We start from the raw sequence: 57,671 nt of genomic DNA, 5'->3' as shown, positions 1-57,671 counted from the left end.
AAGATGGACGTATCAAGCTCAAAATCTCTAAAACTAAAGCCATTGACTTCCGTGTGAACTCGTTACCAACTTTGTTCGGTGAAAAAATTGTTTTGCGTATCTTAGATCCTTCATCAGCCATGCTTGGTATTGATGCGCTAGGGTATGAACCCGATCAACAGGAGATGTTTTTAGAAGCACTGCACAAACCACAAGGTATGCTGCTGATTACTGGTCCCACTGGTTCTGGTAAGACAGTCTCTCTTTATACGGGTATCAATATTTTAAACACTGGTGCCACCAATATCTCAACCGCCGAAGACCCTGTGGAGATTAACCTTGAGGGTATCAATCAGGTCAATGTCAACGCTAAAGTTGGTCTGACCTTTGCTAATGCGCTCAAGTCTTTTTTGCGTCAAGATCCTGATATTGTCATGGTTGGTGAGATTCGTGACTTGGAGACTGCCGAGATCGCTATTAAAGCGGCACAAACAGGACACATGGTACTCTCCACCTTACATACCAACTCAGCACCCGAGACGTTGACGCGTTTGCGTAATATGGGTGTGGCTTCTTTTAACATTGCAACGTCAGTCAACTTAGTCATTGCCCAACGTTTGGCGCGGCGGTTATGCAAAAACTGTAAGAAACCGATCAATATTCCACGGCAAAGCCTACTAGAGATCGGCTTTACTGATACAGACTTGGACAATTCAGACAATGTAATTTATGAGCCAGTAGGCTGCAATGAATGCCGTGAAGGTTATAAAGGTCGTGTGGGTATTTATGAGGTGATGAAGGTCAGCCCCGACATCTCACGTATCATTATGGAAGATGGCAATGCCATAGATATCAAAGATGCGGCGCTCAAAAACGGTTTTCGAGATCTGCGCCGTTCTGGGGTTTTAAAAGTTCTACAAGGTGTCACCAGTATTCAAGAAATGATGCGTGTTACTTCTGAATAAACCGTATAAATATTAAGTCGTATATAAAACTGTTAATCTTCTAGTATTTTGCTTTCTGAAGACTTCAAAATTAGAAATATTATCTAATAGATATATCTAAAAAATAAAACAGATAGGCACTGGTTTTTTGCGCTAAAATAAAGTATATCAGCCAACGATTTTGTCTGGTATCCTGCTTTACATTTGCAATATCTATATTAGGCAATTTCGAGGGTAGTAATATGGCAAAAGCTAAGACTGACATGCTGTTAGACTTTGTCTATGATGGCGTGAACCGACGCGGGCAAAAGGTGAAAGGTGAAACCACTAGTCGTAGCTTAGAGTTAGCCAAAGCAACTTTACGCAAGCAAGGGATCACGGTTAAAGGTATCAAAAAGAAACCAAAACCGCTCTATACCTTCAAAAAATCAATTAAAGCCATTGATATTGCGATTTTTGCTCGGCAGTTGGCCACCATGATGAAAGCAGGTGTCCCGCTGACTCAGTCCTTTGAAATTGTGGCTGATTCCCTTGATAATCCGAGTATGAAAGACTTGGTGCTACAAATCAAAGCCGATATCGAAGCAGGTGGCACCTTTGCTTCCGCCCTACGTAAACATCCTCGTTACTTTGATGATCTATTCTGCTCACTTGTCGAATCTGGCGAACAATCAGGTGCGCTAGAGACCATGCTTGAGCGTGTAGCGACTTACAAAGAAAAAAGCGAACTACTAAAAGCAAAGATTAAGAAAGCAATGAAATATCCCATTGCTGTTATTGTGGTGGCTATTATCGTTACTATGATTCTATTAATAAAAGTAGTGCCTGTATTCTCGGACTTATTTAGTTCATTTGGTGCAGAGCTGCCTGCCTTTACCCAAATGGTGGTGGGTATGTCTGAATGGATGCAATCATGGTGGTTTATTTTAATTATCGTAATTGGTGGGGCTATTATCGGATTTTCAGAAGCCAAGAAACGTTCCAAAAAATTCCGTGACTTCTTAGACCGCGCTGTACTAAAAGCACCGATTTTTGGCAATATTGCTTATCAAGCTGTCATTGCGCGGTTCGCTCGTACCCTATCTACAACTTTTGCCGCTGGTGTACCCCTCATTGATGCACTAGATTCTACTGCTGGTGCGACCAACAATGTCGTTTTTTACAATGCCACTCAGCAAATTAAAAACGACGTCTCTACTGGTCAGCAACTACAGTTCTCCATCCGTTCAACTAACCTGTTCCCAAGTCTAGTCATTCAAATGGTGGGTATCGGAGAAGAGTCTGGTAGCTTGGAAGAAATGTTAGATAAAGTCGCTGTCTATTATGAGAATGAGGTTGACAACGCCGTTGATGGTTTAACCAGCTTAATGGAACCACTCATTATGGCTGTACTGGGTGTATTGGTCGGTGGCTTAGTTATTGCAATGTACTTACCAATCTTCCAAATGGGCTCAGTCGTAGGATAATGATTTAATGCAATTTATAACGTTACTACAAGAAAATATAACTTTAGCTTTGGTCATATTTGGTTTATTAGGTCTTTGTATTGGCAGTTTTTTAAATGTCGTGATTCATCGTATACCGCTGATGATGATTTATGGTTGGCGACAAGAATGTAGCCAATTTATGATCGAACAGGCAGATATACCACGCGAGCATACGCTACCCATAGCGAATATCGTAGCTGCTGACCAACCCATTACTTTGAGTCGACCTGCCTCACGCTGCCCCCATTGCGCTCATAAGATTAAATGGTATGAAAACATACCCTTAATCAGCTGGCTAACACTAAGAGGGCGCTGTTCAAACTGCAAAGCTGCTATTGGTCTGCGTTATCCTGTAGTTGAGCTAGTAACCGCTTTACTATCGGTGCTCGTGATCTACAAATTCGGCGTCAATGCAGCTGGATTGTCAGCGCTCGTTTTAGTGTGGACACTAGTGGCTCTAACAGGTATTGATTTTGATACGCAGCTATTACCCGATCGCCTGACTTTTCCACTAGCAGGTCTAGGATTGGCGGTCAACTCACAAGGCTGGTTTGTCTCGCCAACGCAGTCGATATGGGGATTGCTCTTTGGATTTTTATCCCTGTGGATCGTCGTCAAAGTATTCTACTTAATCACTAAGAAACATGGGATGGGACAAGGTGATTTTAAATTATTAGCAGTATTAGGTGCTTGGCTCGGACCCATGATGTTGCCACTCATTATTTTATTATCATCTTTGCTTGGGTCAATCGTCGGGATAATCTTGATGAAAAAACAAGGTGAGAGCAGGCCTTTTGCCTTTGGTCCTTACATTGCTGTCGCAGGTATTGTTGCTTTATTATACGGCTCAGATATCGTCAGCTGGTATCTTGGTATGTATACTTACTAAGTCTTGATAGTAAGTTTTTTACCCTAATCTATAAGCACAATTATTGATAAGCAATTTCTTCACTAGTCACTGCTTTTACTATCTCTGTCAAATAAGCCATCATTATGTCAAATAAAGTCGCACAATCTTATTCGCGTCAACCACAAAGTCTACAGACAAAAAACAAGACGCTCGTCGTTGGTTTAACAGGCGGGATCGGTAGTGGCAAATCCGCTGCTAGTGCTTGGTTTGCTGAGCAAGGGATCGATATTATCGATGCCGATGTGATCGCTCATGAGATCGTTACTAAAGGCAGCGACACGCTGCGCAAAATCCAAAAAAGATTCGGTGATTGGGTATTGAATGGTGATGGGTCAATGGATAGAGCCGCTGTACGCTCGCATGTATTTGCAAACCCTGAAGCGCTTATTGAGCTTGAGGCGATCACGCATCCAGCGATACGTGAGACAGCGAAAGCACAGTTAGAGTCTAGTACCTCACCTTATGTGGTATTGTCCGCACCTCTACTCATCGAGGGAGCTGAAGCGGGTCTTGCCAATTTATGTCAACGTATCCTTGTGATGGATGCTACCGAAAACACGCAACTTGCGCGTGCCAGTCAGCGTGATGATCAAAGTATTCAAAAAATCGAAGCCATTATGACCAACCAGCTCAGTCGTGAAGAGCGCAATCGTCATGCAGACGATGTCATACTCAACGAGAGCGACCTTGCCTCTCTATACTTACAGCTAGAACCCTTACACCAAGAGTACCTTACGCTTGCCCAGCAGCTAAAGTTCGCTGGCGATTAACCTCATATAGAGCCATACCAGTAGCGACGCTTACGTTTAGACTTTGTAAGTTACCATGCTCGTTTCCTGACATTGGAATATAGACCAGCTCATCGCAGCTCTCCATTGTCAGGCGGCGCATCCCCTCTCCTTCTGACCCCATGATGATGGCAGTTTTGCCAGTCAGATCAGCGGCATGGATAGGCTTCGCATCCGCATTGAGTGCCGTACCAAACACAAATACTCCTGCGTTTTTGATGTGCGAAAGTGTACGTGCCAAATTGGTGACACTAATAATCGGCATCATCTCTGCGGCACCAACGGATACTTTAGCGACTGTGGGCGTCAGACTTGCTGCATGGTGCTTCGGACAAACCACGGCATCCACACCCATTGCTACGGCTGTACGTAAGCAAGCGCCAAAGTTATGTGCGTCTGTGATTTGATCTAGCACTAATAATAGGCACTGTTCGCGACCAATAATGGTATCAAGCAGACCTTCATCAGCAAAACCTAGCGGACGAGCATTGAGTACCACGCCTTGATGCTGCGGGCTACCACATAGCTGTGTCAGCTTATCTTTTTGGGTCGGCTGGATACTGATACCATTAGCTTCCGCCTCAGCCATAATGGCTTGTACATGACTGTCGCTCTCACGTCCCTGTTGCACAAACAAGCTAAGACCATCCAAAGGGCGGTGTTTAAGTAACGCATCAATGGCATGAATGCCGTAAAAATAAATGGGTTTTGCCATAACAGGCCTATTAAGTATTAGGTGGATATCGCGCTAAGCGATGGAATAAGAATAATATTATCGACGTTGAGCACTGCAACTCGTTGCCAATAAGGGATCGATTAAGTCAGCACTAAAAACAGAAATAAACAATACCAATCTGATATTGTTTATTGTTTGGTCATTAATATTTGATGGCGTTAGCTATTCACTGATGCTACTAGCTTAACCGCGCCCAATTTTAACTTAATCGCATTGTTGATAATATCAACCTTCTAAATGGCAGACATACTGGACGATTTCTTCGGTACGTAGATTGAAACCGCTATTGCCTTCGACGACAAATGATTGACCAGCACGGTAGTAGCTGAACTCGTCATCACCATTAATTTTCACTTCACACTCGCCGCCAGTGATTTCGATACGCTCGGATGTATTGGTACTAAAGTGATAATGCTCAACCAAGTTATCACAAGGTAAGATCACGCCCAAGGTTTTGTGACGACCGTCTTCAAACATAATGGTATGGCTGGAACAGCGACCATCATAAGATACTGTCGCTTGGGCATTAACTGTTACGTTAGTAAATTGCGCCGCTGTCATAGTGGCTTCCTTATCAAATAATTATGGTAAAACTAAAAAATAAGTAACTGGTTACCGTATCGCTAGAGCTGCGTCATCAACACACCTCTCTGCACTGAGTACGGTATCCTTCTCTACTAGATATCTGCGCACTAAGAGTAGCCACAGGTTCTATGAAAACGCTTTGGAATAATGACTGATTGGCATACTCTTCTCACTATACGCCTGTAATTTTACAAAATCATGACTCGTTGTCATGCACCGTATTTCATCAATATAACAAGAGGAGTTTATCATTATGTGAGATTATGCTACCACATTATCTCTATAAAGTTTGTTAAAGCGACTAGGAAAATACTGTTTAATGCTGAGCTCAAATGGACTTATTTATCTGCTTTTGTACCATTAACGCATCGTGATACTGAATCTATTTTTATGAGTTTTGTCCGAAATCGCGCTTAGTATATAGATATCATTTTGCTATAATCAACCCTCTTAATGATTGATATTACAGCGATTACTCATTGCCAGTTTTTGATGATTTTGTGGTAATCTTCCAATCACAAATTTGATTATACACTCCCTTAACGTTTGTATTTAAGCACATTTAACACCATACTGTTTGCCTACAATATTTATCTAGTTATTGTCGTTAAATAGATAAATTCATTTCTTTATTTACCTTATTTTATAGATGGCTTCTTAATATTTATACGAAGTTCATTGTCTGTCATGAGAGGCGTTGATGCTAGTATCATTAACTTTACATCAGTTTGCGTTGATCGCTCAGCATGAGCTGAGTGTCGCTGAAGGCTTCAATGTCATCACTGGTGAAACAGGGGCTGGCAAGTCGTTATTGCTGGATGCCCTATCCTTGTGTGTCGGCGCACGCGCAGACAGCGCGATGGTCAGACATGGCGCAGAAAATGCAGACATTTATGCTCAGTTTGATGTAGAGAATAACAGCGTCATTGCCGAATGGTTTGCCAAAAATGATCGGGCGCTAGACGAGCCTGAAGTACTTATTCGGCGGCAGCTGAGCAACACTGGTCGCTCAAAAGCATGGTTGAATGGTTCGCCTGCCAGTTTGGCTGAGCTAAAAAGCTTGGGCGCATTACTGGTCAATATTCATAGCCAACATGCTCAGCAAGCCTTACTCAAGCCGCAGTTTGTGGTGAATTGGCTCGATGAGATGGCACAAATAACGCCGCTCGCGCGTCAGACAGCCAGTAGCTATCAGCAGTATCAGCAGCTAAAGCGTCGCGCTGATGATATTGCAAGTCGCGAGGCTCAGCGTCAAGACCGTATTCAACTTTTACAAAGCCAACTGGCAGACATCACGCCTCTTTTGGCTGTCGACTATGCAGACGTTGAATCTGAGCACGAGGAGCTCTCTAATATTGAAGCCTTAATGCAAGAGGCCAGCCATGGCTTGCATCTGCTCGACAATGATACCGATGAGCCGGATGTGATGACCTTGCTCGGGCAAGCAATCAAGCTTTGTGATCATCAAGTTGGTGTCAGCCAAACCTTTGAGCAAGCCTCTGAGCAGCTGCATTTGGCGCAGCAACAAATCACCGAGGTGACGGCACTACTATCAGATTATGCCGAGCAGCAACTACCTGACCCTGAGCGCTTACAAGCATTAGACAATCTCATCAGTTTGGGTCATCGCTTATCACGTAAGCACAACTTGCCAGCGAGCGATTTGATTGATGAAGCAAAAGCGTGGCAAGAGCAATTAGAGCAGTTAGAAAACGAGCCGAGCAGTGATGCGATGGCCGCACAAATTGAGCAAGCTTGGCAAGACTATCTAGCACTGGCCACACAGCTAAATAAAGAGCGTACAAAAGCGGCACCAACCATTAGCAAACAGCTTATTGAGCAACTACAACCGCTTGCCTTACCTAATGCGCGCTGCGAGTTTGTTTCTACCAAAAAGACAGAGCCTAGCCAATACAATGCACACGGTTGCTACGATATTGATTTATTGTTCAGTGCCAATGTCGGTATGCCCATGCAGCCACTACATAAAATCGCCTCAGGTGGTGAGCTGTCGCGAATGGCGCTGGTCATGCAAGTCTTGCAAGCAACTAACGCTGATAACAATGCCGCCAAACCTATGCTGGTATTCGATGAAGTCGATGTCGGTATCAGTGGCGGTACGGCGCAGGTGGTCGGCGAGTTGCTACGGGCGCTTGGGCAAACGCAGCAATTGCTCGCGATCACTCACCAAGCACAAGTCGCGGCGCAAGCGCACCAGCATATCTTGGTACAAAAGCACCATCAAGAACAGACCGAAAGTGAGCTGATCATCCTGACCAACAGCGCGCAGGTAGACGAGCTAGCCCGTATGTCTGGCGGTGTGACGATCACTGATGTGACTCGCGATCATGCTCGTAGCTTGCTGTCTGATGTCAAATGACATATTAATTGTCGTTAAATCATCCAGCACTATTAATCAAAAAAAGTACTTGTTAAATCTTTGTAGCTATCAATAGCAGTTGGCGTGAATCTTGCTTTTCTATTGGTTATCACCATATAGTGGTCTTTCACCCTTATTATTCGGTTGCGTTTGTTTCTATGTCTAAAACCAATTTGACCCATCATTTCTTAATTGCGGCACCAGAGCTGTCAGACCCAAGGTTTGAACAGGCACTCATTTATATTTGTCGCCATGATAATCACGGTGCACTAGGTCTAATGGTCAATCGTCCGTTAGAGCAGGCGCGAGTGGGTAAACTGCTAGAAGATTTGGATATTGAGGTGACCGATCCGCAAGTGATGGAAGATGTGGCTTTAGAAGGTGGCCCTATGTATCCTGAGGTGGGCTTTGTACTGCATACAGGTCAGCCTGAATGGGCGTCTTCTTTTGCGATTTCAGAGAATGTCTGCATCACCACCAGCCAAGATATTCTAAAGCGTATCGCGGCAGGTCAAGGCGTCGGTCACTATCAACTGTGCTTGGGTCATGCCAGCTGGGGCAAAAAACAGTTAGACCAAGAACTGGGTAATGGTGATTGGCTCGTCTGCCCTGCCGATCTGACTTTATTGTTTGATACGCCGTTCGAGGAGCGCTGGCAAATCGCCGCTGACAAAATCGGCGTCAATTTTGACTATCTTAGCAGTGACATCGGTCATGCTTAATAGCATATGCTCTATGAATTGCGCTCTATGAATACAGATAAAGAAATAAAGGATAGCCGTCACTATGGTGGATAGTACTTTTACAGTAGATAGCACAGAAGCTGCAGATCATGATCTTGATAAAAATGACATTGGCAGTAATGAGTCTAACATCAATGGTCTTAGCGACTCTGAGCCAGAAATAAAGCCGCATCTTATTTTGGCGCTAGATTATGGCGTCAAAAAAATGGGCATGGCGCTCGGTAATAGTCTTACCCAAACTGCACGCGCTTTTGATATCTTGGCGATGAATAATGGTCAGCCCGACTGGGACAACCTCATCGGTATTATAAAGGTTTGGGGCGTGGCACAAGTCGTGGTCGGCCTGCCACTTAATATGGATGGCAGCAGCTCCATGCTATCAAAACGCGCACATAAATTCGCGCGGCGTCTGGCTCATAGAATTATGGAGCAGCACTTGCCAGTGACCGTATCATTATGTGACGAGCGTTTAACCTCTATCGAAGCAAGAGAAATCGCATGGGACAACGGCTGGATCAAGCATGAACGTGACCCGATTGATGATATCTCTGCTTGTATCCTGATGTCGACCTACTTTGCGGATCCAAATAGTAGTATCGCTATTGATGCGGTCAAAGCAGACTAATTAGGCAAAATAGGTAGAAGACACTGTTGTCTCTATCGCACCATTTTTCTACATCGTACCTATTCACAGATAAACGACTGATTACTATGACCACTGCCCTAGACCAAGATTTGCACACTAAGTCGCAACATGGTTTTGCTCCGCTTGCTATTGCTCGTATTAGAGGCGCGCAGCGTGCAAATCAGATAGCGATCTATCTCATTTATGCTGCCATTCTCGCCTTTATAGTATTTGGTACTGTTGCCAGTATCAAGATGTTCCATGACAATCAGCTACTGTATCAACTGTTTTATAACCTGCCCTATGCCTTGGTTGCGCTGACCATTCCCATTACGCTTTATGATGCGTTTGTGGTTTATCGTTATCGCTTAAACCAACCCTCGATGATTGCCATGAGTATTGGTGTATCGACCATCATATTGATTGGTGGCTTATTATTTGCCGATACGGCATGGTTAGGGCTGTCCTGTTGGTTTGGTGTGGCATTTTTATTCAAAGTCAGTTTCAAGCGCTTTTTTAACTTCTTAGACGTGGCAAACACTGACGAAGAGACAGCAGCCGTAGACGATCTAGACAGTACACCCCAGTAAGCGATTAAACAAACGATCCATTCTTTAACCTATTTACTTAGCTTTTCGATAACAACTATGACTACTTCTATACCAGATACGACCATCGACCATCACTTAGATACGCAAGGGCTGATCTGCCCTGAACCTGTCATGATGCTGCACCGAGTCATCCGCAAAGCAGATAGCGGTGAGGTGATTGAGATACTAGCTACTGATCCTGCTACCACGCGCGACATTCCAAATTTCTGTCGTCATCTGGGTCATGAGCTGCTCGGTCAAGAGACACTGGCGGAAAATGTCAGCTTAGATGCTGACCCCGATGAAATCACTGTTGATAGTGATGACACTACGCCAGCAAGCGCGACGCTGTATCGTTATGTGGTGAAGAAAAAAAGTGCTTAACCTATATCTGAGCGTCCTATGAGCCGTGACCGCGCCGTACAGCAGCGCCAGCCCAAAGCGCTGGCAGTCGATGATGAGCCGTCTTATATGACTGAGTTTCGTCAAGCCATGCTAGCACGTGGTCTGGCAACGCGTACGCGTAATGCTTATGTGCGTGACTTACGTTCTTGCGAGCTGACCAACCCAATCGCCCTGACCCGCTGGCAGCCTGATGATGTGCTGCACTGTCTCTCAATACTCGCTCAAGATAACAAAACCCCGCGCACGCAAGCACGTATGCTCTCAAGCTTACGACAGTTCTACTTGTGGATGATTGCGAGCAATCTGCGCGAGGATAATCCCTGCGAGCGTATCAAAAGCCCAAAACTCGGTCGTCCGTTACCAAAGGATTTGGCCGAGGCCGATGTCGATAATCTCCTTGCCGCACCTGATACCAGTACCGCTCTCGGACTGCGTGACAAAGCCATGCTAGAGGTACTCTACGCTTGCGGTTTGCGCGTCAGTGAGCTGATTAATCTGTCACTTGAGCAAGTCAATCTAAACTCTGGCTGGCTACAAATCACAGGTAAAGGCAATAAAACACGACTGGTGCCACTTGGTGAATATGCCAGCGATGCACTAGAAGACTACTTGTCGCATGGGCGCGGCGATCTAATTGCCCATCTAAAATCTGGCAACTGCCAAGCGGTGTTTTTGACTGCACAAGGTGGTTATATGACGCGGCAGAATTTTTGGTATTTGCTTAAGAAATACGCTCAAATTGCTAGTATTGATAAGGAACTATCACCTCATACCTTACGTCACGCCTTTGCCACCCATCTGCTTAATCATGGTGCAGATTTGCGAAGTGTGCAATTATTGCTTGGGCACAGTAATTTGTCTACCACACAGATTTATACCCATGTAGCGACGGCAAGATTGCAGCAGTTACATGCAGCGCATCATCCACGTGGATAGCCTTTTGGATAGAATAGTAATTAAATATTGATTAATGATCGTCAGAGGAATACACCGTGTCGCAAGCTCAGCCATCTTCCAAGCCCACTCTCACCAAAGCGCAAGTATTTGCGCTAAAAAAATTGACCATTATGGGTTATTTGGAAGGCACGTCTTTTTTGCTGCTACTGGGTATCGCTATGCCACTCAAATATATGATGAATATGCCTGAAATGGTAGGCTACGTCGGGCCTGTGCATGGGGCATTATTTATCGTCTATATCGTCGTACTCTTTATCACGGCGCATAAAATCAAAATGCCGCTGTGGGCGCTCCCTGCTGGTGTGCTTGGTTCGTTTTTACCCTTTGGGCCGTTTGTATTTGATCATTTATTAAAGAGGCGTTTGGGGAAGTAGTCTAGAAATTATATTTTTTCTCTATCACTATTTTGGGATTACGTGCTTGTATCTCTTGATAAAAGCGCGGCTTGTCTTTTGGCGATATCAATACTTCTTTGTTCCGATATTCTATTTTGAGTCTATCCAATGATAGTGCTGGAGCAGATGTCATGCTTCGAGTTGGTGTAATATGATTGATATCTGCCAGCTCAATGGTTTGAGTAGACAGACCACTATCCACATATAGCTGGCTATCGGTTAGGGTGTATTTAGTACCAAAAAAAGGCATAAGCATCAGTGCTGCAAAAGGCAGTAGGATAACCATTAGCAGTATGTTTCGCATACGTGAATTACTTTTGCCCCAGCGCCATTCCCATAATGGAATGAGGATAAGTGATAAACTACCGACCCATAAAATCAACGCGATCCAGAAGTCGACTTTAGATACAAATATAATGTCTGCCATACATACTACTTCAGAGCTATCAGGTTAAAGTTGAGTGTAAGCCTCTCACCTAATCTTGCCAATATCTTTTTTTCTATGTATTTTCTACATGCTAAATTTGGCAACCATAATGATTCACGTAATACGATGCTGCAAACCTACCCTTTTCTCGTTACAATACCCATCATACGATGCGCACTGTCTAATTGGACAACGCACCCCCTTTTACCTATCTATTATTTGAGACTCCCATGAGCCATAGACCACCTGCTGACCTCCTCAAAAACGCCCAACACTGGCGCGAAGACATTAACTTTAGTCAAGACGTGTTGGGTAAGCCGTTTGATTTTGCGACGACATGGGGTATTTTTTCACCGCAAAAGCTCGATGATGGCAGTTTGATGCTGCTTGATTATGTGGATTTCCAAGAAGATGATGATTCGATCGATTTGGGCTGTGGCTATGGCGTACTTGGTATGACGGCGGCGCGCGAGTGTCCAAACGGTCAGCATACGCTGATTGATAAAGACTTTATGGCGGTAGAATATGCACGCCGTAATTGTGAAAAAAATGGTCTAAAAAACGTCGATGTGCATTTATCAAATGGCTTTAACCATGTCGCAAAAGACAAAGACTTTAGCTTGGTGATGTCGAACTTGCCTGCCAAAGTCGGCAAAGAGCAGCATTATCTGTATTTCCTCGATGCTTATGCCCGCATGCGTAAAGGTGGGCGTTTTTATGTGGTGACCATCAATGGCTTACGTCAATTTATGAAGCGCTCGTTTACCGAAGTGTTTGGCAACAGCGAAAAGATCAAACAAGGTAAAACCTATACGATTACCATGGCGACCAAAGAATAATAGATGTCTTTGGTGATACATCGCTGCAAGTAATGACAGATACCATAAGCAAAGTTTTCAAACATATTGTATTTATGAAAGTAGCGCCTGCTATAAAAGATATGGCGTTACTTTCACAAACCACCAGTCTTGCTACTTCAAATTCAATTCAGTGAACGCTTTTAAATTAGCGTAGCGATCGAAACGTCTCACGTAAGTCATCAACGAACGCTTCAGGTGCCTCCATTGCGGCAAAGTGCCCGCCTTTTTCGTGCTCAGCAAAATGTACAATGTTATCAAATCGCGCATCAGCCCAGCGCCGTGACAGTCGTACTTGCTCCCCGCTAAACATAGAAATACCCATTGGCGTTTGCATCTTCTGCTGTTCCTTATCATTGTCAGCCATCGCCTGCGCCGCCTCCCAATAAAAACGCACAGAGCTCGGTCCTGTATTGGGCAACCAGTACAGCATGATGTCATCTATCATCTCATCGAAAGAAAATACCCGTTCTGGATTGCCATCATTATCTGACACATCTTGAAAAAGCGCATAAATCCAAGCAGCCAGTCCCACAGGAGAATCAGCAAGCGAAAAGGCAATCGATTGCGGTCTGGAACATTGTAGCTTCATATAGCCTGAAAACTCTTGATCGTAACGTTTGGCGTCTGCCAACATGGCTGTTTCACTGGCATCAGCATTTGCCACTTCTGCGTCCGTTGGCTGAAACGGTACAAAATTAAGATGGATACCCGCAAGCTCATTGGGTGCCATCTGACCCAATATCATTGTCACCATCGCACCCCAGTCACCACCTTGTGCCGACCATCGCTCATAACCCAAGCGCTGCATCAAAACTTTCCATGCCATCGCCACTCTCATTGGATTCCAGCCAGACTCATCAGGTTTGCCCGAAAAGCCGAAGCCTGGTAGCGACGGTATCACTAAATGAAAGGCGTCTTCCGCAGTGCCACCATGTTCGGTAGGATTAACCAGGCGATCAATCACATGGCGAAACTCTAGCACCGAACCCGGCCAACCATGTGTCATCAGTAACGGCATCGCCTCCTTATGTGGCGAACGAATATGCAGAAAATGAATCGATATGCCATCTATCTCGGTGACATATTGCCCCCAGCCATTCAGTAATCGCTCACAACGTCGCCAATCATATTGTTCAGCCCAATACGCTACCAGCGCCTGTACTTTAAGTAGAGGCGGTCCTTGTCTGCCATCCTCGACAGGGCTTTTGGTTGGCCAACGCGTGCTAGACAAGCGCGCTTTTAAGTCATCAAGGTCAGCTTGAGGGATATCTAAAACGAAAGGCTGGATAGTATTTGGCATGGTCTTTCCTTAATGAAATATCAGACTGCAATAGAAAAAATTAGGTATATATAGAATTAACTATACGCTCAAGTGTAGTTAATATACAATATAAAGAGAATATTTTTTTATTAGCAGTAGTAAATTCTTACTATCCGCCTATAAAAGCAGTTTATTTTAAAAAAATATCGCTACTGGATGAAAATTAGCTATAATTAATCTAAACATAATCGTTTAGTTAAAAACTGTATTTCTAGTGGAACACAAAAGATGAGTAGTGGAATAACAAGCGAAAAGAAACCACCGAAGCGTAAAGGTGGCCGACCTTTACTTTCAGAAGTGATCAAAATAGATGCCCGTATTTTGGTAGCGGCAACGGCTTTATTTCTTGAAAATGGCGTAGATGGAACAACGTTTGAAGCCATAGCAAGTAAAGCAAAGGTGAGCAAACCTACCTTGTACGCTCGCTACAGCAACAAGTCTGAGCTTTTTGAGGCGATGATTCGATCGAATGTTGCCTCTGCTATGCCATCAGTCACAGATTTGCCCAATGGTCTGTCTACTGAGGAGACCTTGCGCCTTGTGGGTCAAAAAATGATTGAAGAAGCGACTAAGCCAATACCGTTAGGATTGATGCGTCTATATATTACTGAGTCATCTCGCCATGGTACTTTGATTCGTGAGGTGGATTATATTGGTCGTGAAGCGGCAGTCGCCATGATCTCAACAGCGCTTGAACCAACGCTAAATTATGAAGCCGATCATCATGCGCGGCTCATTGCCGAAAAATTTATCGACATAGCTTTTATCCCTTATTTGATGAGGAGATTGCTTGGTGATACCGAAAGCTCACTCAATCTGAGGATTGACGAAGCAATATTATGTTTAAAAGCCTTGGGTTTACTTAATTAAAGTCTGTGTTTTCGCCCTTTTTCATGCAACTGCTATTGGATGTTTCTATTATGAAAAAACGAACTGCATCATCAACGAACACCGACCGTCGGATTTTTGCGATTGCTGGCGGTAGTGGCGATCTGGGTCTACGAGTTATTGAAGCCTTATGTCAAAAAGAGGTAAGCGTGCGCGCCCTTGTTCGTAAAGAGACGTCCTTTGACATTTGCCATCTCATCAAACAAAAAGGGGCCGACGTTCATCTCGTTGACTTTGATGATGTGCTGTCGCTAACTACTGCATTGGAAGGGGTACACTGTGTGATATCGACCCTCAATGGTTTGGAACCTGTCCTGATTGATACTCAAGGGAAGTTGTTAAATGCCGCTGTTCAGGCAGGTGTACCGCGCTTTATTCCTTCTGATTTTTCGCTAGATTTTACCAAAACGATAGCAGGACAAAATAGGAATATGGATATCAGGCGCGACTTTAAGAAACGCTTAGATGCCACACCCATTCAAGCAACCTCGATATTGTGTGGCGCATTTGCCGATCTGCTGACAGGACAAGCGCCTATCGTCATCAAAAAACTCAATCGGATTTTGTATTGGGGCAATCCTGACCAAGCGCTGAACTTTACCACCAGAGACGATGCTGCTCATTTTACCGCACTGGCTGCTATGGATAACGATGCGCCACGGATTCTTAGAATTTCAGGGGATACTGTGAGCGCAAACGCTCTCGCCAACATCATGTCAGCTTTGACAGACTATCATTATAAGACACTACGCGCAGGTGGGATGAAGCGGCTAGGCCTACTCATTACCTTGGCACGTAAACTAGATACGCAAAAAACAGACGTGTTTCCCGCTTGGCAAGGTATGCAATATATTCGAGATATGTTCAGTGGACGCGGTCAACTTGAGCCGCTTGATAATGAACGCTATGGCAAATACGCTTGGACAAGTGCGCAAACGGTGCTTGCTTCCAATCAAGATGACGATCATTGACGGTAAGCCGCTAGATCTAGATATAGCTAAGACGATATTTCAAAAACAACAAAGCCCGTCAAAACTATACTGTCTTGACGGGCTGCTTTATGGTGGACTGTCCTATTTTACATCTGCCGCTTAATTAAGTAGCCACCGAGCGCTGCACTACCGATAATCGGTAATAACACCATAAGCATGGGCGAGAATCCTGTGGCGAGCGATATAAATCCGACCAAGTCCTGAATGTAGCTAAAGAGCAGACCGAACAGTAGCGCCACCACAATACGCAAGCCCAAACTGTGCGTCCGTAGCGAGCCAAAGACGAATGAGCAAGCAACAATGACCAGCGACAATATCGATAAAGGTGATAATAGCTTTTGCCAAAATGCCACTTCATGATCCAAGGAGCGATTGCCCTGTTGGCGCATAAAGGTGCGATGCTCATAGAGCTGCGTCAATGACAAGTCCTCTGCCTTGCGCGTTAGCAAATATACAGACTCTGGAGCAAAGGGTAAGCTTAGCGTATCTGATGCTGAGACGGCTTGGCTACTCTCAAAGCCCTGATTGATGCTGAGCTTAACCATATCGTTCAGCTGCCACTCGTAGCGATATTGCTCACTTGGCTTGTCACTAGTTAGGTCAATTGGCTCACGCCCCGTGTATTGACCACCCTCAGCATGGACGGCAGTTTGTAGATTGCCGTTGTTATCCAAATGCCAGCGTTTTACCTCACCGATATTACCCTCAACATCCGCATAGTCGATATACAAAATATCGCTACCATCAGGTGTCGCGCTGCCATCCGCTGCACTATCAAATCGTGGCTGTATCGTCCAGTAGCCACGCACCGAAGTGACTAGCGATGTGTTGTCCTCATCGTTGATTTGCTTTGCCAATTGATTGGAATGCGGTAGCACGAACTGATTAATCGCCAATGCCAATAGCACAAAAATCAAAGCAGGTTGTAACACCCAGCCGACGATACGATAGATGCTGACCCCAGCCGCACGCATGACGACCAGCTCGCTTTTATTGGCAAGTAAGCCCAATCCTATGACAGCACCGAGCAGCGCACCCGTTGGGATGAACTGCTCTAAGAAGTAGGGTGATCGATAAAAGATATATTTAAGTGCCTGACCCATCGTATAACTGTCATCTAAAGAATCAAGCTCTGACAAGTAAGAAAAGACCAGCTGCAATGCCCATAAACCGACGACGGCCGCGATAATAGCAAGTAAGGCGTTGAGCTTGACATAACGGCTAAGGACTTTTAAATTGGCAGGTTTTTTGGCCAACTGACCAGCCCCTGCAGACTTAGCAAATAAAGAGCGCATTAAGACTGCCCTCCTTGTGAGCTATTGTGTTGATTGTCCAGACTGCTGATAGGCGCGGCGGTAGCGAGTCTATTTTCTTGTTTGCGAAAGCGTAATCGATGTTGCACACGGCTGCCCCAATTTAGATAAAGCGCTAGTGCCATAAAGCCTAAGACCAGCCATGCATATGCCCATACACTGATGCTGCCTTTGCTCACGGCATTCTTAAGCGAGATGATGCCTAGCGCACAGCTGACAAACAATAAAATAGAGGGAAATAGACGCAGCCAACGCCCTTGACGTGGGCGCACTTGCGCAAGCGGTACAGCCAGCATCGGCGCGATAATCATCAGCCACGGTAATGCCAGACGGTAGCCAAGCTCGCCTTGGGCAGCACGCAGCGCATTATTGGTGCCAGCTTGCGCGTCACCTGTTGCCGCCTGCCATAGAGGTCCAATTGCTTGGGTTTCGATATTGTCTTCAGTGATGACGTCTTGTGAGGATTCAGTGAGCGTGATGCGATAACGATCAAAGGCGACTTGATTGTACTTTAAGCTGCCTGCACCCACTTCGTAACGACGACCTTGAAACAAATCCAACTGAGTCACGCCGCTATTGCCAGTATCCACTTGCTCAGCACGCTTAGCCAGCGTAATGGTGTCTTTGCTAATGTCCTTTGCACCACTATTTATAATATCTTTTGGTATGTCAGAAATGCCAATTTGTTCGGCTGTCTCGTTATCAATCGTGTTATTCATATCGTTGGCATTAGCATCGACACTTTCGGCAGCACTACCTTTTTTCGCAGGTTCAGATTGGATCAATATCACATCTTGCAGTTTTTTCTTATCATCGCTGAGACTACCCACGTATAGATGGTAGTTACCGCTACTGATAAACTCATTTGGGCGAATCAAATCAAACGCACTGGTCAATGCTTGCTGCTGCCACACCGCCTCGGATGAGCGCACGCCCCATGGTTTTCCTACGATAGATAGCGCCGCCTCACCAACAAATAACGCTAATATCAATGGCGTCATTAATCGAGCTAGCCTACCGCGAGATACGCCGCTGGCATTGATAACGGCCATTTCTTGATCAACATATAAACGACCAAACACCAGCATCAACGCGATAAAAAAGGCTAGCGGCAATATCAACTCTAGAAAATATGGCAGGTTGTACCCAATAATCGTGAAAAGTAAGCTGATATCCAAACGTCCTTCAGCAGCAATGCCAAAATAACGTATCAAACGACCGCCAAGCATCATTACTACCAAAAACCCCAGCACCAAAGCAGTGGTCGAGGCAACTTGTCGAGTCATATAGCGGCGTAATATCACAATGGGTACTCTTAAACAGTTGGTATGCGCATGATGGATTGGGGATTTATCGTCATATTTGAGCACAACAACAATGCATCATAGGCATCATATACGGTCAAACAAACGGTCAAACAAACGGTCAAACAAACGGTCAAACAAACGGTCAAACAAACGGTCAAACAAACGGTCAAACAAACGGTCAAACAAACGGTCAAATAATACTGACAATTACTGAGTGACTAATTAGTCCTACTCAACAAACACAAGCGACAAATATAACCGCTAATCCTAGCATGTTTTGCCTAAAAATGGCTGTGAAATGTGTTTGCAAACATTACGTACACCTTACTGATAGTGCATTAGTATTGGCATACGATAAATATATCAAATATCGGATAAATCGTTAGTGAAATCTTATACAGAATTGGTTTAACAGTGTTTTCTCCAATACGTTTTTTATTTATTTAGTTTGGAAAGGTTTGTTTGTCATTCGTATCATAGAACCTCTATCTCTGTTATTAATTGCTAGACTGACTGACGGATAAAAATAATTTTATGTCATCTAATGTAATGGAGAATACCAATGACTAATACCACATCTACGCCCGCGACCCTACTTGAACTCGCTGGTGGTCAGTTCGATACGCTTGATTGGTCAAATTGCGCTATCGTACTTATCGACTATCAAAACGAATATGTTGATGGCGCGATGCCACTGGGGCAAGCGGGCGCTAAGGCCATCGACAACGCACGACTATTGTTGGATAAATCCCGTCAGCAAGATGTCCCTATCTTTCACATCACCCATCATGGTGCAGAAAATGGTAATGTCTTTGATCCTTTATCGCCCAATGTTGAGATTGTCGATCAGTTAAAGCCACATGATGGCGAAACCGTGATTGTCAAAAACCATCCCAATGCGTTTTATGATACGCAGCTACAATCACTACTCTCCTCTGCAAACAAACAAAAAATTATCTTTGCAGGTTTCATGAGTCATATGTGTGTCAGTTCAACCGCCCGCGCCGCATTCGATTTGGGCTTTGACAGTTTTGTCTGTCATGACGCCTGTGCCACTCGTGATCTCCCAAGTGCTACTAGAAAAACCATCAGTGCTGAGGTCATGCATGACACCGCGATGGCAGCGCTACAGGACAGATTTAGCGCGTTAGTGACGACTGATGAATTGGTTAGTAGTTAATTTAATATATTAATAGCCACTGTAATAAGTGCCGTATCCCATCACTCACTGTACGTCATGAGCTAAGGCTCATTATGAACTAGGAATAGATACATATATCGTCGTATTGTAGTGTAAATTGACACAGCAATATTGTTCGGACTTATTACCTAATCTTTGCAAACTGCGCACTATCATCGCAATATGCTACACTATCGTGATTGCTCTATAGGCCAAATAATCTAATAATCTAACAGGCATAAGCAATTGCGCTAGATTTTTCATTAGCTCTATAATTCTCATAACTCTAATAAGGATAACTATATGAATATCAAATTATCTCAGCACCTGCCAAAGACGCATACGCAAAAAATTCTCAAAAAAGAAGCCAAAAGTAAAGACGACGCTTGTTTGGTTGTTTTGGTTGATGACAAGAAAAACATCCTAGCCGACTCTGTGTTGACTGACTATACCGCTCGTATTGAGCAATTGATTGAAGTTTCTCACTTTAAGGGAACAGTCTGTGAGACCGTTGCTGATTATGCATTGGCAGGGGATAAAAAAACCACCAAACAAAACCCTGTACAGGTGTTGTTGGTTGGTGTCGGTAACACGGACAAATTCAACAATACGGTATTGCAAAAAATTGCCAAGACGATCTATAGCAGCACGCAAAAGCGAGTATCGTCTATTACCGTTGCACTAGGTGATGCGCTAGAAGAAAGCCATTTTGGTCAATTTGCGCTAAATCTATTGGCAGCCAGCTATCGCTTTGATAAATATAAATCTGAGCAAGTTACGCCTGTATTGACTGATGTTTATCTATTGGCGGATGAATCACTACAGCCTGCGCTCACATTTGCTGAGGCAGTATTCGCCGGTCAAAGCCTCACTCGTGACGTCGCTAATGAGCCAGGTAATATTTGCTTCCCTGCATATATGGCAGAACAAGCACAAGAACTTGCAAGAACTTATCCTGACCTATTGACTGTCAAGGTACTCGGTGAAGACGAGATGTCAGCATTAGGAATGAACTGCTTCTTATCAGTGGCTCAAGGCTCTACCAAAGAAGGTCAGCTTGTCATCATGGAGTACCGCGGTAAATCCTCATTTAGTGCAAACGCTGGCACCACTGAGCAAACGATTAGCAACGCAAAAGTGACTGGTCTAAAAAAAGCGCTCACTGATAAACTACCAACTAAAAAATCAACTAAGAAAGCCGACAAAGCGGGCGACGATAATGCACAAGCTACCAATGATGACGCGCCTATCGTCTTGGTCGGTAAAGGCGTCACCTTCGATTCAGGTGGTATCTCAATCAAGCCAGGTGCGGCAATGGATGAAATGAAGTTTGACATGGGTGGCTCAGCTTCAGTACTTGGTACTATTAAAGCCTTATGTGAAGCTCGTCTACCAATCAACGTTGTCGGTGCGCTCGCCTGTGCTGAGAACATGCCATCAGGTGATGCCACCCGTCCAGGCGATATTGTCAAAGCAATGAATGGTAAATCTGTTGAAATCCTGAACACCGATGCCGAAGGTCGCTTGGTATTGGCTGATACCTTATGCTATGTACAACGCTATAATCCAAAAGCCATCATCGATGTTGCAACGTTGACGGGGGCTTGTGTGGTTGCACTAGGCCATGTGCGTTCAGCAGTCTTTAGTAACGATGAAGATGTATTGTTTGATCTCGAGAATGCGAGCAATTTATCAGGTGATCTTATCTGGCACATGCCACTAGACGACGAGTATCAAGCACTGATTGACTCGCCCATTGCTGATATCCAAAACATCGGTGGTAAAGGTGCGGGCGCAGTGACTGCCGCTTGCTTCTTGTCTCGCTTCATTGAAGCAGGTCAGGCATGGGCGCATTTAGACATCGCTGGTACCGCATGGAACTCAGGTAAAGATAAAGCCGCGACTGGTCGTCCAGTACCGCTATTTATGCAATATCTGAAAAACAGCGCGGATATGGCTTAATCGATCAATGGCAGTGCATTAATGACCGTCTATTGATAAATGCTATTTTATAAAACACTTTATGAAAACCATTCTATGAAGATCAGTTTTTATGTATTAAGTGAGAGTAAAGCCCAAGATTTCTTGGGCTTTATTTGTCAGTTGACTCAGACAGCACTGAACAAAAGCACACAGTCCTTGATGATTCTTGTCGACGATGAGACATTACTGTCAACGCTAAATGAGGCGCTTTGGTCACAAGATGCCACGAGCTTTATACCTCATCAATGCCTCTCAGATATTCATCCTGAAGCTACTGACTATGATGCCAACAAGTCGCTAGCGCCCGTATTGCTCGGCAGTTATATGCCAGCAGACTTTAATGGTATCGTGCTCAATACGACGACGCGTCCGGTGACTGACTTTATGGCTGCGACCAATAATGCCAAGCCATCTCGAGTCCTTGAGCTAATCAGACCTGATGCCACCAGTACCCAAGAAGGTCGCCATAAATATAAAGCCTATCAGCAATTAGGCTATGAGTTAACCCATTTTAAGGTATAGCGCTGCCGTTCACTTCTCTCTGCGCTTCATCACTACTTTCAATATCTCATTAACTAGCCATTTGCGCTAATTAGCCTTCGTCTACACTTGCTCCACATTTGAGCACACTCGTTATATTTTGCCTGTTACCCTTCGCTTTATGCATCGCCTCCACTGCTATGAGTGGTATGCGAATATGTCAAAAAATGCTACCATCCCTCGATAAATTTTTCGCTCAAACAATTCATTTACTTTTGACAAACGTCGAGGATGTACAAATGCGTTCATTGATTGCGATGTATCAGCGTATCGGGCTGGTGCCGCTCATTATTATTGGTTTGGTATTAGGGGTGCTGATCGGTTGGCTTGCACCAAGTATCGGTACTGCCATAGGCTTGCTTGGTACGCTGTTTGTCGGCGCTCTAAAAGCAGTGGCTCCCGTACTGGTATTCATTCTGGTCATGGCAGCGATTAGCCAGCATCGCAGTGGCAATGAAGTCTACGTAAAGCCTGTACTCATCATGTACATGTTTGGCACTTTTTTAGCAGCGCTAACAGCAGTCGGTGCCAGCTTTTTATTCCCAACTGACTTGGTCTTGATCAATGCCGATATCGCACAAGTACCACCTGCCGACTTAAAAGAAGTGTTGACCAATTTGCTGATGAATTTGGTCGCCAATCCGGTCAATGCCATCGCAGAAGCCAACTATATCGGCATCTTGGCATGGGCAATTATTATTGGTTTTGCCTTACGTCAAGCCAGTGACACGGCGCGCACTGTCGTGGGTGACTTTGCTGATGCCATCTCACAAGTGGTTAAGTGGATTATTGCCCTAGCGCCGTTTGGTATCTTGGGCTTGGTTGCTAGTACGGTCGCTGAGACAGGTTTTGCTTCTTTAGCAGGTTATGCTCGAATTTTGATGGTGCTCATCAGCTGTATGCTGTTTATCGCTCTGGTCGCAAATCCGCTTATTGTTCTTGTTAAGACAGGTAAAAACCCATATCCATTGGTATTCAAATGTCTACGCGAGTCAGGTATCACCGCGTTCTTTACGCGCAGTTCAGCTGCCAACATTCCCGTCAATATGAACCTTGCACGCAAACTGGGTCTACATGAAGATACTTATTCAGTAACCATTCCACTGGGTGCGACCATCAATATGGCAGGTGCAGCGATTACTATTAATGTGTTGACGCTTGCCGCTGCTCACACGTTGGGTATCGAAGTGACCTTTGCTTCAGCGCTTTTATTAAGTCTGGTCGCGACGATTAGTGCTTGCGGTGCTTCTGGTGTTGCTGGTGGTTCGTTGCTACTCATTCCACTAGCAGCGAGCTTATTTAGCATACCGAACGACATCGCCATGCAAGTGGTTGCGATTGGTTTTATTATCGGTGTGATTCAGGACTCAGCAGAGACGGCTCTGAACTCGTCAACTGATGTATTATTTACCGCAGCAGCTGATCCTACTTATTCACGTTAACTTTTAGCAAAGCAGTTCCTGTAAATATAAAAAAGGGCCTTTAGCGGGCCCTTTTTTTATGCGGTATTTTTAGGTTTTAACTACTTTAAATTGTCTACATCAATTTCGATTACTGGTGTTTGCATCTCTATTTGACGCTTGAGTTGGCGTAGCTGCTCAACCTCATCTAACAGCTCAAGTATCAATCCGATGGCAGGTACACTGGCGTCAAAATCACGGCTGAGTCGTGAGGCACGGCGCACGGTTGTCAGCTGATAGCCGGTGAATTGCTCACGTTCTGGCACATCGTATTCAATAATACTTTCTTCAATCAATTCGATGACCCATTGGCGCTCTTGGCCACAAGCAGAGACAAGCTCATCTAAGCTCATAATGATATCGGTAAATTCAGGCGAGTGGTTCATAGCTATTATCCTCGTTTTCTCTTTATTTCGTCCTTGGTGCATTCATCTCTATGGTTCATGACTGACTATAATGATGAATGTCGACCATCAAGCGCATGGATTAACGGTTGATAGTGGTGTCGGCAAAGGCTTGCTTGAGCTGCTCATAAGCCTGTCTTGCCGCATCGCTACTGACATCAGGATTGATGATATTTAAGGTTAAGTACAAATCGCCCGCTTGCTTGGCAGGGATACCTTTACCCTTTAGACGTAGATTGCTACCCGACTTACTGTTTTTGGGAATAGTCACACCAAGCGTGCCAGCTGGCGTGCTGACATTGATTTTTTCACCCAATGCGGCTTCCCATGGTGCGATATTGACAGTCTGGTAAACGTCTGCACCTTCTATACGAATATTGGCATCATGGCGAATTTTAACTTTTAAGAACAAGTCACCATTTTTGCCGTTGCTACTGCCAGCAGCACCTTGCCCGCTCAAACGAATTTGCTTACCATCGGTGATGCCTTTTGGAATTTTGATTTTGAGCGTCTTGTTGTCGTAACTCACCTCACCATTAGGCTGACGCACAGGGACATTTAGCTTAATGCTATAATCATCACCTTGATAGACTGAAGATAGGTCAACCGTAATCTCTGCATGCTGGTCTTGGCCTTTGCTATCTTGTGCACCAAACCCCCCACCGAACTGATCAAAGCCACCACTTTGAGAGCGACCACCTGCCTGTCCACTAGCCGACCCACGTGCCCCGCGACCAAACGCTGAAAAGATATCATCGAAGCGAAAACCCCCATCGCCAAACGCTTCACCATCACCAAACTGACCTTTGATGTCTTCCCAACGAAAGCCGCCTTGAGACGCACCAGCCTGTCCACCAAACCCACCCGCACCGCTTTGTCCTGCAAATGGGTTGTTCAACATCGCATCGTATTCAGCACGCTTGTCTTCATCTCTAATCGTTTCGTAAGCGTTATTAATCTCCGCAATCTTATTGTCAGCATCTGGATCATCACTGACATCAGGGTGAAACTGACGTACCAGCTTACGGTATTTTTTTTTGATATCAGCGGCTGAGGCATCTTTTTCGACCCCTAAAATGTCATAGTAGTTTTTCTCTGCCATGTTATTTTTCCTCAAAATAAAAACGCATTAGTGATATCGGCCTACCAGTTTCGAACGATACGGTATAGACAGCTACTGGCTTTCGATATGACCATTTTTTATAGTCCATACTTTATGATAGCAATAATAAAAATAAATACCGTTATATAAATATTACCAGTCATGACATGAAGTTGTGCTAAGACTTTAAAATACAGATAAATAAGTATTTCTACTTTGAGAGGGATATTTTTTAATTTATAAATATTTTTTATAAAGCGCTCAAAATAGTATTTAATTCTTTATATTGGTATATTAGAAACAATTTAGAAAGGTTTACTTACATTTAATTGTCAGTGTCTTGATAGGTATAAACCGACTTAATGATGCTATATCGATAGCCTTTGTATTTATATATTACCTATTTACATTATATTATTCGCTTTCTAGTATTTTGTTGACCTCTTTATAAGAATCACTCTCTATAAGCGCATTTGTATCAATTATGACATCACTTTTTTTTACCAAAACTGTCTTTTTCTTCTTAAAAAACAAGTATTTGACCTGATGAGTTTTTTACACAGCTGTAATAATATGACAATCTCATTCTTGTAAAATCCCTCCATTATTCATACTCGTAGGGGGTATGACAACATAGGCAAGAGTAGCTGTCTATCTCATAAACTGCTTAAAGGTAATGAATGTCTTATTTAATCAAGTCTTTGGTCGTCACACTATCACTGTTACTGAGCACGACTCTTTTTGCTGCTAATACCAGTTATTATGGTAGTAAGTTTCATGGCAAACGTACTGCGAGTGGTAGCATATTCAATATGAACTCTCTCACCGCGGCACACAAAACGCTGCCGTTTGGTACAAAAGTACAGGTGACCAACCAAAAAACAAAAGAAAGTGTCGTGGTAAAAATCACAGACCGAGGCCCCTATATTAGTGGCCGTATTCTTGATTTATCAAAAGCTGCTGCCAGTCAAATTGATTGCCAGTTATGTACCACTACGATGAAAATACTCTCTTATGGTGATGGTAAGTACCGTAAAGAATAATGTTGCAAAAAACGATGTAAAAAAAGGGAGGGCTGACGCCTTCCCTTTTTTATGTTTGATTACTTACGACGAAAATCACTTAATAGCCAAATCTCATATAACTTGCTACTAAAATTCGGCTTCCATTTCTTCTAACGTCGTCATCGATAGCAATAACTTTTCTTCCTTATCGCTATGCTCCTGCTGTAGCGCGGTTTGCTCATTGAGCAAGACAAGCAAATCAGACTTACGACTTTCTTCATACAAACCCGTATCTGCCAGCTTTTCTTCTAGCGTTGCAAGCTGTTCATCAATCTTGGCCAATGCTTTTTCAGTCTCTTCAATCTCACGGCGGATGGGTGCGGTGCGTTTGCGCTGCTCTGCCGCCAGCTTGCGTTGTTCTTCTTTACTAAGCGCAGGCGTCGTAGCGTTACTTTTTGATGAATTATCAGGCGCTTTATTACTCACCTGATTACTCACTTGGCTATTATCTGTTTCACGTGAAACGAATTTTTTGCTCTCTTTTTTACTTTTCTTCTTGCTGGTACTTTTATCTGCTGAGTTCTCTTGCTTACGCTTTTCTGCCAACCATTTGCCGTAGTCACTGATGTCACCGTCGAACTCGTCAATTCTGCCATCATGTACCAGGTATAGCTCATCACAGACATTGGCAATCAACTCACGATCATGCGAAACCAATACCACGGCGCCTTGGAAACCTTGCAAGGCAATCGTCAATGCTTGGCGCATTTGTAAGTCCAAATGGTTGGTTGGCTCATCGAGTACAAGGACGTTGGGACGTTGCCAAACGATCAATGCTAGCGTCAGACGCGCACGCTCGCCACCAGAGAATAGTTCACTTGGCGTATCGATACGATCACCGCGGAAGTCAAAGCTGCCCAAAAATGAGCGTAACAATGCATCAGAGGTTTTGCCTGCTAAGCGGCGCAGCATCTCTATCGGCGTTGCTTTGGCATCCAAGATATCCATTTGATGCTGATTGAAATAGCCCAGTTTCAAGGTATCAGAGACACGATAATTCCCTGTTAACACCCCAAGCTCGCCGACCAACGCTTTGATAAGTGTTGATTTACCTGCACCATTCATACCGAGCAGACCGATACGCGTATCTGGTGTTACTTGCACGTTGGCATTGCGTAGCAGTGGCGTCTCGCTATAGCCAATATCTGCATGGGTCAGCTCAATCAGTGGTGAGCTCATGTTTGCTGGCTCATAAAACTGGAACGAGAACGGATTGTCCGCCATCATCGGTGACAGCTCTGCCATACGCTCTAGCTGTTTGATACGACTCTGCGCTTGTTTGGCTTTACTGGCTTTGGCACGGAAACGACGAATGAAGTCATCTAAATGTGCCTTGGTCGCTTCTTGCTTCTCAAACGCTTGCTGCTGCTGCGCCATACGCTCGTGACGCGTACGTATAAACTGCTGATAGTTACCCGTATAAAGGGTGATTTTTTGCTGCTCGACATGCAAAATATGACCGACCGTGGCATCCAAAAAGGCTTGGTCATGCGAGATCACGATGACCAGACCCATATAGGCATTGATCCAAGTCTCAAGCCACAAAATAGCATCCAAGTCTAAATGGTTGGTCGGCTCATCGAGTAGCATCAAATCAGCGCGGCTCATCAAGGTTTTGGCAAGGTTCAAGCGCATACGCCAACCACCAGAAAATCCTTCTACTGGTAGCTCATGCTGGCTGGTATTAAAGCCAAGGCCTGCCATGATTTGTGCGGCTTTAGTCGGTGTGCGATAGCCATCAATTTCATCAAATTGCTGATGCAAGACACCAATTTGCTCATCACTGACGCTGCTTAAGTCATTGAGCGCCGCATTGATCTCATACCATTGCTCATCACCGCTGAGTACATAATCGACCGCAGACTGCGTCGTCGCACCCACTTCCTGCGCCATATGTGCGACATGCCAGCTATCTGGGATACTGACCTCACCTCTATCGAGCGTGACCTCGGTATCGCCCTTGCCCATTTGCGTCAACAATAAGGCAAACAAAGTCGATTTGCCGGTGCCGTTGTTGCCTGTTAAGCCAACTTTGTGACCCGGATGTAGCTGAAAGCTTGCACCTGCAAACAATTCACGACCATCACGGCGAACACCAACGTCTTTAAATTCGATCATATAATTTCTTCATCTCAGCAATAATATAAATATAGGGCAATAAGAAACACACATAGGGTATGCCAACTGGCGGCTATTATTTCAAACGCTTGCCACATAGGCAAACAATTAAATAACTATTTCAAAACGAAGTGTTTTAAAATTAAGTATTTATGCCACCAACCTTAGATTATATAATCCTTGTCAGCCTATCGATACGAATGACTATCATAGGACTTTTGGCAGCCATATACTCTCGCACAAATAATGAGTACAGCCTTGATAGCTATAAAAGTTTTGATTCATTAATTCTGGTAAGGACGATGACTCTTGACAAGCGAATGAATAACCCCATTATGATATACTGCTAAAGATAAGTGCTCACCATCAATAAAGTGTTGTGATAGCACAAACACCGTATTGATATTGCACAAACAGCTTATAATGCACCAATAGCTTTGCCATAACGACAGCACCCAATTAAATCAAACGCCGTGCGTATCTTTATTTGCAATCATTTTATTGCAAACCCAAACAGGACGACGACCGCATTTGATCCTAGCAACTGAGGTAGATATGAACGAATCAGCCAACCAATTTAATCCAAGCTCAAATCAGCCAGTAGATCCTACGGTATTAAGCCTAACCGACAGTGCGGCACAAAAAGTACGCCGCCTGCGCGAAGAAGAAGGTGATAGCGAGCTTATGCTACGCGTCTATGTGACGGGCGGCGGCTGTTCAGGTTTCTCTTACGGATTTAACTTTGCCAACGATTTAAATGAAGACGATGCCAATTTTGATAATGGTGATGTGACTTTGGTTGTTGACTCGCTAAGCTATCAATATTTGCAAGGCTCTACCGTTGACTACACTGAAGGGTTAGAAGGCGCACGTTTTGTCGTAACCAACCCAAATGCAACCACCACTTGCGGCTGTGGCTCGTCATTTTCTATTTAAACTGACGACAACGCCATGACTGTATGGATGATGCCATGGTGCGTTGGCACTGTGTTTGATGGCTTAGAGCATGACCGTCAAAGCATCTATCTCTTGGGTAGATGCTTTTTTTGGCCAACGAATTTGACTTAAAATACTAAATAAAATCTAGACCATTCGGCTCGCCTAAAGCTTATCGTATTTGTAATTGTTCGTGGTTTTAACCACGGCTTTGAGCTAAACTGACGGGATTATTGACCGAACATTTACCTCTTTTATGGACAAACGCCCATCGTGTTTTGATCCGCCATAATGAATAACAATAGATGACTATTATGAGTAATTTTGCGAGTAGCTTTGTTAATTTTGACATTCCCAATTGGTTTGACAGCCAGCATTTAACGGGTATGCTCCGCGGTATCGAAAAAGAAGGCCTGCGTGTGAAGCCTGATGGTTTTTTGGCACAGACGCCGCATCCAGCCAAACTTGGATCAAAATTGACCCACCCTTTTATTACTACCGATTATTCAGAAAGCCTACTCGAACTTATCACCGAACCAAAAGCTTCGCCAAAAGAGACACTCAATATGCTGCGTCAATTGCATGTCTTAGTGTATCAAGGTATGCCGGAAGGCGAGCTGATGTGGCCACTATCTATGCCTTGTATGCTGTCTTCTAAAGATGAAGATATTCCACTGGCTGATTATGGTAGCTCTAATACGGGTAAGCTAAAAACCCTTTATCGCAGTGGTCTTGGTATACGCTATGGTCGCCGCATGCAGACCATCGCAGGGTTACATTACAACTTGTCTTTTGGTGACACGCTCTTTGAAACGTGGCAAGTGCAAACCCCAACGGCACAAGAGCAGACGCTAACAGAATTCAAAAACGAAAAATACCTAGGGCTTATTCGCAACTTTAAGCGACTGACTAGCCTTGTATTGTATTTACTGGGTGCAAGTCCAAGCGTGTGTCCTTGTTTTGTTGCAGGACGTGAGCATGACTTAGAACTATTAAATGACTCAACCTACTATAAACCGACTGCCACCAGTCTGCGTATGGGCAAGCTTGGCTATACCAATAGCGTGCAAGAGCAGCTAGATATTCGTTATAACTATTTGCCAGAATATGTCGCTGGACTACGCCGCGCGATCCAAACACCGCATGAGAGCTTTGCCAAGCTTGGTCTGGAAGATGAAGATGGTAACCCAATTCAGATCAATAATCATATCCTTCAGATAGAAAATGAATACTATAGCCCTATCCGTCCTAAACAAATTGCGATGAGTGGTGAGACACCAACCGAAGCGCTTGAGCGTCGCGGTATTGCTTACGTTGAGTTTCGTGCGATTGATCTCGATCCCTATAGCGATGTTGGTATTCGTCTCTCTAGTGCTTGCTTCTTAGAAGTGATGGCGCTCTACTGTCTATTCAGCGATTCACCTGATTTGCTGCCTGAAGAAGAAGAGGCACTCGCTATTAACCTAGAGCGTGTAGTCAACGAAGGTCGCCGTGAAGGTTTGCACATCATCAATAACGGTCAAGAGCAATCGCTTGAAGACTGGATGCTGATGCATTTGGAGCGTATGCAGCCGCTTGCCGCATTGCTAGATGCTCACTACGGTGGTAACGACTACCGTGCAGCAGTCGCGCTAATGCAAGGCAAAGCAGGGCACTCTGAGTCGACGATCTCCGCGCAAGTGAACTCTGATAGCAAACGCTTAGGTAGTCTATGGCAGCTTGGCTTTACATTGGCGCAGCAGCATCGCGAGTCATTATTGCAGCAGACCCTCAGTCCAAACACCCAAGCGAAATATGAAGTATTGGCAGAAAAGTCTATCTTGCAGCAGGCTGATATTGAGAAGTCTGAGACAGAAGACTTTATGGACTTTTTACAGCAGTATCGCTAGACCCGATTGCCTCCTAACCTCTGTATAGATGAAACCATAAGAGTAACGCACCATGCGACAGCTGACCACTTACCGTAACTTGCAAATATTTTTAGTATTGATGGCCGTAGTAGGCATGAGCTTTGCGCTGTTTTATTTACAGCGTCATCTAGGGCTTTCGCCTTGCCCGCTCTGTATTTTTCAGCGTATTGGTCTAATAGTCATGGGCGGTTTTGCGCTGATATCAGCATTGTTTAATCCAAAATCCAAAGTGGTGAAGTTGCTGTTATGGCTTGGTAGTTTGGCAGGCATTGGTTGGTCTACTGCTGTGGCTATACGCCATGTTTGGCTACAGCACCTACCTGCCGATCAAGTACCGTCATGCGGCCCAGGCTTAGACTATTGGCTAGACACCTTGCCTATGTTGCAAGTGTTCAAAGAAGTATTTGCAGGTTCTGGTGAGTGTGCTTCTATCGATTGGACGTTTGTCGGACTTAGTATCCCTGAGCTGTCGTTGATTCTCTTTAGCGTACTTCTTGTGGCGCATGGGGTGATATTGTGGCGTATCGTGCGACCTATCACCAATCAGTCTATCGCTCGATAGTTCATTAAAATCGCTTTATATTTTACCGTTATCACTTCTTTCTAAACAGACATTCATACTCTGCTATGCAATGTCTGTTTTATTATCTGCGACTGTTAAACCTCTCTTATTACCTATGTTAGACAAACCGATAGAGCTTACTTTGCTATACCGAGCATATTGAACACAACAAAAAGTCCACAGATATATCTGTAACCCTTTGATACCTTTAGACAGCCTATTTTTTTAGTGGGTAGTTTTAGTGAGCAGTTATGAGAGCTCCGTCGCTTTTGAGCGATAAACTATCTATATTTTAAAGATCAGATACGCTCTCAAATTCCAATATTTATATTATCGCAAATTTTATACGACGCATTGTCTCGCGTTTTTGGTAACGATATTTGCTTAATGTTACCGATAGCATGGGTGATTTTTAGACACACTATTTAAAAAACTGTTTTGGTATGACCATGATATATCTTGCACCTATTTGCTCTACCACATCTACTATCATTAGACGCTGGGGACCGTCCTTATTAGCGGTACCACTCTGTGTGCTATTGATAGGCTGTGATAGTGCCTCCTCGAATTCTGATCAAGACATGAGGACTAAAGCTTCCTTTGTCGACGCATCAGCAGAATCTGATCCGCAGAGCACATCAGAAGATATAGAAAGCGACAGTATGTCTGAGTCAAATCCTGATGACAGTTTGAATGAATCTACAGAAGGGCAATCACTTATTGCTGCTGCCCAATCCAGTAATGAGGGGCATATGCACCCTTCTACTATACACTCGGAATCAAACAGTAGTGCGCTGCAAGCCACGCTAATGGGTGATTATGGTGGTATGGTGCCTTGTGACGACTGCGATAGTATCGATGTCACTTTGAACTTATTTTCTGATGGTTCTGTATTAAAATCTAGCACCTATCACGATGCTGAACAGCAGCGCGCACCATTACTTGAGTCTGGCGTCTATCGTCAAGACAAAGACAAAATCACCATTGTATATGAAGACAAACATATTGAATCTTATTATATTCAAGACAATCATCTGATTTTGATAGATGAGCAAAAAAACCTAAATAATGACTATACGTTGTCACGTAAATAGACAGCAAGTGCTTGGTATGCTGCCAAATAAGACAGTATTTATCAGCTAGATAACGCCTACTTGTTAGGCGTTTTTTGTTGGTCATCGAACAGCGTTTACTTTACAATGATCGCTTGTCTGCCAGACTACTGCCATGGCAACGACTGATTAAAACGTTAATCACGACTGATAACAGCTCAGCACCCAAAACTTTATTTTTACTCTCTCTATTTCACTTATTCAAGCTCGTACGGAACGTCTATGCATATTCATATTCTTGGTATTTGTGGTACTTTTATGGGCTCGCTGGCATTGTTGGCGCGCGAACTTGGGCATACTGTTACTGGCTCAGATACCAACGTATATCCTCCTATGTCTACCCAACTTGAAAATGCGGGCGTCACTATCGAAGAAGGCTATCTCGTAAAGCATCTGCAACCAGCGCCAGACTTGGTCGTCGTTGGTAATGCGATGAAGCGTGGCATGGATGTGATTGAGTATATGCTGGATACGGGTTTGCGCTACACGTCAGGTCCGCAGTTTTTGTCAGAGCAAGTATTGCAATCTCGCCACGTGATAGCGGTTGCTGGTACTCATGGTAAGACAACAACGACAACCATGCTTGCTTGGATACTGCATTACGCTGGTATCGATACAGGGTTTTTGATCGGTGGTGTACCGTTGGTCAATACCACTGATGAGCACTTACAGCAGGTATTTGCACACAGCAGCTATCTAGGGGCAGAAAAAACTAACGGTGATACGACAGCCCCCTCTGGTTATTTTGTCATTGAAGCTGATGAGTATGATTCTGCGTTTTTTGATAAACGCTCAAAATTCGTTCATTATCGTCCGCGCACTGCTATCTTGAACAACCTAGAATTTGATCATGCAGATATTTTTGCTGACTTGAATGCGATCCAAACGCAGTTTCATCACATGGTACGTATGATTCCAAGCACCGGCAAAATCATCATGCCTGCAGCAACTATCAGCTTAGAAGATACGTTAGCAAAAGGCGTTTGGACCCCTATCTGGCGTACTGCTGTCATCGATACGACCGCATCTGATACCAGTAAAAACGACCGTACGCTTAAAGACAATAGCGACTGGCAAGCGGAACTCATTCGCGAAGATGGCAGTCAGTTTAAAATCAGTTTTGCTGCTGACCAAGAAGCAGCCGTCATCGATTGGGGCATGAGTGGTATTCATAACGTCAACAATGCTTTGGTTGCCGTCGCGGCCGCTTATGATGTCGGTGTCAGCATCTCTACCGCTTGCGCCGCATTATCGGCTTTTGCTGGTATCAAACGCCGGATGGAGTTAATCGGTGATGTAAACGATGTCTTAGTCTTTGATGACTTTGCCCATCACCCTACTGCAATTACCACAACATTAGACGGTGCCAAAAAGAAACTGGCTGGCAGACGTATTTGGGCGATTATTGAGCCGCGCAGTAATACGATGAAAATGGGCATTCACCAAGACAGCTTGGCTGAGTCAGCTGCCCTCGCTGACTATACATTGTGGTATGAGCCGGCGGGACTAGAATGGGGCTTGAGAGAAGTCATCGAACAAGCCACGGCTGCAAGTGACTCCATTGGTAACCAGCAAGTAATGTCTAGCGTCGATACTATTATCGAGCATGTCAGCAATCATGCTAAAGCAGGCGATGCAATAGTCGTGATGTCCAACGGTGGTTTTGAGGGGATTCATCAGCGTCTATTAGCGGCATTGCGCGATAAATAAACGATTGATTGAACCCTAAACTCAATACTTAGTATCTAAAAAATTAATATCCAACAAATCACTATCAAACAAAAGCGTGGCTGTCTCATAGACGGGCTGCGCTTTTTTATGCGCTTTTCTTTATTCTTCCACCAATTCTCTTATCACGGCTTGCCTGCTAATAAGCAACTCGTTAGCACCACAGCTACCTTTGTAACCTTCCGTTTACCTATTGCACCTACGTAATAGCAAATCTGACTTTTTCCTCACATAGGCCCTACATAGGTAACATTTTTTGCTTACTCTTGCGTTTGAGGAATCTTTACAATGGAGTTATTAAATTAGCAACATATTATAAATATTAATAATTTAGGAGAATAACATGAGCTTTATTTGGATGATTATCGTAGGTTTGGTTGCAGGTTTATTGGCACGTGCTATCAAGCCAGGCAGCGACCCTATGGGCTGGATCATGACGATCGTATTGGGTATCGTCGGTGCCATGTTAGGTGGCTTCCTAGCGAGCTTAATTGGTATCAACGCAGATGGCGGTTTCACTGGTCTTATCTTCTCAGTTATCGGTGCGATCATCTTGCTATTCTTGTATGAAATGATTGTAAACAAACGCCGTGCATAATGACCAATCAGATAGAATATCTACAAAAAAGCCTTGCGTTAAGTGAGGCTTTTTTGTATCCAGATACCTATCAAAATCTTTAATTTGTGAATGCATGAGATGTGATGTAGACGGGAAAGTATTGATAAGCATTACTTTTGTCCCCATTTATCTTATAATATCAACCCTATTTTGTCCCTATCATTGAGGTGAGCGTTATGGCACTACTCCCTATCTTAAGTTACCCAGATCCCCGCTTGCGCACGATTGCCAAGCCAGTCAAGGAAGTGACTGCTGAAATCAAAACTTTAATCTCAGACATGATTGAGACAATGTATGATGCTCAAGGTATTGGCCTTGCTGCAAGCCAAGTCGATCGTCATATTCAGCTAATCGTGATGGATTTGTCCGAAGACAAAAATGCGCCAAGAGTGTTTATTAACCCAAAAGTCACGCCATTGGTAGAAGAAAAACAACCGTACGAAGAAGGCTGTCTTTCGGTCCCAGATGTCTACGACAAAGTCGAGCGCCCTAGTAAAGTACGTATCGAGGCATTAGACGAGAACGGCGACGTCATTGACGAGGTGGTAGAAGGCTTGCTTGCCGTCTGTATCCAACACGAAATGGATCATCTCAACGGCGTGATATTCGTCGACTACCTATCTCGTTTGAAACAGACACGTGCTCGTGATAAAGTTCGCAAAGTCCTCAAGATACGCGAAAAGCAAGGCGCATCATCAGCTGAACAGCAGCCTCAACCGATCAATTCTTAATCTCTTTCTCCTTTACATAATGATGCCTATAGTGGATGTTACTCTCTGATATCCACTATGTGGCGCCAATTTTTTAGCAGATACTGTTCTCACCAAAGGTTTACTACTATGACAATGATCAAAATTGACCAATATTTTGAACCTGCCAGCTGGCAGAAATTTACCAAAGCTGCTGAAGGTCGCGAGACCCCGTTTTTAGTGGTGGACCTAAGTCGTATCGAGACCAAGTATCATGAGATGGTCAGCCTGTTCCCGAATGCCAAACTGCATTATGCAATGAAGGCAAGTCCTGCGGTTGAGGTCATCAATCTGCTGGCAAAACTTGGCTCTAACTTTGACTGTGCCTCTATCTATGAGCTGGATCGTGTGCTTGATTGTGGCGTTGAACCATCGCGTATTTCTTATGGTAACACCATCAAAAAAGCCGACCATGTTAAGTATGCCTTTGAAAAAGGTATCGATCTGTACGCAACCGACTCAGAATCAGACCTAAAAAACATTGCCAAATATGCACCTGGCTCTAAAGTATTTGTGCGCATATTGGTACAAGGGTCAGAGACAGCAGAATGGCCATTGTCACGTAAGTTTGGTTGTCATCCTAATATGGCCATTGATTTGCTCATTCAAGCGCGTGAGCTTGGCTTGGTACCTTATGGTATCTCGTTCCATGTGGGCAGCCAGCAAAAAGACGTTGCGGCATGGGATGATGCATTAGCCAAAGTTAAGTATATGTTTGATTGGATGAAGAACGAAGAAGGCATCAAGCTACAGATGATCAATCTAGGTGGCGGCTTCCCAACCAACTACATCAGTGAAGTCAACCCTATTAAGGTCTATGCAGAAGAGATTACCAGCTATTTGACTGATGATTATAATGATGACGAGATGCCTGAGATTATTCTAGAGCCAGGTCGTTCATTGGTCGGTGGTTCAGGTGTCTTGGTGAGTGATGTGGTACTGATCTCTCGTAAATCAGATACAGATTTGGCGCGCTGGGTTTATACGGATGTCGGTTTATTCCAAGGCTTAATCGAGACGCTAGGCGAAGCCATCAAATATCCTGTCTACACCCCGAAGATGGAAACATCTACCAGTGAAGGGACGGTCGTATTGGCAGGTCCAACCTGTGACTCAACCGATATTATGTATGAAGAAGCGGGTTATCAGTTACCTGAAGAGCTTGAGATTGGTGACAAAATCTATTGGCTAACCACGGGTGCTTATACCAACTCGTATTCATCGGTAGAGTTCAATGGTTTTCCGCCGCTTGAAGTAGTTTATATTGACTAGTCTTTGAGGCTTATCTATAGAGAAGCGCGGTGCTATTAATAACAGCACCGCGCTTTTTATGTTTGGCTATCTGATTAATGAGCTATTGCACCAATAAAGCTATCGGTACACTATTAATGCTATTGGTTATTCGACTGCCGCTGCTGGTTGAGCGTTGTGAAATCTCACCAATCGTTACCCACTGTCCACGTGGCACAATGATCGTACTGTTCAGACTTTGACCTTGAATGCTATTACTGCTCGTGCCGTACCTATTGTAGGATGAGTTGGATCGCGCCAGTCGCTCTTCAACTTGTGACAACCTAACTTCGACCTGTCCATCAGGCAGCAGTCTGGGTGTGACAGCAATGCCTTGCGTCGTTGGCAGTAGTACTTGATGCTGAATGATAATCTGCGCACTTGGCTGACGGTCAACGGGATAATGATAATTTGGTTGAATAGTGGCACGATAGTTCTGCGTCAATGAATAGAGCGTGCCTGTACTAATACTAGCAGCACTACCAGACAGCGTTTGTACTTGGTACAAGCTACTACCTTGTTGCTGGCGGTTATATTGATTGATTGCACCTGTACCTTGGATACCGCGATTGGTAATGATAACTTGACCCTGCCGAATATTATCCTGAATGCTGCTGCTATTGCCAACGCGTACAGCGACCGTGAGCGCTTGTGGCTGACGGTCAATCTGTGTGAGTAGCTGCTGTATCATTTGATAATTGCGAGGTGTTGTTATTAGTACCAACTTATCTTGATATACGCTGACGGTGCCGCCATCAGCGCTACTATTGAGTTGTTGCCTCACTGTTGGCAGTAGCGCGGCACCGCCATAAGTGTCAATCACATAGGTTTGATCACTACTGGCTTGTACTGCTATCGGCAAAATTATCAGGCTCAGGGCAAACGCTGGCAAACATATATTTTTAGCAGTGCTGATCGCAAACACAGTGCTCGTTAACTGATGCTTTATATAACGCTTCACATTATTCACATGTACTCCCTCATTTTTCTTGAGCCCTTTTCAACGCTACCTAATCATTCAGACCCAGCACATCTTGCATATCATACTGTCCAACGGCTTGCTCGGTCACCCAAGTCGCGGCACGTACAGCACCTGCGGCAAAGGTCATGCGCTCTCGTGCGCGGTGAGTAATCTCGACCACCTCACCATCAGCGATAAACATCACGGTATGATCGCCTACGATCTCTCCACCGCGTACGGCATGAATGCCAATCGTACCTGATTCGCGTTCGCCCGTTTGTCCTTCGCGTCCGTAGATAGCGACGTCTTTTAGATTCTGTCCGCGCGCCTCTGCGACGGCTTCTGCCATCATATATGCGGTACCAGATGGTGCATCGATTTTATGTTTGTGATGCGCTTCGATGATCTCCACATCAGCATCATTGCCAAATGCTTTGGCTGCCATGCCAAGTAGTTTCAATGACAGGTTAACGCCTGTTGAATAGTTACCTGCGTAGACGATAGCGATTTTTTTACTGGCCTCTGCTAATACCTGCTCTTGCGCCTCATTAAATCCTGTCGTGCCAATAACCATCGCGACATTATGCTCGGCACAAACTTGCATGTTTTTTTCAGTCGCATCAGGCAAACTAAAATCAATCAGCACATCGATATCACTGATCACAGCTTCTAGCTCGTCAACGATTTGTACCTCTAAACGTCCGATAGCAGCCACCTCGCCTGCATCCGCGCCGACAAGACTAGATCCTTGGCGTTCAATCGCTGCATTCAGTGTCGTGTATGCATTGTTTTGTACGGCTTCGATAAGCATACGACCCATGCGACCACCTGCACCGATGACACCAACTTTGATGGCTTGTTCTTTTGTTTGTTGACTCATATCTTTACCTTACATACTTTATATTTGGTGGGGTTATTTTTGGTTATCATTTATCGTCAGTTTAACAAATATCGTTAACTGAGTGGTTTTTTATCAGCACAAGAAAAAGCCCAAAGGTTTCATGTGAAACGTTTGGGCTTTTTTTCAGTATAGCTACCTAACAACAGTCTGTCTGAGTTAAATAATCAGTCAAATAAATCGCCAATCTTTTTAAAGAATGATTTTTTATGTGGCGACTGCTGATGCTTACTGTCGTCATCCAACGTATCTTGGAATTGACGTAATAGATCTTTTTGCTCACGAGTTAGGTTGACAGGAGTCTCGATGACCACACGGCAGATCAAGTCGCCTTTCATCGTGGTACGTACTGGCGTCACCCCTTTACCGCGTACACGTAGCAATTTACCACTCTGCGTACCTTCTGCGACTTTGATTTTTACTTTACCATCTAAGGTTGGGATCTCAACTTCTTTACCGAGTGCCGCATCAGTGATGCTGACTGGTACATCCATATATAGATCGGCGCCTTGACGAGTAAAGACGTTGTGCGGCTTGACACGTACTTCGACATACAAGTCGCCATTCTGTACGCCTGCGCCGCCAGCCTCACCTTCGCCCGCCAGACGGACGCGATCCCCATCATCAACGCCTGCTGGGATAGATACTTCTAGCGTACGTGATTTGTCTTTGACGCCATTACCATGACAGTCAGGGCAAGGGTTTTTGATCTGTTTACCAGAGCCGCCACACTGTGGGCAAGCTTGCTGCACGGCAAAGAAACCTTGCTGCATACGCACTTGGCCTTGACCATGACACATCTGACAGGTCACGACATCAGAGGCATCTTTGGCGCCTTTACCATCACAAGTGTCACATGGAGCTGGCGCGGTAAAGCTGATTTCTTTTTTGCAGCCGCGTACTGCTTCTTCTAATGTCAGCTCAATCACATAACGCAGGTCGGAGCCACGACGCGAGCGTCCACCACCGCCGCCACGTGATTGACCAAAGATGTCACCAAAGTTACCGAAAATATCACCAAAAATGTCTTGGAAGTTGCCGCCGCCTGCACCGCCAAAGCCGCCACCACCCATGCCATTTTCAAAGGCTGCATGACCCATGCGGTCATACGCTGAGCGCTTTTCTTCATCGCTCAGTACTTCATAAGCCATTGAGGCTTCTTTGAATTTGTCTTCAGAATCAGGGTCATCAGAGTTGCGATCTGGATGATATTTCATGGCAAGCTTACGGTAGGCTCGCTTAATCTCCTTGCTGTCAGCGGTCTTGCTGACACCTAATACTTCATAAAAATCGCGTTTACTCATGGTTTCTCCTATCGTCTTCGTAGCACCACCAGCTCGTCAGTTCACTAGCTTTGATCAGCTTTGACCATTAACGGTCTTTATTTCATACACAATCACACAGCAACGTTTCATGTGAAACATGGCAAACCACAATGTCACAGGATGATAATATGTGCATGTCACGGACAAATACGGTGGGTGCTACTTAGCCAAATCAATTATAAAAAGTTTGCGCTATTTATGGAGATGGTCTGCTGATTTATCAAGCGCTTAAGTCATGAAATTCGTAGTTAAGGTAGTTAGGTTGCGATATACACGATTTATTAAGATTACTACAAAGCTTTTCATACCTGAATAATGACGAGTCGTGCTAGTATTTATCGCCATATCTACGGTCATTTATACCCATGACGTTTGCGACAAGGTACCAAGTCTTATGAAAAAGCTGATTGTTTTATTAATCGTGATTGCCGTAGCAATCTATGCAGGCTCCCCTTACTACAGTGCTTATCAGCTCAAAAATGCTTATGATGCCAAAGACGGTGCCGCTATCGCAGCGACCATTGATTACGAGCAAGTGCGGCCAAGCATCCAAACTCAGCTAACTGATCAATTTGCCACGACCATGACTAAGTATCCATTAATCGCTGAGCTCGGCGGTGATCCATTGACTGAGGCCGCCAATGGCTTTATCACGCAAGCAGTTGATGGCGCGATTACCCCGCAAAATATCGAAAAAGTCATCAACACTCAGGGTCAAGCGAATACAGCAACCAAAGAGCTGGCCGCCGCATGGGCAATCGCTAGCGATCAAGTTGACTTGCGAAATCTTATTCAGAGCTTAATCATTCAACGTGGCGACGTCGATGCGGTGGTCAAGAGTCAAATCCAGCAAGTCATGAAAAAACAAGCGGCGGAGCTTGAGCAGCAGGCAGCACAAGGCAACGATAGCGAAAAGCCAACATTGAGCTACTGCGGTATCAATTGCTTCAATATCAGTGGTCAAGTCAAAGGCTATCCACTCACTATCGAGATGCAGCGCCAAGGACTTGCTCAATGGAAGATTGTCGATATTGTCTTGCCATAAACAAGTTGAGACCGCTTTTGATATTTGAAATATTGGTAAGTTAAACGATAAAAACCGCTTTATGAATCAGCTCATAAAGCGGTTTTTTATTACTCTATTCAAAGTAGTGATGAATAAAGATCTTGAGCGATACCAATATAATTATTCGATACCTAAAAATTCTAAAAACTCAGGACTCTCGAAACTTGCTTGATATAGCACACCGTCCTCACGGTAAATGGCAGGCGTCGCTATCACTGCCAGTCCAGCGGCTTTTTCGCGATTGGGCGTCACGTGGTCGACTTTACAACTTGCTGATGCAGGTGTCATCTCACCTTGTAGCATCGCCTTATCGAATGCCTGACGCCGACTGTTTTCGTCATCTTGGCACCAAATACCACGCATTTGCTCAGGTGACTGCTCGTATATCGGATAGCCGATGACGTTGACCGTCACGCCTTTTGCATTGAGCACGGGTATTTGCTGATGAAATCGGCGGCAATACGGGCAGTTGACGTCATCAGCCACATAGATCACCGCCCTCTGAGGACTGGTCGCCGGATAAGTAATCAGTTGGCTTTCATCCAATGTCGCAAACACCGATTGATTTTTTCGTGTTTCAAAACTTTCATCGAGTCCAATAAACTGACCGTTTTCGATCACTGATATCTCACCATCAGTGATGTATTGCGCATCGTCCGATAGCAAGAAAGGTACGCCTTCTAGCGTTGCACCCCAAATGACACCAGGTACTGCGGTATAAAAAAACGGCGTTTTTGCACTCATATTTTTGAGCGCGCTCATATTGGCAAGCATCGCCGATTTGACTGCCGCACTGACAGGCTTGCCTACCTGCGCGCTCGTGCTGCGTACTGGTGTTTTGGTCACTACCCGCTTGCTTGGATTCTTTTTTAGCTCACCTTGGATGACATAGCGACCGTCTTCGGTGATGTGCAACGGCGGCTGCCCAGCCAAGTTTACCTGATACATATTGGGTAAGTTAGACGGCACAATAGAGGTAATCTGCGTTTTGATACCGGCTTGGGTCAGCACTTGGCGCAACCGCTTGTCAACAGTTGAACTTACCGCTTTGCTCGTCTGCATGCTTTGATGGTTTTGGTTCAATTGGGTGCTCGTCTCATCCGCCGAACTTGATTGGACACAAGCAGTAGTGGCTAATAAGATGACGCTGATTAAGCTCGCAGATTTAAATACAGATAATGTCACAGAAACAATCCCAGTTGGTTTTTAATAAATACAGCGCTTCACAAAGCCAGCTCTTATTAATCACAATTATATTATGTAAAAGAGTATATTAAAATATTAGACAGACTTTAGCACAAAGAAGGTTTTTGCAAAGTCATAAAAGCGCAGTTTTGCAAAATTGCTACTGAGCTTTAAGAGATAGGCAACACAAGCAGACCGCAAAAAGCAGCACACGGTGTCGTGGCTGCTAATGAATGTAAAACAATGATTTAAACAGTAGTATGGATGTGCATACTAAAGAAGTCAGAGACTAGAATTTGGCAACTTCTTCTGGCGTTAAGAAGCGACTGTCGCCTTTTTCTAGGCCTTCTAGATTGATATGACCGATGCTGGCACGATGCAGCTCCGTCACTCTATTGCCAAAGTAACCCATCATGCGTTTGACTTGATGGTATTTACCTTGCTCTAGCGTCAGGCGGGCATGGGTTTCGTCAATGAACTCAAGGATAGCAGGCTTGGTTGGCTCATAATCGCCTTCTAATAAAATCCCTTCAGCGACTTTTTTCACAGCCTTTTCTTGGGCATCGCTATCCATCGGCGATGCTAGGGTCAGCTCATAAACCTTGGCATGCTCATGCTTAGGACTGGTGACACGGTGTAGCCAGCCGCCATCATCGCTCATGAGCAAGGCGCCAGTGGTATCGACATCGAGACGTCCAGCGATACGCAAACTACCCAACTCTGGTACGGCGATCAGCTCGGTGACGATTGGGTATTCTTTGACTTTTAACGTACATTCAAAGCCTTCAGGCTTATACAGCAAGATATAGCGATTGCCCGCAGCGACTGACAATGGCTCGCCTGCCCACATCACATCATCGTTGACGACATCGACATGTAGGCCAGGGTCTTTGACCACTTGATCGTTTACAGTAATTTCGCCCGCGTGCATGATCTTTTTTGATTCTTTGCGCGACAGCTCGGTGGCTTTACTAATGAATTTATCTAAACGCATACTATTTACTACCATCGGTTTTATGATACCAGCCCTAAATCAGAAACTAACGACGCCTGCACTCAGCCGTGAGCAGCTCGTTATCTTCGATGGTTAGAAATGGTACTATAATGAAAAATGAAATGAACACTGTACCCAATACGGACGACAGTGAAAGTTAGCTAAGTTTACCATATCCAACCTAAGCCTGATGAAATATGAGCTATCAAACGCTAAAACGTGCCGTCACCGCGCGCCTAGAAATTAAGAAATCCGAGTTTATTGCTTACGCGTATCCGGTGACATCACGTGAAGAGGCCATGTTTCACGTGGAACAACTGCGTGAGCAATATCCTGATGCGCGGCATTTTTGCTGGGGCTACATCATTGGTGACCCTGACAATACTACCAGTGCAGGTTTTGACGACGATGGCGAGCCAAGCGGTACTGCAGGCAGGCCGATATTAAATGTCCTACAACACAAGTCCATCGGCAATGTCATCATCATCGTGGTGCGGTATTTCGGTGGTATCAAGCTGGGCGCTGGCGGTCTGACTCGCGCTTATGCAGGCTCTGCCCAAGCAGCGGTCGATGAGATGACATTGAATCCCTATGTACCCATGGCACAGATTCAGATACTCGCAGAGTTCGCAACCGAAGCACAGTGCCGCTATATGATAGAAAATCTCGGCGGTCACATCGATGATGTCGCCTATAGCAAACAAGTCACGCTGACTGCGACACTCGCTCAGGCAGATATCGACAGCTTAAAAGAGCGACTTGCGATGGATGGTCGCGTATTGGATCAGCCAGAAGTCTAAAAAAACCTGATTAACCTTTCTAATTAGCCACTTAAATATAGTAGAACCTCAATAAAATTGATACAGCATAGGAAAGGCGCTCGATTAAATGCTACTTTTCTTGCTTGCTGTGACTGCGTCTCCAGAGGCTGCGAAAAATAGCATTTAGTCTTGCTATACCATTTTTATAATGGTTTCACTATAGTTGTATTCAGTCGCCATTTATTAGCTTGTCAGCCATTTTCAGTAATCATGCGTCCACTGAAAATTATTGGTTTTTACAGATACTGGCGTTATGATAAAAAACCCTTATCACGCTACTTTTTTGTTTTTCCACGATCATTAAATAAGACCCAAATATGTCAACCTCAACCAAACCTTTCTCTCCAGCGCCTTTTAAGCCACCCTTTTGGCTAACCAATCCACACTTGCAAAGCATCTTGCCCAAGTTTTTTGCGCCAAAAGCACCAACCTATCGCCGCGAAGTCGAAAAAGACTCTTTGGATGAAAGCGATATTGCCTACGATTTTTATGATGCGCACCCTGTGGACGTATCAAAAAACGGTGCGCTTGAGCAAACGCCATTGATTGTCTTGTTTCATGGTATGGAAGGCAGCAGCGACAGCCATTATGCCCGCGCATTGGCTTACCAGATGCACGCGCAAGGTTGGCACTTCGTGGTGGCACATTTCCGCAGTTGCGGCGGTATTCCTGCTAATGGTAGAGTTTTTTATAATGCGGGTGATACCGATGAGGTGCATTACGCGCTGCAAAATCTAAAACAACAATACGCCAATATCTATGCGGTCGGCGTCTCTTTAGGGGGCAATGCACTGGCAAAATACATGGGCGAATACGGTGACGAAGCGCTCTGCCAAGGTGCTACCGTCATCTCCGCTCCCGTCGATATGTCATCAGCGGCGCTCAGTATGCACAGCTTTTTAAGCCATCGTATCTATACCCCTTATTTGCTTAACCCGATTATCAAAAAAGCCTTAGCCAATGACATTACTCAAGAGGAAATCGACTCGATTAAAGCCGTCAATCGCATCAGTGACTTTGATGATATCTTTACCGCCCCGCGTCATGGCTACCGCTCTAACAACCACTACTATCAAGCCTCGTCCGCCCTTCCCTATTTGATAAAAGTGACCAAGCCTTTATTACTCATCAGCGCAAAAGACGACCCATTTATTGGCTTTACCGCGACACCAAACGATGTCTCCGATAGCGTCACTCTCTTAGATACTGAGCATGGTGGACATATCGGTTATTTGCGTTATCGCTCAGATAAAGGTCAAGCCAAAAACAATACTAATGGCAAGTCTTCAAAATTCGATATCAACTGGATACCCGAAACCGTGAGTGCGTACTTCAATTGGATTGGGGTCGAATCACGTAAAAAATAGGCCTAAATAGCCCTGACAATAGCTACCAATTTAACGACTTTTAATGCTGTCCTTTAAACCTTCGAGACGACTTTATGTACCCATTTATCCGTTATGCCAGCACCATCGCTCATGCCGCCTTAAAAGCAAAAAAGGGCGATACCTTAACCCTAAAAGAGACCAGCGAGATTCAGTTTCGCTGCCGCTTGTCAGACATCGATAACTTCTTGGAGATGAATAACGGTCGCGTATTCACGCTGTATGATTTGGGGCGCATGGACTTTGCAGTACGTAGCGGACTTGGCACGCAGCTGCTAAAACAGCGTTGGGGTTTGGTCATCGCTGGCAGCACCATCCAATATCGCAAGCGTATTCGCGCCTTTGAAAAGGTCACGCTAAAAACCAAAATGGTCGGTATCGATGCGCGCTGGCTCTATATCGAGCAATCCATGTGGGTCAAAGGCAAACCTTGCTCCTCTGCGCTACTGCGTACGGGCGTGACCAAAGGCGGTCGGGTAATCGACACCGCACAAGTACTGGCCGCATTAGGACAGTCTGATTGGGATCTGCCGCCAACTGGCTACGTGGCCGAATGGATAGAGAGCGATCGTGATCGTCCATGGCCGCCAACGGAGTAATAATCAAACCGCTTAGCTTATAACTGCTTGGCTTAAAACGACTCTTACTGAGCGTTGATTCAAAGCACGTCACGAGCAAGTAACCTTATAGCTACTATTTCATAACAACTCATTATATAAATAAATATAATAAATGTTAGGATAGTAGTGAGTATGACATTCAACTCAACTAAATATAGTCTGATAAGGAGAATAATATGGCTAACACGACGGATTTTGTCGGTACGTTATTTGATAATAGTGAATCAAACCCAAGCAAAATTACTCTAGCCTTTACCATGGCTGGCGTGGCACTCAAAAAAGGCCACTCTGCCACGGTGATATTAATGGTAGATGCGGTACATCTGGCCAAACCAAATGCGCTGGACGATGTCAATATTGGCGCGCCATTTGAGCCTGCTGGCGAATTGCTAGAAGCCTTTATCGAAAAAGGCGGACAAGTACTGGTCTGCGGTGCCTGCATGAAGCACAATGGTTTGGAAGAAGCAGACATCGACAAACGCTTTGAAGTGATTAGCGGTGATGATGTGGTTGAGCTGCTCATGAATGCGAAAGGATCGTTGCAGTTGAATTAATAGCAAACGTTAAAAAGCAAAATTATAAAAATGGGTCAATCTTCTCAGTCATCTTTTGGGTGGCTTGGATGATTGGCTCATTTTTTGTGTACAATAAATCAGTTCTTGAATGATTTATATCATGGTCAGCTCGAAGACAATTATGCGACCACTGTTATCCGTATTTTGTCTTTATTTGGTTGTCACTGATTTGAACTCTATACCGCTCCTCCTAAATGAGTAAGGATACTTATGAAATTTCGATATGCGCGACACACCAATAATTTAGATACCATTATTGATTTTTATCAAAACATTATTGGACTAGAAAAGCTGGGCGGCTTCAAAGACCATAATGGTTACGATGGTGTTTTTTTAGGATTTCCCGATCAGGATTGGCATATGGAGTTTACCTATTCTGCTGATAAAGCAAACCATCATCCTGACAGGGATGATTTGATCGTATTTTACTTAGATAGCGAAGAGGAAATCCAAGCCATTATAGATAGGGCGAAACAGGCAGATATACTACCGACCACCTCACAAAATCCTTATTGGAATGAAAACGGCATTGAGTTAACTGATCCAGACAGATTCGGCGTCATACTAACGATAAATCTGTTGAAGTAGAGGACTAGAGTCAGTCTGTTTAGGGCGTGTCATTGGAGTTTGCTGATTAGCGGTGATGATGTGGTTGAACTATTACCGCCACGAAAAGTACTTGTCTGAAGTGGTAACTTCTACATTGCTTTTGGACTTATTGCAGGTTTCACAAGTCAATTGAATATTACAAGGATCATTAACTCCATACATGTCCAGAGGGACAATATGATCAAAATTGCTTTTCTTATAGTGGTTAATCAAGTTTGTTAGGTCTGTATTACAAAATACACACCTACCCTTATCTCTATGAAAAACAGCTTTTTTCACCCATACCGGTATATGACACCTTTTAATTGTTCCTTTTTCAGTCATATATTCACTAGGATAAATTACATTCTTTTCATATATATGAGTAGAAACTATCTTATTGAATTTCAGAAGAAGCTTTCTATTATTAAATAAAACATAGAAAGCCTCTTCAGACATTTCAGAGAACAACTCATAAAATTTATCCTCATTTTCTAAGAACCATTCATATGCACATGGATCCTCTCTATTATCATCTTCCACTATTTTTTGAATATTAATATTGTAGATATCAAATTTCTCATACCAGATTGATAGGTACTCATCATCATAACAATCTTCGTTCTTCCTAAAATCACGTCTATAAAAATTAAATGCTGTAATAACAATGTACTGATGCAACAGAGTATCTTTATTAAATTTAGCTGAATGCTTTATAAAGTAATCTTCATTGTAGTTCCAAAACTCCGTTTCTAAGTTTATATATTCTTCAACAAGATTAATTAGATCATAAATACCATGAAAACTATATTTTTGTAACCTACTCATCTCTCTAACCTAATCATTACTCAGTAAATATATTATACAGTTAAGACAAGTCAGATGGACACTATCACCTTAACTACAAATCCATAGTCAAATATTTTAGCTACAACTTTGTAGTCAAACCCCACCCCTTATTCAGCAACTAAATAAACACTATCCAACACGCGCATCGCCTACCTCTGCTACAGTAAGTCATGCAAATATCCTAATAAAAAGGAGCCATTCATGAGCTTACTCAATACGCTTAACCTCACCTACCCGATTATCCAAGCGCCAATGGCAGGCGGAGCTACCACTCCTGAGCTGATTGCGAGTGTCAGTAACTTTGGCGGACTGGGTTCATTAGGCGCTGGTATGACCGCGCCAGACGTTTTGGATAGCCAAATCAATACGATTAAAACCCTAACCGACCGTCCTTTTATGATCAATCTGATGGTGTTATCTGAGCAGGAGTCGAGCAGCTTTGATACCGCCATGCCGACTTGGCTAAGTGAGTATTACCAAGAGCATAATATTGAATTTACGCTACCCGCGCGTCCAGCACAGAGCTTTGCTGAGCAGTTGCAAGTCCTGTATGACAATCCCGTACCTGTCGCCAGTTTTACTTTTGGTATTATCAGCGCTGAGCAAGTTCAGCGTCTGCAACGTGTCGGCACGCGTGTCATCGGTACGGCAAACCATCCATTGGAAGCCAAAGCATGGAGCGAGATTGGTGCAGATGCAGTTTGTGTACAAGGCGTAGAAGCAGGCGGTCATCGCGGTGGCTGGTTGCCACAAAGTGAAACTGATCCCTTGGGATTATTGACGCTGATTAGTCAAACGCGTGCTTGCACCGACATTCCGTTGATTGCCGCAGGCGGTATTATGACTGCACAAGATATCAAAGCGGTACAAGCGGTAGGTGCTGAACTTGCGCAAATGGGAACGGCATTTTTGACCACAGATGAGTGCGGTATTAACGACACTTATAAACAAGCGCTGCTCGATGCCAGTCAAGGAGCGCGCAGTAGCGAGACACGCTTAACCAGATTGTTCTCAGGCAAGCTTGCGCGTGGATTATTGAACGATCATCTGCGTAACTTTGCACAATTTGAGAGTGCAGATACGCTACCGCCCTACCCGCAACTCAATGCCATGACTAAGTTTATGCGGGCGGATGCGACCAAGCGTTTGGACGCCGAGCATCTGTCGTTATGGGCAGGACAAGGCGTCACGTTGGTCAGAGACGAAAGTACAGATACCTTACTAACGCGACTAACAAAAGACTTGTGAATTACTGACCCTTAAGCGTTGCACGAAACGCTTTGTAATCACTGGCCGTCGCTTTTACTGCCTCGATCATCGGCACATGACCGACCTCAGACATCATAATCAGCTGTGCTTGCGGTATCAGCTCGGTCATGATGGCGGCGGTCTCAGGCTTGATGATTTTATCCTCAGTACCCCAGACGACGAGCGTGGGTATATCGCGCTGCGCGATGATTTTGGCACGTGCTTCCACATTGTCTGCGGTAATCTGCTTGAGAATGTTGGCGTGCAGATCTCGGTTGGCGATATTGGTCTGAGCAAAGACGGCTTGCACGGTTTTGGGAATATAGGGCGGCTTGTACATCACGAGATTATATAGAGCAAAATAATCCTCTGTGTTTTTGACCAATAGCGGGCTGTTGTCGAAGCTATCATCATCAAACCTATCTTTTGGAAACCCTGCTGACCAAAAGCCGCCACTATCGAGTAGCCACAAACTTTTGACGCTATCAGGATACATGGCGGCATAAGCAACACTGATGGCACCGCCCATTGAGTTACCACCGACATGAATATGAGACGCGACCCCTTTTGCTTGTAGCAGCTCGTGCAAACGCTGCGCCTGAGCATCGGCACGGTAGTCAGCTTGCATCGGCTTACTGGATTCACCAAAACCCAGCAAGTCTGGAATGATCAGATGATAGTCGCTCAGCTCTCTAGCGATACGGGTAAAGTTGTCTTTGTTTGCCCCAAACCCATGGATGAGCAGTAACGGCTCGCCGTTGATATTACCGCCTTCTAGATAGGTCATGGTATCGCCGGATGCCAGCGTCAATACCTTTTTTTCAAGCTTGGCTTTATTGCGCTCGAACTGTATCAGCTTTTGGGTGGCATTCACCGCAAGCGTGTTGGGCGCGGTGGTGCAGGCTATGACGGAAAGACTAAATAGGGCGACAAGGCTTAAACGTTTTAGTGTCATCGAAACATCCTTGTTAGAAATATAGCCAACCCGCTCTTAACTTGGATCAACTATAGTATAAAAAGTATCTACGCTATGATTCTAACGATAAATGCGGCTTTATATTTATAAATCTCTTACTTTGTAGTCAAATCAGCATCATCCTTTTGAGGATTTTTATAATAATCAGGATTTTTAATCAGTAGAAACTGAGCTGGCCTCCTAACCGTATATAAGGCACAACATCAAAAGAACAGTAACAACGTTAGTAACACATTTCGTACTAGGGTTTATGTCAGCACGTGGTTTGCTTACCGTTCTAATAAAAATGGCACGGGCATTGTCATTTATAATAAGCGTTTTTATGCGATCAGTTTCAAGTTCGTTACCTACCCTCTGTCCTAAGACGCATTTTTATCATAAATCAAAGCCCACTCGAATGGCGCAAAAGGAAAGACATTGAGCGACACCAGTATTGCCACTGACAAACGGCGTGACCTCACCGAAGGGTCGATTGCCAAAACGATGCTCCTATTTGCCTTGCCAACCCTTGGATCGTCAGCGCTACAGTCGTTGAACGGCTCCATCAATGCCGTCTGGGTGGGGCGCTTTTTAGGGGAAGAGGCGCTCGCCGCGACAGCGAACGGCAACATTTTGATGTTTATACTCATCTCTTTCGTTTTCGGTTTTGGTATGGCGTCCACTATTTTGATTGGTCAGGCCATGGGCCGCCGTGATGAGGCGATGGTCAAAAGAACCATGGGCACGGCGCTCGGCAGCATTATTCCGATCAGTATAGTGGTGTCGGCAGGAGGATGGATATTTGCACCAATGCTGCTGGATTTGCTTGGCACGCCAGCCAGTGCGGTGGATTTGGCACTTACCTATCTACGGATGATTTTCGTTGCGATGCCCGTCACGCTCACGTTTACGCTGATCATGATGGCACTGCGAGGGACGGGCGATTCTACGACGCCGCTTTGGTTTATCATTATATCGGTAGTGATCGATCTGATTTTGACGCCGACACTGATTTTGGGTCTAGGGCCTTTTCCCGAATGGGGTATATTTGGCTCGGCCTTCGCCACCGCCGCCGCAAACACACTCGCGCTTATTGGTATGGTTATCACGATGTACCTGCGCGGCTCCGTGCTGACACTTAAGATGCCAGAGCTTCACTTTTTACGCGCAGACCGAGACATTTTAAAATCGATGTTTTCAAAAGGTCTGCCGATGGGCCTGCAGATGATCGTCATCTCTTCAGCGGCATTGACGATGTTATCGCTGATCAACCGTGAAGGGGTACAGACTACCGCTGCCTATAGTGCTACCCAGCAGCTGTGGACATACGTGCAGATGCCTGCAATGGCGCTAAGTGCCGCAGCCAGCGCGATGGTCGCACAGAATATCGGTGCCAACCAATGGGCCAGAGTCTCAGATATCACTCGGTGGGGACTCATCTTTAACGTGATATTGACAGGCGCAATTATCGCGGTGCTGACCATTTTTGATGGCACTATTTTGGGTTTTTTCCTTGGCAGTGACAGCGAAGCGTTGCCAATCGGGGAACACATCCAGCTCATGGCGACATGGGGGTTTATCTTTTTTGGGATAGCGCAAGTGCTGTTTGGCACCATGCGGGCGAACGGCTATGTGATTTGGCCACTCGTTGTTATGGCGATTTCGATGTACCCCGTGCGTCTTGGGTTTGCGTTCGGGCTTTACCCCCTACTCGGTGAGGACGCGCTTTGGCTGTCATTTCCAGCAGGCATGGTAGCCACCGCTCTAATGGGGGCAGGACTATATGCACATGGCAGATGGCGCAAGGGTAAAAACTTGGTCGCAGAAGAAGCTGCACAAGGGAGTGAAGGATATCGTGCACATGGCGGTACCTCTGCGTCGTGTCGTGACATCACCCCAACGACTGTATGGAAACTGCTCCCTTTGCGCCGTATCACAAGGCTACATCGACGACTTCGCAGACGACTCTATAGGCACCGTATGATTAAGCATAGTAAAGGATAATAGCGTGATTCATATATACGCCTAGCTTGACGGCTTTTAATCATTACGGCTCTTGTTCATTGATATTTGGCATAACGTTGACCTAATAAAAAGCACCGTATGTAAAAATCTTTGCTGGGCTAAGCGTTGATTATTAACACATTACAACGCTACATCAGCCAATAAAAAATCTACCGCGGCGGCGGCATGAATCGCTGTGGTATCAAATACAGGTATCGGGCTGTCGTCTTGCGTGATCAACAGGCCAATCTCAGTACAGCCTAATATCACCCCCTCTGCTCCTTGCTCAGCAAGCTTGCTTATGACATCGATATAATATTGGCGTGAGCTGTCTTTGAACTCACCGACGCACAGCTCTTTTTTTATAATACGGTGTACTTCAGCACGCTCGCCCTCGGCAGGTATCAATACTTCTAGCCCTGCATCAATCAGGCGCTGCTTATAAAAATCTTGGGTCATCGTAAACTGCGTACCCAGTAACGCTATTTTGCTGAGATTTTGTGCTTTGATAGCATCGATAGTGGCGTCTGCAATATGAATCAACGGCAGGTCTGTAGCTGATTGTACATCGTCGAATAATTTGTGCATGGTGTTAGAAGCAATCATGAGCCCTTGTACACCCGCCGCTTGCAAGCGTTTACCACTACTCGCCATCATCGCGCCCAGCTCGTTCCATTCGCCCGTTTCTTGTAGCGTATTGATAGGACCAAAATCGACGCTATGAATCAATAAATCTGCTGAATGTAATCCACCCAATTTAGCTTTGATACCTTCGTTAATAATGCGATAGTAGCTCTCGGTACTCTCCCAACTCATACCGCCAATAATGCCGAGCGTTCGCTGTGCTTGGTCTGCCATTTTATTGTCCTATTTATCGTTTAGTCTTGGTTATCATAGATTATCGTCGCAAAATAGACTATAAACAATGAACTATTTTTCATTATTATTTTTAAAGTAGCTTTTAAAACTGCCCTATCAAAACCACTCCTATATTATTCACTCTTTTGTTCACCAATAGGCTACACCCGTCACCCTACAAGGAAGTATTATGAAAACGACTCAATTAGCGCTACATTCAAAGATTCGCTCATCGACGCTATTACCGATTGGTCTACTTGCATCCATAGTGGTTCTATTGCCTGCCTGCGGTGGTGGCGACTCAGATACAGATTCAAGCGCTTCAACGCCTCCTACCACTGCTGAACCAGCCACACCCGCAGCACCAAATATCCCAACACCGCCTGAAACGGCGACGCCAATATCTAGTGGCCAAGCATTTTATGATCGCAGCTCAGCCCTTGATAATTTAACGCTCGATGACAGTACGCGCAAACATATCTATGTGGCGACAACAGGCAGTGATAATGCCTCAGGTAGTGCGAACTCGCCAGTACTGACGCTACAAAGAGCCGCGGATCTCGCCACTGCTGGCACAACAGTACACATTGCCGCCGGTACTTATAAAGGGCCTGTCTATATTGAAAATTCTGGCACACTAGCGCAGCCTATTGTTTTTGAGCCAATGCCATCCGCAAAAGTTGTCGTTACAGGCACGCCAAGTACTGACGATGAGCATCTGATTCATATCGAAAACCAAGCTTATGTGATTATCCGCGGTTTAGAATTTACTAAATTTTGGACGAGCAACGATCAGATCACACCCATTGCGATCTATGTCACTGGCAGTAGTCATAATATCCTCATCGAAAACAACTATATTCATGATTTAGGCACGCGTGCTGACACTGAGGATGGTAATGCGCATGGCATTGCGGTGTACGGTACTCAGCCTATTAGGGATATTCAGGTCAATAATAATCGAGTCGAAAATCTCAGCTTAGGTCGTAGTGAAGCGATCGTACTTAATGGGGATGTGACAAACTTTGAAGTGAACCGTAACCAAGTCAATAATAACAATAATATTGGTATCGACATCATTGGTTTTGAAGGCACAGCAGAGACCGATAACGACTATGCCAGACAAGGCGATATCATCGGCAATACGGTCACACGCAATAGCATCGTTGGCAATCCCGGCTATAAGGGTGATGATCCTTCAGCGGGTGGTATTTATGTCGATGGTGGTAAACAAGTATTTATTCAGAACAATACCGTGACTGGCAATGATATTGGTATCGAAGTCGCCAGTGAAAACTTTCAAAAGTTGACAGAGGAGGTCTGGGTAGAGGGCAATACGGTCACCAATAGCAGCTATGCTGGTCTCGCAGTCGGTGGCTATGATGAGCAACGTGGCGGTGTCAGACAAATCACTCTTATTGATAATACGGTCACCAACAATGACCTAGGTAAACAACAAGGTGGTCAGCTGCTACTGCAATTTAATATTCAAAAATTAAGTGTTAAGAATAATACATTTACTAGCTCGCCCTCACGCTATATGATCGTTGCCAATCAGATTGATCGCGGTGAAGTCAGCTTTGACAATAACCGTTACGTCCCTCAAAACAGCAATTTATCGTTAATATGGGTACTCGGTAACAGAGAGTTTAGTAGTAGTACTGCTTTTGAGAACTGTGCGGTATTGCTACAATGCAAATAGCGTATCAATGTTTAATATGCCCTAACCTTTTATTGCCGAAATAAGTAAAACTATGAGCAAAATACCCACTATTAGAATCCGCACTCGCCACAAATACTACCGCCTTATCTTCACGGGCCTTATGGCACTGATGATGTCGCTGATTATCTCGTCGGCGTTGCTACTTGTCAAAGTGGGTTATGTCGATGGCTTTTTTACGGAGCTGATGCATTCGTGGGGACTGGCATTTATTTTTGCGTGGCCAAGCGCTTATGTGTGTGCCTACATGGTGCAAGAACACATCCTTAGCCGTATTGAGTTTTATTAAAAAAGGGTCAAAAATACTGGCTTTACTGACTTCGAACCAGCGTGCTATAAAGCTTTCCTAATCAAAAAAATACCAAAGATGATGTTATCCACCTTTGGTATTTTTTAATAAAGTAACTTAACACAGTCGTCTATTATTAAAGGACTGCTAACTTACGATACTACGTCGACTTTGTTTTTTAGGCACGCCACTCGGTGGTTTATATTCCCTTCTAATACTGGTTTGATCTGGGCACACTCATCATCCGCTAGTGGACAGCGCGTCCGAAACGCGCAGCCTGAGGGCGGATTAATAGGACTTGGCAAATCGCCTTCTAATAGCTGAATGGTTTTATTGCGCTCAGCAATGGGATCGGGTAACGGTACAGCCGACATCAATGCTTGAGTGTAAGGGTGAGTCGGATTGCCGTACACCGCTTTATTCACTCCAAGCTCGACGGCGTTACCCAAATACATGACCAGCACCCGATCAGCAATATGCTTGATCACCGATAAATCATGGGCAATAAAGATGAGCGCGAGCCCCATCTCTTCTTGGATGTCTTGCAATAAATTAATAACCTGCGCTTGAATAGACACATCAAGGGCAGAGACGGGCTCATCACAGATGATAATTTTGGGCTTCAAGATTAAAGCGCGGGCAATACCAATGCGCTGACACTGTCCACCTGAGAACTCATGCGGATACCGATTGATTTGATTGGGCAGTAGCCCAACCTTTTTCATAATCTCGCGTACTTCGCTTTGTACCTCAGACTTTTTCATTTTTGGATAATACGTACGTAGCGGCTCGGCAATGATATCGCCCACGGTCATGCGCGGGTTTAGGGAGGCGAGCGGATCTTGAAAAATCATTTGAATGTCTTTTCGCTTCATTCGCATGGTTTTTTTGGACGCGCCTACGAGTTCTTCCTCATTGAACAGGATGCTACCAGAATTGGCTTCGATCAAGCCCACGATAGTACGAGCAAGGGTCGATTTACCGCAGCCCGACTCACCCACCACGCCCAATGTCTCGCCAGCAAATATCTCAAATGAGACGCCATTGACGGCTTTTAACGTCGCAGGCTTTTGCCAAAAGTAAGTGCCTTTTTGTTTGATATTAAACGTAGTATGAACATCACGCACTTTGAGTAACGGTGTTTTAGGCTGGGTCGCGCTGCTATTAGAAGTCTGTGTCATCATCGTCTACCCCTCTATCTCTGATTGATGATTGGCATGAATATCTGCCGAGGTATCCGTTTCTGTTTCAGGATGCCAATGACAAGCGCGCTGACGATCGTGCGGCAAAAACTCAAGCGGCGGCGGTGTATCACGGCAGATATCCATCGCATGAGGACAGCGCTCATAAAAAGGACAGCCTGCAGGCAAGTCCAATAAGTTTGGCGGACTACCGGGAATCGTCTCAAGCTTGCCGATTTCATTATCCAGACGCGGAATGGCTTTTAATAGTCCGATGGTATACGGATGCGTTGGCGTATAAAAAATCTCCTCCGTCTCGCCATAGGCCATCGTGCGACCCGCATACATCACAAGGACGCGATCACAAATACCCGCCACAACGCCCAAATCATGGGTAATCATGATAATAGTCGTACCGAAATCGCGTTTTAGCTCATTCAATAGCACCATAATTTGCGCCTGCACCGTCACATCGAGTGCAGTAGTCGGCTCATCAGCAATCAACAATTTAGGGCGACAGAGTAATGCCATCGCAATCATGACTCGCTGACGCATACCGCCTGAAAACTCATGCGGATACATACCAATGCGTTTTTTGGCCTCAGGGATTTTGACCGCATCTAACATTCGTATCGACTCTGCCCACGCGTCCTTTTTATTCATGCCTTTATGCAAGATCAATACTTCGGCAAGTTGATCGCCGATTTTCATATAAGGATTGAGTGACGTCATGGGATCTTGAAAAATCATCGCCACCTGC

Annotated in this window: 56 protein-coding genes (2 of these 56 cut by a window edge); 37 read left to right on the top strand and 19 right to left on the bottom strand. The window is 44.7% G+C overall.

All coding sequences use genetic code 11. The features are described from left to right. From pilB to coaE, 4 genes are all read left to right on the top strand, one after another. Window positions 1-944, top strand: the 3' portion of a protein-coding gene (gene pilB, locus JMX83_RS05135; RefSeq protein ID WP_201599473.1) for a type IV-A pilus assembly ATPase PilB. 772 nt of this gene lie to the left of the window's left edge; the window shows 944 of its 1,716 coding nt (coding positions 773-1,716); the start codon falls outside the window, past its left edge; its stop codon occupies window positions 942-944. A 221-nt stretch (window positions 945-1,165) separates the two neighbouring features. Next, window positions 1,166-2,389: a type II secretion system F family protein gene (locus JMX83_RS05130; RefSeq protein ID WP_201599472.1), complete on the top strand. Its 1,224-nt coding sequence runs from the start codon at window positions 1,166-1,168 to the stop codon at window positions 2,387-2,389. Window positions 2,390-2,396: 7 nt separating this feature from the next. Then, entirely contained in the window at window positions 2,397-3,299 is a 903-nt protein-coding gene (locus tag JMX83_RS05125; RefSeq protein WP_201599471.1) for a prepilin peptidase, read from the top strand. A 104-nt stretch (window positions 3,300-3,403) separates the two neighbouring features. Further along, window positions 3,404-4,090, top strand: a complete 687-nt coding sequence (coaE, locus tag JMX83_RS05120; protein ID WP_201599470.1) for a dephospho-CoA kinase — start codon at window positions 3,404-3,406, stop codon at window positions 4,088-4,090. Here the strand turns inward: coaE and rlmB are convergent. Continuing rightward, window positions 4,053-4,823, bottom strand: a complete 771-nt coding sequence (gene rlmB, locus JMX83_RS05115) for a 23S rRNA (guanosine(2251)-2'-O)-methyltransferase RlmB (protein WP_093069689.1) — start codon at window positions 4,821-4,823, stop codon at window positions 4,053-4,055. The genes coaE and rlmB overlap by 38 nt on opposite strands. 246 nt (window positions 4,824-5,069) lie before the next feature. After that, the gene (gene ppnP / locus JMX83_RS05110) at window positions 5,070-5,405 is read right to left on the bottom strand and encodes a pyrimidine/purine nucleoside phosphorylase (RefSeq protein WP_058023616.1); all 336 of its coding nucleotides are present in this window, start codon (window positions 5,403-5,405) and stop codon (window positions 5,070-5,072) included. Between the two features lie 724 nt (window positions 5,406-6,129). Here ppnP and recN point away from each other — a divergent pair. The 7 genes from recN to JMX83_RS05075 all read left to right on the top strand — a co-directional run bounded on the left by recN (window position 6,130) and on the right by JMX83_RS05075 (window position 11,503). After that, window positions 6,130-7,809, top strand: a complete 1,680-nt coding sequence (gene recN, locus JMX83_RS05105) for a DNA repair protein RecN (RefSeq protein ID WP_201599469.1) — start codon at window positions 6,130-6,132, stop codon at window positions 7,807-7,809. A gap of 158 nt (window positions 7,810-7,967) precedes the next feature. Further along, window positions 7,968-8,531 (top strand): YqgE/AlgH family protein, encoded by a 564-nt coding sequence (locus JMX83_RS05100; RefSeq protein ID WP_058023618.1) that lies wholly within the window; start codon window positions 7,968-7,970, stop codon window positions 8,529-8,531. 64 nt (window positions 8,532-8,595) lie between these two features. Then, a complete protein-coding gene (ruvX, locus tag JMX83_RS05095; RefSeq protein ID WP_201599468.1) occupies window positions 8,596-9,177 on the top strand; it encodes a Holliday junction resolvase RuvX in 582 nt (193 codons plus the stop codon). An 86-nt stretch (window positions 9,178-9,263) separates the two neighbouring features. Continuing rightward, on the top strand, window positions 9,264-9,767 hold the full coding sequence (locus JMX83_RS05090) for a hypothetical protein (RefSeq protein ID WP_201599467.1): 504 nt from the start codon (window positions 9,264-9,266) through the stop codon (window positions 9,765-9,767). Between the two features lie 57 nt (window positions 9,768-9,824). After that, window positions 9,825-10,151, top strand: a complete 327-nt coding sequence (gene tusA / locus JMX83_RS05085) for a sulfurtransferase TusA (RefSeq protein WP_201599466.1) — start codon at window positions 9,825-9,827, stop codon at window positions 10,149-10,151. A gap of 18 nt (window positions 10,152-10,169) precedes the next feature. Next, a complete protein-coding gene (gene xerD, locus JMX83_RS05080) occupies window positions 10,170-11,108 on the top strand; it encodes a site-specific tyrosine recombinase XerD (protein WP_201599465.1) in 939 nt (312 codons plus the stop codon). Window positions 11,109-11,164: 56 nt separating this feature from the next. After that, window positions 11,165-11,503 (top strand): DUF3817 domain-containing protein, encoded by a 339-nt coding sequence (locus JMX83_RS05075; protein WP_201599464.1) that lies wholly within the window; start codon window positions 11,165-11,167, stop codon window positions 11,501-11,503. Window position 11,504: 1 nt separating this feature from the next. Here the strand turns inward: JMX83_RS05075 and JMX83_RS05070 are convergent, their stop codons facing one another. Beyond that, window positions 11,505-11,951 carry a PH domain-containing protein gene (locus tag JMX83_RS05070; protein WP_201599463.1) on the bottom strand — a complete coding sequence of 149 codons (447 nt, stop codon included), beginning with the start codon at window positions 11,949-11,951 and terminating at the stop codon, window positions 11,505-11,507. Between the two features lie 230 nt (window positions 11,952-12,181). Here JMX83_RS05070 and JMX83_RS05065 point away from each other — a divergent pair, with 230 nt between their 5' ends. Further along, window positions 12,182-12,790: a class I SAM-dependent methyltransferase gene (locus tag JMX83_RS05065; RefSeq protein WP_201599462.1), complete on the top strand. Its 609-nt coding sequence runs from the start codon at window positions 12,182-12,184 to the stop codon at window positions 12,788-12,790. A 166-nt stretch (window positions 12,791-12,956) separates the two neighbouring features. Here JMX83_RS05065 and JMX83_RS05060 read toward each other — a convergent pair whose 3' ends face one another. Continuing rightward, window positions 12,957-14,111, bottom strand: coding sequence for an epoxide hydrolase family protein (locus JMX83_RS05060; protein ID WP_201599461.1), 1,155 nt, complete (start codon window positions 14,109-14,111; stop codon window positions 12,957-12,959). 249 nt (window positions 14,112-14,360) lie between these two features. Here JMX83_RS05060 and JMX83_RS05055 point away from each other — a divergent pair, with 249 nt between their 5' ends. Both JMX83_RS05055 and JMX83_RS05050 read left to right on the top strand, forming a co-directional pair. Further along, window positions 14,361-15,002 (top strand): TetR/AcrR family transcriptional regulator, encoded by a 642-nt coding sequence (locus JMX83_RS05055; protein WP_201599460.1) that lies wholly within the window; start codon window positions 14,361-14,363, stop codon window positions 15,000-15,002. A gap of 50 nt (window positions 15,003-15,052) precedes the next feature. Beyond that, on the top strand, window positions 15,053-15,991 hold the full coding sequence (locus JMX83_RS05050; RefSeq protein WP_201599459.1) for an NmrA family NAD(P)-binding protein: 939 nt from the start codon (window positions 15,053-15,055) through the stop codon (window positions 15,989-15,991). Window positions 15,992-16,098: 107 nt separating this feature from the next. Here the strand turns inward: JMX83_RS05050 and lptG are convergent, their stop codons facing one another. Together lptG and JMX83_RS05040 are read right to left on the bottom strand one after the other, a co-directional pair. Continuing rightward, window positions 16,099-17,307 (bottom strand): LPS export ABC transporter permease LptG, encoded by a 1,209-nt coding sequence (lptG, locus tag JMX83_RS05045; RefSeq protein WP_201599458.1) that lies wholly within the window; start codon window positions 17,305-17,307, stop codon window positions 16,099-16,101. Continuing rightward, window positions 17,307-18,611 carry an LPS export ABC transporter permease LptF gene (locus JMX83_RS05040; RefSeq protein WP_201599457.1) on the bottom strand — a complete coding sequence of 435 codons (1,305 nt, stop codon included), beginning with the start codon at window positions 18,609-18,611 and terminating at the stop codon, window positions 17,307-17,309. The genes lptG and JMX83_RS05040 overlap by 1 nt, the downstream gene beginning before the upstream one ends. A 583-nt stretch (window positions 18,612-19,194) precedes the next feature. Between JMX83_RS05040 and JMX83_RS05035 the strand changes: the two genes are divergently transcribed. The 4 genes from JMX83_RS05035 to sstT all read left to right on the top strand — a co-directional run bounded on the left by JMX83_RS05035 (window position 19,195) and on the right by sstT (window position 23,777). Then, a complete protein-coding gene (locus JMX83_RS05035; protein WP_201599456.1) occupies window positions 19,195-19,812 on the top strand; it encodes a cysteine hydrolase family protein in 618 nt (205 codons plus the stop codon). Between the two features lie 303 nt (window positions 19,813-20,115). Further along, window positions 20,116-21,774 (top strand): leucyl aminopeptidase, encoded by a 1,659-nt coding sequence (locus JMX83_RS05030; RefSeq protein ID WP_201599455.1) that lies wholly within the window; start codon window positions 20,116-20,118, stop codon window positions 21,772-21,774. Between the two features lie 75 nt (window positions 21,775-21,849). Continuing rightward, window positions 21,850-22,317, top strand: a complete 468-nt coding sequence (locus JMX83_RS05025) for a DNA polymerase III subunit chi (RefSeq protein ID WP_201599454.1) — start codon at window positions 21,850-21,852, stop codon at window positions 22,315-22,317. 257 nt (window positions 22,318-22,574) lie between these two features. After that, on the top strand, window positions 22,575-23,777 hold the full coding sequence (gene sstT / locus JMX83_RS05020; RefSeq protein ID WP_201599453.1) for a serine/threonine transporter SstT: 1,203 nt from the start codon (window positions 22,575-22,577) through the stop codon (window positions 23,775-23,777). 80 nt (window positions 23,778-23,857) lie between these two features. On the opposite strand, the gene JMX83_RS05015 is transcribed toward sstT, so the two are convergent. Both JMX83_RS05015 and JMX83_RS05010 read right to left on the bottom strand, forming a co-directional pair. Next, on the bottom strand, window positions 23,858-24,181 hold the full coding sequence (locus JMX83_RS05015) for a chaperone modulator CbpM (protein ID WP_201599452.1): 324 nt from the start codon (window positions 24,179-24,181) through the stop codon (window positions 23,858-23,860). A 100-nt stretch (window positions 24,182-24,281) separates the two neighbouring features. Next, on the bottom strand, window positions 24,282-25,301 hold the full coding sequence (locus JMX83_RS05010; RefSeq protein WP_201599451.1) for a DnaJ C-terminal domain-containing protein: 1,020 nt from the start codon (window positions 25,299-25,301) through the stop codon (window positions 24,282-24,284). Window positions 25,302-25,981: 680 nt separating this feature from the next. On the opposite strand from JMX83_RS05010, the gene JMX83_RS05005 reads away from it, so the two are divergent. Beyond that, the gene (locus JMX83_RS05005) at window positions 25,982-26,344 is read left to right on the top strand and encodes a septal ring lytic transglycosylase RlpA family protein (protein ID WP_201599450.1); all 363 of its coding nucleotides are present in this window, start codon (window positions 25,982-25,984) and stop codon (window positions 26,342-26,344) included. 108 nt (window positions 26,345-26,452) lie between these two features. Here the strand turns inward: JMX83_RS05005 and JMX83_RS05000 are convergent, their stop codons facing one another. Then, complete coding sequence (locus JMX83_RS05000; protein WP_201599449.1) at window positions 26,453-28,483, bottom strand: ABC-F family ATP-binding cassette domain-containing protein; 2,031 nt, start codon at window positions 28,481-28,483, stop codon at window positions 26,453-26,455. Between the two features lie 555 nt (window positions 28,484-29,038). On the opposite strand from JMX83_RS05000, the gene erpA reads away from it, so the two are divergent. The 8 genes from erpA (at window position 29,039) to JMX83_RS04960 (ending at window position 37,371) form a co-directional block, all read left to right on the top strand. After that, entirely contained in the window at window positions 29,039-29,419 is a 381-nt protein-coding gene (erpA, locus tag JMX83_RS04995) for an iron-sulfur cluster insertion protein ErpA (protein ID WP_058024722.1), read from the top strand. Window positions 29,420-29,733: 314 nt separating this feature from the next. Beyond that, window positions 29,734-31,308, top strand: coding sequence for a glutamate--cysteine ligase (gene gshA, locus JMX83_RS04990; protein WP_201599448.1), 1,575 nt, complete (start codon window positions 29,734-29,736; stop codon window positions 31,306-31,308). Window positions 31,309-31,360: 52 nt separating this feature from the next. Then, window positions 31,361-31,891 (top strand): disulfide bond formation protein B, encoded by a 531-nt coding sequence (locus JMX83_RS04985; RefSeq protein ID WP_201599447.1) that lies wholly within the window; start codon window positions 31,361-31,363, stop codon window positions 31,889-31,891. A gap of 449 nt (window positions 31,892-32,340) precedes the next feature. After that, on the top strand, window positions 32,341-32,985 hold the full coding sequence (locus JMX83_RS04980; RefSeq protein ID WP_201599446.1) for a copper resistance protein NlpE N-terminal domain-containing protein: 645 nt from the start codon (window positions 32,341-32,343) through the stop codon (window positions 32,983-32,985). A 240-nt stretch (window positions 32,986-33,225) separates the two neighbouring features. After that, window positions 33,226-34,713, top strand: a complete 1,488-nt coding sequence (gene mpl / locus JMX83_RS04975; RefSeq protein WP_201599445.1) for a UDP-N-acetylmuramate:L-alanyl-gamma-D-glutamyl-meso-diaminopimelate ligase — start codon at window positions 33,226-33,228, stop codon at window positions 34,711-34,713. 361 nt (window positions 34,714-35,074) lie between these two features. Further along, window positions 35,075-35,329 (top strand): GlsB/YeaQ/YmgE family stress response membrane protein, encoded by a 255-nt coding sequence (locus tag JMX83_RS04970; RefSeq protein ID WP_058024727.1) that lies wholly within the window; start codon window positions 35,075-35,077, stop codon window positions 35,327-35,329. A 197-nt stretch (window positions 35,330-35,526) separates the two neighbouring features. Continuing rightward, a complete protein-coding gene (def, locus tag JMX83_RS04965) occupies window positions 35,527-36,081 on the top strand; it encodes a peptide deformylase (RefSeq protein ID WP_201599444.1) in 555 nt (184 codons plus the stop codon). Window positions 36,082-36,195: 114 nt separating this feature from the next. Further along, a complete protein-coding gene (locus JMX83_RS04960; protein WP_201599491.1) occupies window positions 36,196-37,371 on the top strand; it encodes a type III PLP-dependent enzyme in 1,176 nt (391 codons plus the stop codon). An 82-nt stretch (window positions 37,372-37,453) separates the two neighbouring features. Here JMX83_RS04960 and JMX83_RS04955 read toward each other — a convergent pair whose 3' ends face one another. The 3 genes from JMX83_RS04955 to dnaJ all read right to left on the bottom strand — a co-directional run bounded on the left by JMX83_RS04955 (window position 37,454) and on the right by dnaJ (window position 40,552). Then, the gene (locus JMX83_RS04955) at window positions 37,454-38,359 is read right to left on the bottom strand and encodes a hypothetical protein (protein ID WP_201599443.1); all 906 of its coding nucleotides are present in this window, start codon (window positions 38,357-38,359) and stop codon (window positions 37,454-37,456) included. 40 nt (window positions 38,360-38,399) lie between these two features. Further along, a complete protein-coding gene (gene dapB / locus JMX83_RS04950) occupies window positions 38,400-39,230 on the bottom strand; it encodes a 4-hydroxy-tetrahydrodipicolinate reductase (protein WP_201599442.1) in 831 nt (276 codons plus the stop codon). 185 nt (window positions 39,231-39,415) lie between these two features. Continuing rightward, window positions 39,416-40,552, bottom strand: a complete 1,137-nt coding sequence (dnaJ, locus tag JMX83_RS04945) for a molecular chaperone DnaJ (protein ID WP_201599441.1) — start codon at window positions 40,550-40,552, stop codon at window positions 39,416-39,418. Window positions 40,553-40,967: 415 nt separating this feature from the next. On the opposite strand from dnaJ, the gene JMX83_RS04940 reads away from it, so the two are divergent. Then, the gene (locus tag JMX83_RS04940; protein WP_201599440.1) at window positions 40,968-41,618 is read left to right on the top strand and encodes a DUF2939 domain-containing protein; all 651 of its coding nucleotides are present in this window, start codon (window positions 40,968-40,970) and stop codon (window positions 41,616-41,618) included. A gap of 141 nt (window positions 41,619-41,759) precedes the next feature. On the opposite strand, the gene JMX83_RS04935 is transcribed toward JMX83_RS04940, so the two are convergent. After that, window positions 41,760-42,824: a disulfide isomerase DsbC N-terminal domain-containing protein gene (locus JMX83_RS04935; RefSeq protein WP_201599439.1), complete on the bottom strand. Its 1,065-nt coding sequence runs from the start codon at window positions 42,822-42,824 to the stop codon at window positions 41,760-41,762. A gap of 289 nt (window positions 42,825-43,113) precedes the next feature. Continuing rightward, window positions 43,114-43,818: a pseudouridine synthase gene (locus JMX83_RS04930; RefSeq protein WP_201599438.1), complete on the bottom strand. Its 705-nt coding sequence runs from the start codon at window positions 43,816-43,818 to the stop codon at window positions 43,114-43,116. Between the two features lie 197 nt (window positions 43,819-44,015). Between JMX83_RS04930 and JMX83_RS04925 the strand changes: the two genes are divergently transcribed. From JMX83_RS04925 to JMX83_RS04905, 5 genes are all read left to right on the top strand, one after another. Beyond that, a complete protein-coding gene (locus tag JMX83_RS04925; protein WP_201599437.1) occupies window positions 44,016-44,618 on the top strand; it encodes a YigZ family protein in 603 nt (200 codons plus the stop codon). 338 nt (window positions 44,619-44,956) lie between these two features. Further along, entirely contained in the window at window positions 44,957-46,006 is a 1,050-nt protein-coding gene (locus JMX83_RS04920; protein WP_201599436.1) for a YheT family hydrolase, read from the top strand. 74 nt (window positions 46,007-46,080) lie between these two features. Further along, window positions 46,081-46,623 (top strand): acyl-CoA thioesterase, encoded by a 543-nt coding sequence (locus tag JMX83_RS04915; protein ID WP_201599435.1) that lies wholly within the window; start codon window positions 46,081-46,083, stop codon window positions 46,621-46,623. Window positions 46,624-46,820: 197 nt separating this feature from the next. Continuing rightward, the gene (locus JMX83_RS04910; protein ID WP_201599434.1) at window positions 46,821-47,198 is read left to right on the top strand and encodes a DsrE family protein; all 378 of its coding nucleotides are present in this window, start codon (window positions 46,821-46,823) and stop codon (window positions 47,196-47,198) included. 231 nt (window positions 47,199-47,429) lie between these two features. Beyond that, window positions 47,430-47,807, top strand: coding sequence for a VOC family protein (locus JMX83_RS04905; protein WP_201599433.1), 378 nt, complete (start codon window positions 47,430-47,432; stop codon window positions 47,805-47,807). A 72-nt stretch (window positions 47,808-47,879) separates the two neighbouring features. On the opposite strand, the gene JMX83_RS04900 is transcribed toward JMX83_RS04905, so the two are convergent. Beyond that, window positions 47,880-48,635 carry an HNH endonuclease gene (locus tag JMX83_RS04900; RefSeq protein WP_201599432.1) on the bottom strand — a complete coding sequence of 252 codons (756 nt, stop codon included), beginning with the start codon at window positions 48,633-48,635 and terminating at the stop codon, window positions 47,880-47,882. 222 nt (window positions 48,636-48,857) lie between these two features. Here JMX83_RS04900 and JMX83_RS04895 point away from each other — a divergent pair, with 222 nt between their 5' ends. After that, complete coding sequence (locus tag JMX83_RS04895; protein ID WP_201599431.1) at window positions 48,858-49,904, top strand: NAD(P)H-dependent flavin oxidoreductase; 1,047 nt, start codon at window positions 48,858-48,860, stop codon at window positions 49,902-49,904. A gap of 1 nt (window position 49,905) precedes the next feature. Here JMX83_RS04895 and JMX83_RS04890 read toward each other — a convergent pair whose 3' ends face one another. Next, complete coding sequence (locus tag JMX83_RS04890) at window positions 49,906-50,859, bottom strand: alpha/beta fold hydrolase (RefSeq protein WP_201599430.1); 954 nt, start codon at window positions 50,857-50,859, stop codon at window positions 49,906-49,908. Window positions 50,860-51,297: 438 nt separating this feature from the next. Here JMX83_RS04890 and JMX83_RS04885 point away from each other — a divergent pair, with 438 nt between their 5' ends. Beyond that, window positions 51,298-52,863, top strand: a complete 1,566-nt coding sequence (locus JMX83_RS04885) for an MATE family efflux transporter (RefSeq protein ID WP_201599429.1) — start codon at window positions 51,298-51,300, stop codon at window positions 52,861-52,863. A 141-nt stretch (window positions 52,864-53,004) separates the two neighbouring features. Here the strand turns inward: JMX83_RS04885 and JMX83_RS04880 are convergent, their stop codons facing one another. Further along, window positions 53,005-53,721, bottom strand: a complete 717-nt coding sequence (locus JMX83_RS04880) for an aspartate/glutamate racemase family protein (RefSeq protein WP_201599428.1) — start codon at window positions 53,719-53,721, stop codon at window positions 53,005-53,007. 190 nt (window positions 53,722-53,911) lie between these two features. On the opposite strand from JMX83_RS04880, the gene JMX83_RS04875 reads away from it, so the two are divergent. Both JMX83_RS04875 and JMX83_RS04870 read left to right on the top strand, forming a co-directional pair. Further along, window positions 53,912-55,423: a right-handed parallel beta-helix repeat-containing protein gene (locus JMX83_RS04875; RefSeq protein ID WP_201599427.1), complete on the top strand. Its 1,512-nt coding sequence runs from the start codon at window positions 53,912-53,914 to the stop codon at window positions 55,421-55,423. A gap of 52 nt (window positions 55,424-55,475) precedes the next feature. After that, window positions 55,476-55,730 (top strand): DUF2798 domain-containing protein, encoded by a 255-nt coding sequence (locus JMX83_RS04870; protein ID WP_201599426.1) that lies wholly within the window; start codon window positions 55,476-55,478, stop codon window positions 55,728-55,730. Window positions 55,731-55,882: 152 nt separating this feature from the next. On the opposite strand, the gene oppF is transcribed toward JMX83_RS04870, so the two are convergent. Next, the gene (gene oppF, locus JMX83_RS04865) at window positions 55,883-56,914 is read right to left on the bottom strand and encodes a murein tripeptide/oligopeptide ABC transporter ATP binding protein OppF (RefSeq protein ID WP_265089494.1); all 1,032 of its coding nucleotides are present in this window, start codon (window positions 56,912-56,914) and stop codon (window positions 55,883-55,885) included. Between the two features lie 3 nt (window positions 56,915-56,917). Further along, window positions 56,918-57,671, bottom strand: the 3' portion of a protein-coding gene (gene oppD / locus JMX83_RS04860; RefSeq protein ID WP_320157661.1) for an oligopeptide ABC transporter ATP-binding protein OppD. 341 nt of this gene lie beyond the right edge of the window; the window shows 754 of its 1,095 coding nt (coding positions 342-1,095); the start codon falls outside the window, past its right edge; the stop codon is at window positions 56,918-56,920.

Source organism: Psychrobacter piscatorii (genome assembly GCF_904846415.1).
GTDB classification, from domain to species: Bacteria; Pseudomonadota; Gammaproteobacteria; order Pseudomonadales; family Moraxellaceae; genus Psychrobacter; species Psychrobacter piscatorii.
This window is presented reverse-complemented; position numbering and strand designations above follow the sequence as displayed.

What these genes read in the sequence shown, in the direction of transcription:
- JMX83_RS05130 (WP_201599472.1), top strand. Translation starts at nt 1,166, where the DNA reads ATGGCAAAAGCTAAGACTGACATGCTGTTAGACTTTGTCTATGATGGC.
- JMX83_RS05125 (WP_201599471.1), top strand. Translation starts at nt 2,397, where the DNA reads ATGCAATTTATAACGTTACTACAAGAAAATATAACTTTAGCTTTGGTC.
- coaE (WP_201599470.1), top strand. Translation starts at nt 3,404, where the DNA reads ATGTCAAATAAAGTCGCACAATCTTATTCGCGTCAACCACAAAGTCTA.
- rlmB (WP_093069689.1), bottom strand. Translation starts at nt 4,823, where the DNA reads ATGGCAAAACCCATTTATTTTTACGGCATTCATGCCATTGATGCGTTA.
- ppnP (WP_058023616.1), bottom strand. Translation starts at nt 5,405, where the DNA reads ATGACAGCGGCGCAATTTACTAACGTAACAGTTAATGCCCAAGCGACA.
- recN (WP_201599469.1), top strand. Translation starts at nt 6,130, where the DNA reads ATGCTAGTATCATTAACTTTACATCAGTTTGCGTTGATCGCTCAGCAT.
- JMX83_RS05100 (WP_058023618.1), top strand. Translation starts at nt 7,968, where the DNA reads ATGTCTAAAACCAATTTGACCCATCATTTCTTAATTGCGGCACCAGAG.
- ruvX (WP_201599468.1), top strand. Translation starts at nt 8,596, where the DNA reads ATGGTGGATAGTACTTTTACAGTAGATAGCACAGAAGCTGCAGATCAT.
- JMX83_RS05090 (WP_201599467.1), top strand. Translation starts at nt 9,264, where the DNA reads ATGACCACTGCCCTAGACCAAGATTTGCACACTAAGTCGCAACATGGT.
- tusA (WP_201599466.1), top strand. Translation starts at nt 9,825, where the DNA reads ATGACTACTTCTATACCAGATACGACCATCGACCATCACTTAGATACG.
- xerD (WP_201599465.1), top strand. Translation starts at nt 10,170, where the DNA reads ATGAGCCGTGACCGCGCCGTACAGCAGCGCCAGCCCAAAGCGCTGGCA.
- JMX83_RS05070 (WP_201599463.1), bottom strand. Translation starts at nt 11,951, where the DNA reads ATGGCAGACATTATATTTGTATCTAAAGTCGACTTCTGGATCGCGTTG.
- JMX83_RS05065 (WP_201599462.1), top strand. Translation starts at nt 12,182, where the DNA reads ATGAGCCATAGACCACCTGCTGACCTCCTCAAAAACGCCCAACACTGG.
- JMX83_RS05060 (WP_201599461.1), bottom strand. Translation starts at nt 14,111, where the DNA reads ATGCCAAATACTATCCAGCCTTTCGTTTTAGATATCCCTCAAGCTGAC.
- JMX83_RS05055 (WP_201599460.1), top strand. Translation starts at nt 14,361, where the DNA reads ATGAGTAGTGGAATAACAAGCGAAAAGAAACCACCGAAGCGTAAAGGT.
- JMX83_RS05050 (WP_201599459.1), top strand. Translation starts at nt 15,053, where the DNA reads ATGAAAAAACGAACTGCATCATCAACGAACACCGACCGTCGGATTTTT.
- lptG (WP_201599458.1), bottom strand. Translation starts at nt 17,307, where the DNA reads ATGCGCTCTTTATTTGCTAAGTCTGCAGGGGCTGGTCAGTTGGCCAAA.
- JMX83_RS05040 (WP_201599457.1), bottom strand. Translation starts at nt 18,611, where the DNA reads ATGACTCGACAAGTTGCCTCGACCACTGCTTTGGTGCTGGGGTTTTTG.
- JMX83_RS05035 (WP_201599456.1), top strand. Translation starts at nt 19,195, where the DNA reads ATGACTAATACCACATCTACGCCCGCGACCCTACTTGAACTCGCTGGT.
- JMX83_RS05030 (WP_201599455.1), top strand. Translation starts at nt 20,116, where the DNA reads ATGAATATCAAATTATCTCAGCACCTGCCAAAGACGCATACGCAAAAA.
- JMX83_RS05025 (WP_201599454.1), top strand. Translation starts at nt 21,850, where the DNA reads ATGAAGATCAGTTTTTATGTATTAAGTGAGAGTAAAGCCCAAGATTTC.
- sstT (WP_201599453.1), top strand. Translation starts at nt 22,575, where the DNA reads ATGCGTTCATTGATTGCGATGTATCAGCGTATCGGGCTGGTGCCGCTC.
- JMX83_RS05015 (WP_201599452.1), bottom strand. Translation starts at nt 24,181, where the DNA reads ATGAACCACTCGCCTGAATTTACCGATATCATTATGAGCTTAGATGAG.
- JMX83_RS05010 (WP_201599451.1), bottom strand. Translation starts at nt 25,301, where the DNA reads ATGGCAGAGAAAAACTACTATGACATTTTAGGGGTCGAAAAAGATGCC.
- JMX83_RS05005 (WP_201599450.1), top strand. Translation starts at nt 25,982, where the DNA reads ATGTCTTATTTAATCAAGTCTTTGGTCGTCACACTATCACTGTTACTG.
- JMX83_RS05000 (WP_201599449.1), bottom strand. Translation starts at nt 28,483, where the DNA reads ATGATCGAATTTAAAGACGTTGGTGTTCGCCGTGATGGTCGTGAATTG.
- erpA (WP_058024722.1), top strand. Translation starts at nt 29,039, where the DNA reads ATGAACGAATCAGCCAACCAATTTAATCCAAGCTCAAATCAGCCAGTA.
- gshA (WP_201599448.1), top strand. Translation starts at nt 29,734, where the DNA reads ATGAGTAATTTTGCGAGTAGCTTTGTTAATTTTGACATTCCCAATTGG.
- JMX83_RS04985 (WP_201599447.1), top strand. Translation starts at nt 31,361, where the DNA reads ATGCGACAGCTGACCACTTACCGTAACTTGCAAATATTTTTAGTATTG.
- JMX83_RS04980 (WP_201599446.1), top strand. Translation starts at nt 32,341, where the DNA reads ATGATATATCTTGCACCTATTTGCTCTACCACATCTACTATCATTAGA.
- mpl (WP_201599445.1), top strand. Translation starts at nt 33,226, where the DNA reads ATGCATATTCATATTCTTGGTATTTGTGGTACTTTTATGGGCTCGCTG.
- JMX83_RS04970 (WP_058024727.1), top strand. Translation starts at nt 35,075, where the DNA reads ATGAGCTTTATTTGGATGATTATCGTAGGTTTGGTTGCAGGTTTATTG.
- def (WP_201599444.1), top strand. Translation starts at nt 35,527, where the DNA reads ATGGCACTACTCCCTATCTTAAGTTACCCAGATCCCCGCTTGCGCACG.
- JMX83_RS04960 (WP_201599491.1), top strand. Translation starts at nt 36,196, where the DNA reads ATGATCAAAATTGACCAATATTTTGAACCTGCCAGCTGGCAGAAATTT.
- dapB (WP_201599442.1), bottom strand. Translation starts at nt 39,230, where the DNA reads ATGAGTCAACAAACAAAAGAACAAGCCATCAAAGTTGGTGTCATCGGT.
- dnaJ (WP_201599441.1), bottom strand. Translation starts at nt 40,552, where the DNA reads ATGAGTAAACGCGATTTTTATGAAGTATTAGGTGTCAGCAAGACCGCT.
- JMX83_RS04940 (WP_201599440.1), top strand. Translation starts at nt 40,968, where the DNA reads ATGAAAAAGCTGATTGTTTTATTAATCGTGATTGCCGTAGCAATCTAT.
- JMX83_RS04930 (WP_201599438.1), bottom strand. Translation starts at nt 43,818, where the DNA reads ATGCGTTTAGATAAATTCATTAGTAAAGCCACCGAGCTGTCGCGCAAA.
- JMX83_RS04925 (WP_201599437.1), top strand. Translation starts at nt 44,016, where the DNA reads ATGAGCTATCAAACGCTAAAACGTGCCGTCACCGCGCGCCTAGAAATT.
- JMX83_RS04920 (WP_201599436.1), top strand. Translation starts at nt 44,957, where the DNA reads ATGTCAACCTCAACCAAACCTTTCTCTCCAGCGCCTTTTAAGCCACCC.
- JMX83_RS04915 (WP_201599435.1), top strand. Translation starts at nt 46,081, where the DNA reads ATGTACCCATTTATCCGTTATGCCAGCACCATCGCTCATGCCGCCTTA.
- JMX83_RS04910 (WP_201599434.1), top strand. Translation starts at nt 46,821, where the DNA reads ATGGCTAACACGACGGATTTTGTCGGTACGTTATTTGATAATAGTGAA.
- JMX83_RS04905 (WP_201599433.1), top strand. Translation starts at nt 47,430, where the DNA reads ATGAAATTTCGATATGCGCGACACACCAATAATTTAGATACCATTATT.
- JMX83_RS04900 (WP_201599432.1), bottom strand. Translation starts at nt 48,635, where the DNA reads ATGAGTAGGTTACAAAAATATAGTTTTCATGGTATTTATGATCTAATT.
- JMX83_RS04895 (WP_201599431.1), top strand. Translation starts at nt 48,858, where the DNA reads ATGAGCTTACTCAATACGCTTAACCTCACCTACCCGATTATCCAAGCG.
- JMX83_RS04890 (WP_201599430.1), bottom strand. Translation starts at nt 50,859, where the DNA reads ATGACACTAAAACGTTTAAGCCTTGTCGCCCTATTTAGTCTTTCCGTC.
- JMX83_RS04880 (WP_201599428.1), bottom strand. Translation starts at nt 53,721, where the DNA reads ATGGCAGACCAAGCACAGCGAACGCTCGGCATTATTGGCGGTATGAGT.
- JMX83_RS04875 (WP_201599427.1), top strand. Translation starts at nt 53,912, where the DNA reads ATGAAAACGACTCAATTAGCGCTACATTCAAAGATTCGCTCATCGACG.
- JMX83_RS04870 (WP_201599426.1), top strand. Translation starts at nt 55,476, where the DNA reads ATGAGCAAAATACCCACTATTAGAATCCGCACTCGCCACAAATACTAC.
- oppF (WP_265089494.1), bottom strand. Translation starts at nt 56,914, where the DNA reads ATGATGACACAGACTTCTAATAGCAGCGCGACCCAGCCTAAAACACCG.